Origin of the sequence: Synechocystis sp. PCC 7509 (assembly GCF_000332075.2) — a bacterium.
Taxonomy (GTDB): Bacteria; Cyanobacteriota; Cyanobacteriia; order Cyanobacteriales; family Chroococcidiopsidaceae; genus Aliterella.
On record NZ_ALVU02000001.1, the window covers coordinates 3,328,879 to 3,385,041 of the forward strand.

A 56,163-nucleotide genomic window follows, 5' to 3' on the forward strand; every position below is an offset into this window, starting at 1 on the left:
GTTATTGAGCAATACAATTTGTATGGCAAAATTCGCTGGCTAGGGGTACGCCTTTCTAAGTCTCAGTCAGGAGAAATTTATCGAGTAATTGCCGATCGTCAGGGAATATTTGTTCAACCAGCGTTATTTGAAGCCTTTGGGTTGACAATTTTAGAAGCAATGATTTCAGGATTGCCAACTTTTGCGACTCAATTTGGCGGGCCGTTGGAGATTATTCAAAACAAAGTAAATGGCTTCTATATTAATCCGACAAATTTAGAAGAAACTGCCGAAAAAATTTTTGATTTTGTAACTAAATGTAACCAAAACCCTAACTACTGGTATGAAATTTCGACGAGAGCTATTGACCGCGTTTATAGTACCTACACTTGGAAAATTCACACTACAAAATTGCTAACTTTGGCGCGGATTTATGGCTTTTGGAATTTTACTTCTAAAGAAAACCGCGAAGACTTATTGCGCTACATTGAGGCGTTGTTTTATTTAATTTACAAGCCAAGAGCGCAAGCACTTTTAGCTCAACATAGTCATCGATAAATTACCCTAACCTTAACCTGCCTAAAGGTTAGGGCTTTCTTTTTTAGAATAAATTAATTGTTTAGAGCTAATTATCATTTTGACGGATTTTTTGAATGCGCTGACGAAATAAACGTACTGCGGCTCTTTGACCAATCGTTTTAGCTTGCTCGATAAAACTAGGGACTTCAGCAATGGGCAAAAAGGGGAATACAATACTTGTTGTAGATAACTCGTATTTCTCACCAATGAGATTATACACTTCTAAAGTTTGCTGACGATAGCGCCAAAGTTCAGGAACGCCAAAAGCAGCGTAAATATCAAATTTATTAAGCGAAGAACTGGTATAGTCTGACTCTATAACTAAATTTGGTAGAGGATCGGCGGATAACTCAATATTTTTACTCCTCACTACTAATTCATTTTGAATATAACCCTCTTTTGTCAGACTCCGAAAACTTTAATCATTTCTGAATTACCAAACTTTTGCCTAGAGAGCGTTATATCAATTTTTTAATAATAAAATTAAAAGCTCTAGCTCAAAAGCTGAAACTACCTCTCTGTAAGGGTTTATTTGGAAACTGACAGAAGAGGGATAAAAATAACTACAGACCCAGAAACCATGTCAGAGAATTCTACTTCCTTTGTAATGACAAATCTTCAAGGTAATTTCAAGAAAACTTCAGGTGACTTATATGGATTAAGAACCTAAGTAAAATATGGTTTTAGACAGTGTAAATAAGAACTAGGGTGGACAGATTACCGTTTTACTAACTTCCAACATATTGAAAGATGGAGGGAGATTATTTTTTGTGTGTACACGATGATTAGTTTCAATTCTCCAGTTTTCTTCGCCTTAAATCAATCTCGTCAAATTGAGCTGGAAGCCCAAGAAAATAGTTATACTAATTTTTTTAATCATTTACAATGGAACAATGTATAGGGATGGAAGAATACTTTAAATAATCTGCGTCTTATTATCCAACCATTTTTACTATTTTGGTTGACTTATCCCTATTTAAGTATTTTTCGTAATTCACATTTATTGCTGGGATTCAATCATTTCATTGGTGCAATGAATCAATTTAAACCCTATTATGCTTCTGGATAATTTAGCTTATTTACTACTTGCCTATTCTGGAAACTGACAGAAGAGGGGTAAGTTGCGAGCCAACAAATGATAATGCTCTGCACTTGTATTAAAAACTAGGTTTCAAGCAAGTTGGCGTACATATTATTCAAAACTGGATTATGAAAAAAGTTTTAAGCTGACAAAATAGTAAGTATTGCTGGAGGCGATCGCACTATGGTACAAGCACCCACAAAAATTACCCTAAAGGAGTTTCTCAAACTACCCGAAACTAAACCCTGTAGCGAGTATATCAACGGTCAAGTTATCCAAAAACCAATGCCCCAAGGGAAACATAGTAAGTTACAAGGGAAGCTAGTTACTGCTATCAACAACCTAACCGAAGCAAAACAAACTGCTCTAGCATTTCCAGAATTGCGCTGTACCTTTGGTGGACGTTCAATTGTGCCAGATGTGACGGTTTTTGCGTGGGAGAGGATACCTGTTGATGAAGATGGAGATATTGCTAATGTATTTAGAATTGTTCCTGACTGGACAATTGAAATTTTGTCTCCAGATCAAAGTCAAACCAAAGTAACAGGTAATATCTTGCATTGTCTCGATTGTGGCAGCAAACTAGGTTGGCTAATCGATCCAAAAGAAAAATCTGTGCTAGTTTATCCAGCAAAACAGCAAACGAGAATACTAACGCAAAATGATGTTTTACCTGTTCCCGATTTAATCTCAGACTTGCGGCTAACGGTAGCAGATTTATTTAATTGGTTAAAGTTGTCTAGGGATTAGGACGAGATTTGAGATTTTGAGCTTTGTAGAAAGTTTCTAAGCTATCGCGATTGCCTACATAACGCCAATGCCAAGGCTCGTAACTTACCCCTTGACGATTATTCTTAGCAAAAGACAATTCAAAGCTATAACGCGCTGCATTGGCTGACAACCACTTATAGGCTCTAGTTGTTTCAAATTTGGTACTCAAATTTGTAGCCGGCGTACCATCACCAATATCTACCGCGTAGCCCGTATGATGTTCGCTATATCCGGGTGGGGCGCTGACTTCGGCGCGTTTGGTGGCAGTTTGTCCTCGCTGCGCCTTCACGTCGAAAAATAAGTGCTGTTGGTCTTTAACGGTGCGAAAACCGGAAATTGGCACGATCGTCACCCCAGAGGCTCTAGCTGAGGCACTCATAGCTCTAAATTGCTGGGCTGCTGCTTTACGAAGCTTGATCTGGCGATCGCGTGAAATTGGTTGTAAATCTTTTGGCGATGCTTCAGGATAAGCAAAGTGTCCTAATAGTACGTTTTCGTTACTAGGGCGATCGCTTGTTGTCGGTGAGGCTGTAGGAGTTGTAACAGAGGATTGACTAACTTTGCCTGGTGGTGAGTTGGTCAAAAACCATAATAAAGCGAAAGCGCCTATTACCCCTAATCCTATAAAACCACCAACGATCGTCACCGATTTAGAGCGGCGACGCTGTGTAACTTTCCGATTGTCCCTTAAAGCCTCTGGAATATCATCTAAAGAGCGGGCGGGAACTTTTTTTGGTTTTTTAGAAAACCTTGCCTTATCCACAAACCAACTCCTGCAATTGTTGACTCGCCACTAGCCAATTTTAGTCTAAGGAGTAATTAACTGCCGAGATGCCTTACAGTCTTCACAACTATGCTTAAAGTATCTTTACGTTTCGGTGGTTGATGAAGCTTTTACAACTTTATTTGCCGCTAATTGCCTTAGTTTTATCTGGGTTTATCATTAGTGGCAAACTTCCGGCAACCATTTCCCTCTACTTAGGACAATTTTTGTTTTGGGTAGGAGTTCCCCTCAGTATTATGGCGTTTTTGCGTCAAGCTGATTTGTCGGGAGCGATTTGGGTTGCACCAATAGTTGCTTGGATAGCAGTTTTTTTAGGGGCGGGTTTGGCGTGGGTGTGGATAAATTGGCAAAGCCGCCGAACTGCGTGGAGTAAACCTACTCAAGGTAGTTTTATTTTAGCGACAATGGCAGGAAATACGGGATATTTGGGCTATCCAGTGACGTTAGCTTTTGTGGGTACTCAGTATTTTGGCTATGCGTTGTTTTACGACTTGCTAGGTACAACTCTAGCTGTGTGGGGATTGGGAGTTGTCATAGCGGCGGCGTATGGTGGGGGGGTGCAAAGTCAATGGCAGTTAGTAAAAGTAATCGCCATTAATCCTAGTTTATGGGGTTTTGGCGTAGGGTTGCTCTTTCGTCAAGTTCCTTTACCTACTGTTGTCGAGACAACTTTAAATACTTTAGGTTGGGCGATCGTTGCTTTATCGTTGGTATTGATTGGTATGCGCTTACGTCAGTTAGATTCTTGGCACAGTTTACCAAAAGCATCTATTAGTTTAAGTATCAAAATGCTAGTAGTACCGTTACTTTTGGGAAGTAGCTTATCGTTGTTTGGGGTAACGGGGGCGGCAAAATTAGCGATCGTTTTACAGATGGCAATGCCCCCTGCTTTTGCTACTTTGGTAATTGCTGAAGTTTACAATCTTGACCGCGATTTAAGCGTTACGGCTTTAGCTGTGGGTTCTGGGGGATTGCTCGTAACTTTGCCAATTTGGTTATGGTTATTTAGTTGATATTTTTCGGGTAGACGCGCCTACTTTTAAGCTTAATTCCTCTAGATCAATTTGTTCGTATTGCTCAAAAGGCTGATGAATCCAAGGATTATCGGGTAAATAATCTACATAATAATCTGGTACAACTTCCGAACAAGCTTTGTACCAAAGTACGGCGGTGCGAATCTCTTTAATTTGAGAGCTGTAATTCTGCTTTAACCAAGGAATAGTTTGCCTAATTGTTACGCCTGAATCAACTAAGTCATCAACTAACAAGATGTGAGAACCCAAATCTGTGCTAGTCATAGTCAAGTGTTGGGCAACAGTCAAACTTCCCCTTGTTTGCTTACCTTCTCCGGTATAAGACGAAGTTGCCAAAATTCCCAAAGGTAGATTGTAAATTCGAGACAGAATATCGCCAACTCTCAACCCTCCTTTAGCAAGACAAATAATTTGGTCAAACTGCCAGTTAGATTGATAAATCTTTACTGCTAATTGCTCGATTTTTTGATGGTATTCTGACCAAGAAACGTAAAGGTCTGGCATAAAAGTGGCAATTGTGAGCTAATACTTAGTGCAAAGCTAATATTTTAATCTTTCTATCCGTGCCATGAGCAATCCTTCCTCAGATGCAGATTTTCTAATTCCCAAAACCAACAAACTTAGCCTCTCCACAAAACTAGCTTATGGTGCGGGAGACTTGGGCCCAGCGATTACTGCCAACATTAGCGTATTTTTTCTATTAATTTTCTTTACAAACGTTGCTGGTATTCCTATAGGACTTGCAGGAAGCATTTTACTAATTGGTAAAGTTTGGGATGCAGTAAACGATCCAATTGTGGGACTACTAACCGATAAAACCCAATCTCGCCGTTGGGGTCGTCGCCTTCCTTGGCTATTGTATGGCGCAATTCCCTTTGGAGTTTTCTTTTTTTTACAGTGGATCGTACCGCCTTTTGCGAACGATCGCACTGCTCAAGTATCGGGCTTATTTTGGTATTATGTAGCGATCGCCCTTCTATCTCAAGTATTCTACACGGTGGTCAATTTGCCTTATACAGCAATGACTCCCGAACTTACCCAAGATTACGACGAACGGACTAGCCTTAATAGTTTTCGGTTTGGGTTTTCTATTGGGGGAAGCGTTTTATCGTTAATTTTGGCACAGATTATTTTTGCTAGTGTAAGCGATCGCGCTATGCAATATGTAGTCCTAGCGGCGGTATGTACAGTTATATCCGTACTCTCTTTATATTGGTGTGTTTTTGGGACACGCAAACGAGTTTTAGCTTTTGAAGCAAAGCGCATTGAATTACCTCAAACCCCATCTATCCCTATCGGCGAACAGCTAAGAATTGTTTTTACTAACGTTCCTTTTTTATTTGTAATTGGGATTTATCTTTGTTCTTGGTTAGCGGTGCAACTAACCGCCAGCATTATTCCCTACTTTGTAGTTAATTGGATGGGTTTAGCAGAATCGAACGTTCCGACGGTACTTATTGGGGTTCAAGGTACGGCTTTGGCAATGCTATTTGTGTGGACGAATTTAAGCAAGCGGTTCGGGAAAAAAGCTGTTTACTTTATGGGAATGGGTTTATGGATTATTGCTCAAATCGGCTTGTATTTCATTCAACCTAATCAAATAGGTTTGCTGTACGTTTTAGCAATTATGGCAGGGGTAGGAGTTTCTACAGCTTATTTGATTCCTTGGTCAATGATTCCCGATGTAATTGAATTAGACGAACTGCAAACGGGACAACGCCGGGAAGGAATTTTTTATGCGTTTATGGTGTTTCTGCAAAAACTAGGTTTAGCTTTGGGTTTATTTTTGGTTGGTCAAACCTTACAAGCTTCGGGATTTAAAGAGGCTGTCCAAGGTCAAGGTTTACCGATTCAACCCGATTCAGCCATCCAAGCTATCCGTTTTGGAGTGGGCCCTTTACCGATGGTGTTTTTAATTTGTGGTTTAATTTTGGCGTATTTTTACCCACTTACCCGCGAAGTACACGCCGGAATTTTACTAAAACTCAAAGAGAAGCAAAGCGCTAATGAAAGCTAGGTTAAAAGACTGTTTATAGCTTTAACTTGCAAATAAGGAGCGATTTTCTTACCAAGATGCGATCGCTTACTATCTCTTTAATCTAACAACTTGCGATCGCTGGAGTCTCTTTATTTATACCCCATGTTGCTCTTCAATAGCTTTAAGAACAGCACGTCCATCAATAATTGTTTCGTTAGGCAACATTTCTTTCAGTATTTGCTCAACTTGCGGGGCTATTTCGCCTTGTTGAAAAATAAATTATTTTTAATAAAGTTATTATGAGCAATTTCCGCCAGCATTATTTCTTTACACTTAGTATCCAACCCTTTGTAAGATTGTTGACGGGTAATTTCTTTAGAAGCATCCCATTCTGATAAAAGCGTCTTTAAAGCATCATCGTAAACAGTAGCTCGTTTGTTCGGAAATTCACCGCGTTTTCTAAATAAAATACAGATTAAAGTCAATAAAAGAGGAGTTTTTGTTAGTTCCTTAGTAGCAGCATAATCTCGACTATTCAATTTTTCCCAACACTGTTGACCCCACTCTATTTGAGAATGAGACTCAAACCATTTGTGAATAAAAGCTTGTATTTGCTCATCATTAAAATCGGCAATGGCTACATTAGTAAATCTTTGAAAATTATGAAAATCATGATAAGCAGCAATGCGACAGGAAACAATAAAACGGTTGTGGGAATAAGTATCAACTAAATTCCTAATAGCAGTAGTTATATCACTCATCTTTTCGGTTGGTACTTCATCCAAACCATCCAATATAATCAGTAACTTTCCCTGTTCTAAAAACTTATTAGTACATTCTTGATATTCAGGTAAACCGCAGTGTTTAAACTCCTCAGCAATTTTTTCTTTGAGAAATTCCAAATTAATTGTCTCTGACCGCAGCTTTCTTAGTTCTATCAAAACAGGAATGTAACTATGTTGATAATCTCCTACTCCTACTCCTGCGCCTTTTAAAGCTTCTAAACCCACTTTTCTTAAAAACGTGCTTTTACCTGTCCCCGGATTACCTAAAACCAGTAAATATTGGTTTTCATTAGCAACTTGCATTCCTGGTATTGGTTGCTCATTATCCTTAAATTGTCTGTTACGAAAAGCGTCTTCCTGAGCTTCAATAGATTCATAAAGGCGGATAGTTTCAGATTGACAGTTAACTTGTGTATAAACAGAATCTAAACTAACTGGTTTATCCATCCCCAAAACCTTAAGGATACCGTGACGCTCAGTGTAACTTTCAATATACTTACGAGAAATGCTAAACAGTAAATTTTGGGCGGCTTCAGTCAGCTTTCCTGCTTTACCTAGTATCGTTCCTCCGGCTTTACCCAGAATATTGATCCCAGATTCTGCGATAGGTTTGGCAAAACCCATTGCCAAACTTTTAACAGCAGCTTCAGCAATAACAGGATCGATAGTGAAGTGTAAAAAGTTCATTTCTAGCACGATTTAGATGACGAATTAAAAGTCTTTTTGCTGGTAGCCAATAATTGAGATATTACGAGCTAATTTCATTTGAAAAGGGGAGTTTTATATGTTTAACCCTTTTTAAGAGAGTTTAGGGTGGATGTCTTAGCAAGTATTAAAATTATCACTTAATTATTGATGAGGGTCGAAAACTCAATCGCATTTGTGCTGTAACCTTTGGCGCACCTGTGCGGGAGTGAGTTCCCGGTTATCCATTACAATACAATTACAATCTGTTGAAGTTTGAAGACAATAAGCTTACAGTAAATACCCGCCGCAGTGAAGAACTTATACCCTATAAAATTTCGCTCACATCCCATGATTAATTAACTTTGGGAAAAATAACTTTATGACATCTTCGCAATATTGGGAAAATCGCTATCAAGAAGGCAAAACAGGTTGGGATTTGGGACAAGCAGCACCGCCTTTTATTAGCTTGCTGGATTCATCAACAGCGCCAATTCCCAGAAAAATCGCAGTTTTAGGTTCTGGAAGCGGCTACGATGCTTTGTTATTTGCCCAAAGGGGTTTTGAAGTAATGGGGTTTGATTTTGCCCCCAGCGCGATTACGCAAAGCGTAGCGCTAAGAGCGATAGCGCCAGCGCGCTCGCAGAGCTTCGCATCCTCTACTGCTTTAGCCCAAAATAAAGGTATCTCTGCCCAATTTTTGCAACGCAATATCTTTGATTTACCCGCCGAATTTCCGCATCATTTTGACTATGTACTAGAACATACTTGTTTTTGCGCCATTGAAATGTGCGATCGCCCAGCCTATGTAAAATTAGTAAAATCTCTCTTAAAACCGTCTGGAGAGCTTATAGCTTTATTTTGGGCGCATAATCAACCCGGTGGCCCGCCTTTTGGGGTGACAACGGCAGAAATTTGCCAGTATTTTGAACCAGATTTTAAAATTAACAGCCTAACTCTTGCCAAGAATTCTGTACCTCAACGTCGAGGACAAGAGTATTTAGGTAGATTTCAAGTTAAAAATTAAATAGCGTTGCCCAAAGTGTGATATTTTTTTTTGTAACTCTGCTGTCTCAACTGTTTTTATCCTCTATTACTAAAAAAGGTGGGTAATTTATTACCCACCTTTGACAATCAATAACCAAGTATTAGCCTAATAAAGATTTTGCTTTAGCGACTACATTTTCGACAGTAAAGCCAAACTTTTCCATGCAAACTGGGCCAGGAGCGGAAGCACCAAAGGTATCAATACCGATAGCAATTCCTTCATCGCCAACGTAACGACACCAGCCAAACGTAACGCCAGCTTCTACAGATATGCGTTTTTTCACAGCTTTAGGTAGTACAGATTCGCGGTAAGCTGTGTCTTGGTCTTGGAAGATTTCCCAACAAACCATCGAAACTACTCGAACTTTTTTCCCTTCACCGCGCAACTGTTCCGCCGCTTTGACGCAAAGCTGAGTTTCGCTACCTGTACCCATCAATATTACATCGGGCGTACCATCGCTATCCGATAAAATATACGCGCCTTTCTCTACACCTTCAATCGAGGTATTGGCTAAATTAGGTTGCGCCAAACGAGATAAAGCAATAACTGTAGGACGGGTTTTGTTGCCAAATTTCTTGCCTCTAGCTGCTTTAATTGCTACTTTGTAAGCGCCACTGGTTTCGTTACCATCCGCCGGACGCATTACTAATAAGTCGGGAATCATTCTTAGCGAATTTACGTGTTCAATCGGTTGGTGGGTTGGGCCATCTTCCCCTAACTGGATTGAGTCATGAGTCATGACATAAATTACACCAGATTCTGACAAAGCCGAAAGCCGAATTGCTGCCCGCATATAGTCAGTAAAGACCAGGAACGTTGCACAATAAGGAATTAAACCCGAACCATCTAACGCTAAACCGTTACAAATAGCGCCCATACCATGCTCCCGTACCCCAAAGCGGAGGTTGCGGTTTTGGTATTGTCCTTTTTGGTAGTCTCCCGCGCCTTTAATCAACGTATTGTTAGAAGAAGCCAAATCTGCTGAACCACCAATTAGTTCAGGGAATACCGCAGATAAAGCATTTAAAGTTCTCCCTGATTGGACGCGAGTAGCTTCGCCTTTGTCTTCAGGAGTGTATTTTGGTAAAACCGATTCCCAACCTTCGGGAAGTTCTGCTTTGTGCATCCGCTCTAAAGTAGCTGCTTCTTGGGGATACTGCTCTTGATAACGAGCGTATAGTTGATTCCAATCTTCTTCATACTTTGCGCCGCGTTCAATTGCCTTGCGCCAGTGATTCATCGCATCAGTGGGGATTTCAAATGGCTCGTATTCCCAACCTAAGCTTTCCCGTGTTGCTTGTACTTCTGCCGCACCTAAAGCTGCACCGTGAGCTTCGTAGCTATCGGCTTTATTGGGTGAACCATAACCGATAGTTGTACGAACTTTAATCATTGTCGGCTTGTCAGTGACAGCTTTGGCGGCTTCAATTGCTTTATGAATGGCATCAATATTAGTATTGCCATCTTCTACAACCAAAACGTGCCAACCATAAGCCTCATAACGCTTACCTACGTCTTCAGTAAAAGCTAGGTCAGTAGAGCCTTCAATGGAGATGTGGTTATCATCGTAAAGGGCGATTAATTTACCTAATCCCAAGTGGCCAGCTAAAGAACAAGCTTCACTAGCAACTCCTTCCATATTACAACCATCGCCCATAATTACATAGGTGTAATGGTCAATGATGGGAAAATCAGGTTTGTTAAAAGTAGCTGCCAAGTGAGCTTCTGCCATTGCAATCCCAACACCGTTAGCAATTCCTTGTCCTAGGGGTCCAGTAGTGATTTCTACCCCAGGATTCATAAAGTTTTCTGGGTGTCCGGGGGTTTTTGATTCCCACTGACGGAACTGTTTAATATCGTCGAGGGTCAGGTCTTCGTAGCCTGTGAGATAAAGTAGGGCGTACTGTAACATACTGCCATGACCTGCGGATAACAAAAAGCGATCGCGATTGAGCCAAGCAGGATTTTTGGGATTGAAGCGCATAAAGCGATCCCACAATACAAACGACATAGGAGCCGCGCCCATTGGCAATCCTGGATGTCCAGATTTTGCCTTCTCGACCGCATCAATAGCTAGAAAGCGGATCGAATTAATACAAAGTTCTTCGAGGGATTGGGTTGCAACAGCCATAGTTTCTTAATTATCGATAACGGGTTAGCAAGCAGGTATTGGAAATGACACTTAAGTGCTATAGATTGCCCTATGCACGTATTACCGATCATCCCATCAGGTGGGTTGACGGACAAGCCTTGTTTTTTTAGAAGTGAATTATCAACAATATTCCCCAACAATGTTTTAGTCGTTAAACCTAGTAAATAAAGTCTAAACGTACTTTTTGAAGGCTAAAGTGACGTTGTGACCGCCAAAACCAAAGGAATTGGACAAAGCAACATCAACTTTTAGGTCGCGGCTATGATTGGGAACGTAATCTAAATCGCATTCTGGGTCGGGGTTTTCTAAGTTTATTGTCGGTGGAATTTTATCATTAGCGATCGCCATTACTGTTGCCACCGCTTCAATTCCCCCAGAACCACCCAATAAATGCCCGGTCATCGACTTAGTAGAGCTAATCGCTACTTTGTAAGCCGCATCTCCTAGAGCTTTTTTAATTGCCGCCGTTTCCGTCGGATCGTTAGCCCCCGTACTTGTGCCGTGAGCGTTGATATAATTTACTTGCTCTGGGTTGAGTCCCGCATCTTTTAAAGCCAACTGAATAGCTCTAGCTGCGCCTTCACCCCCAGGGACGGGGGAAGTCATGTGGTAGGCATCGCACGTCAAACCATAGCCGATAATTTCGGCATAAATCCGCGCCCCCCGACTTAAGGCGTGTCCGAGTTCTTCTAATAGGAGAATCCCCGCCCCTTCACCCATGACAAAGCCATCGCGATCGCGGTCGAAGGGACGGCTGGCGCGAGTTGGTTCGTCGTTACGGGTAGACAGCGCTCTAGCGGCGGCAAATCCGGCAAAAGGCAAAGCTGAGACGGCGGCTTCAGTACCCCCGCAAATCATTGCCTGAGCGTAGCCTTGTTGAATTAGGCGAAAAGCATCGCCTACGGCGTTAGAACCCGCCGCACAAGCCGTTACTGGGCAAGAGTTGGGACCTTTCGCTCCCGTATGAATTGCCGTTAATCCGGCAGCCATATTGGCGATCATCATCGGCACCATAAACGGGCTACAGCGATCGGGACCTCGATTCAAATAAACCGTTTGCTGATCTTCTAATACTTTGATGCCACCAATGCCTGTACCAATGATTGTGCCTACTTGATTAGCATTTAGTTGGTTGATTTCAAATCGCGCGTCTTGAATCGCCTGCAAGCTTGCGGCTACGGCAAATTGAGCAAACCTGTCCATCCGTTTAGCTTCTTTGCTGTCTATGTAGTCCTGGGGATTGAAGCCCTTAACTTCGCCAGCAATGCGGCATTTGTGCTTAGAAGCATCAAACAATGTAATCGGTACAATTCCACTGCGCCCGTCTAACAATCCTTGCCAGTAATCTCGAGAATTGTTACCTAACGGTGTAATTGCACCGATACCTGTTACCGCCACTCGTTTCAAATCAAAATCTGCCATAGGTCTGTTAAAGTCAGCGATTACTCACCCATAACTCGGAAAAATTGTCTTAATATTTCGGGTTTGGAGTTTTGGGCATTGACGGTTTAGTTAAGTAGTAAAAGTCTTTTCTCTTACTAAACTACATCGCTCAGATTCGCCTGTGCTAAATCTACCGCTTCACCCGAAAGCTTTTAGTTTTTACGCTGAGGTAGCAACTTTATTGCTAATGTAGTCTACCGCTTGTTGAACTGTGGTAATTTGTTCTGCTGCTTCGTCGGGAATTTCTACATCAAATTCTTCTTCTAAAGCCATGACCAATTCAACGGTATCTAGGGAGTCAGCGTTTAAGTCGTCGGCAAAATTGGCGCTCGGTGTAACGCTATCGGGTTCGACACTCAACTGCTCGGTGACGATGCTTTTAACTTTAGCAAAAATTTCTGATTGGTTCATACTTCAACGTCCTTAGCGATTAACTAATCAATGGCTTGATAGCTCTAACATTTTGAGCATACTTATCTTATCGTAAAGGCGCGATCGCATAGCTCTTGTAAAGTGTTCAATTTTTTTGGGTGTCCCATTATACTGCCAAGTCTAAAGCTTATCAAAGCGGAACATACTTATAATTACAGGCAAAACAATATTTTTGAGCTATTTTTTGGTAAAGCCAAGTAACATTAATGCTTGCTGCCAATGCGATCGTTTCCTCTAATCTACTTACTATGCTTAATCAAAAAATTTTAAAATATGCTTACTTTCCTGGCTGCGTTGCTCAAGGAGCGTGCAGAGAGCTTTATCAATCTACTCAAGCTCTGACTCAAGCTTTAGGAATTGAACTGGTGGAACTTAAAAAAGCTGCTTGCTGCGGTTCGGGTACTTTTAAAGAAGATTCTCAATTACTAGAAGATACCGTTAACGCCCGCAACATTGCTTTAGCTGAAGAACTAAACTTGCCTCTCCTTACTCATTGCAGCACTTGTCAAGGTGTAATCGGTCATGTTGATGAGCGATTAAAACAAGCGGCGCAAAAAGATCCCAATTATATTGAAAAAGTCAATAGCTTACTTGTTACTGAAGGCTGTTCGCCTTATCGGGGCAGCACTGAAGTTAAGCACCTTTTGTATGCTTTAGTTACAGATTATGGTTTGGAGGAAATTCAGCGCCGAGTAACAAAAACGTTGCAAGGGTTGAAATGTGCAGCATTTTATGGTTGCTATTTACTCCGCGCTCAGTCTTCTATGGCGAACGATGACCCAATTAGACCAGAGGCAATGGAAAATGTGTTTAGAACTATTGGCGCAACACCAATTTATTATCGCGGTCGGACGCAATGCTGCGGCTGGCCATTGGCTAGTTATGCAACTACTGAATCGTTTAAAATGGCGGGGATGCACATTCAAGAAGCTTTAGCCGCCGGGGCAGATTGTATGGTCACGCCTTGCCCATTGTGTCATCTTAATCTTGACTCTCGCCAGCCAGAAGTAGAAAAAGTTATCGGCAAAAAGTTAGGCTTGCCAGTATTGCATTTACCACAATTAATTGCTTTAGCGTTAGGAATTGAGCCAAAACAGCTAGGGCTAGATCGCCATGTGGTATCAACAAAATTACTTTTAAAAAAGCTAGGACTGTAACAAGTCTTAAGTTAATTAATAGTTGGTTGCTTTTAAGGTGCGCGGCGGTACAAAATTTTGCAAAAACTTGTTAGACTTAACTTTTTGAAAAGGTTAATTCAGACAATACGCAAAAAAATTGAACAGCTAATACTTAACAACTAACTATTAATATATTTTATGCAAGGTATAATACTTCGCGGGCGTTACAGAATTACCAAGCTGCTAGGGCGGGGAGGGTTTGGAGATACGTATTTAGCCGCCGATGGCGATCGCCCTGGAAAGCCAATTTGTGTAGTTAAAAAATTACAAGTTAATTCTAATTCTCCCAGTATCTTACAAGCGGCACAAAGATTATTTAATAACGAAGCAGAGATATTATATAAGCTAGGTAGTCACGAACAAATACCGCAACTTCTGGCTCACTTTGAAGAAGACAATCAATTTTATCTAGTTCAAGAATTTATTGACGGTCACGATTTAAGCGAAGAAATCAATCCAAATAGGCAATGGAGTGAAAAACAAATAGAAGAATTTTTACGTGAAGTCTTGACAATTTTAAAATTTGTTCACGAGCAAAACGTTATCCACCGAGATATTAAACCATCTAATTTAATTAGGCGCAAGCGAGACGGTAAGATTTTCTTAATTGACTTTGGAGTAGTTAAAGAGATTCAGTTACCAACTACTACTCAAATTAATAGTTATGCAACAATTTCTGTAGGTACTCCTGGCTACGTACCAAACGAGCAACTAGGCGGAAAACCTCGTTTTAGCAGCGATATTTATGCTTTGGGGATCACAGCAATTCAAGCGTTAACAGGGCTATATCCAGAACAAATCGCCGAACATCCTCAAACTGGAGAGCTTCTGTGGCAACAGAGTGTAGAAATTAGCGATCGCCTAGCGGCTATTTTAACTAAAATGGTTAAGTCGCATTTTCGCGATCGCTATCAATTTATTGATGAAGTATTAGCAGACTTACAAAACTTTTATAGCCATTCTAGAAAATTTACTTCTGTATCAGATACTCCCAAAAATTCGGTATCTACACCTAGTCTTTTTGTACCTGAACAACTAAAGGAAAGTACCCGTAAATCGGAGACTTCCTCGCCCCAACTAATAAGTTTCCCTATACTTATTGGTTTAATTGCCGCTACTATCGGAGCAACTTTTTATCTGTCTCGCTGGTTATTGCCGCCACAAATAGCTCAAACAATTGTGACTAAGGAAACTCCAAAAGTAAATTTTACACCAACTCCAACGTCCGAAGTTGCCAGAGTGCGATCGCCTGCTGCTACATCAACACCACCACTCATTTCACCCAGCCCTAAAGTTGCCTTGTCTCCAGTAGCGCCAAAACTTCCAGAAACTGCCACGCTTCCAGAAATTTTATCGCCTACAATTACGACAAAAATCAGCCCGGAGGCGAACCTCGCCACACCAACAGCACTTCCTGTACCTTTAGAACAAGTTACCCAGCCTATTCCGCTCACAGAAGTTAAATGCTTGACTACAAGCGCTGACTCTAACAATCAATCCTTTGTTGAATCGTTGGCAAACTTGACTATTGGTAAAGAAACCGTTACAGCTATAGCTGAACTTGCTAGTCAAAATTCTCGTAATCCAATCGATAGTCAAATCAAAGCTGATACACCTGCGGGGGTAGATTGTTTACTCAATCCTCGCGACACTAACAATCAATTTAATACTTTAAAGTTGGCTTTTGGTATCAATGACACCAATAAGTATTTAAGCAATACAAGTGCTGGAACTAAAGTAAGGTTGACTGTCTATCTCGATCAAAAAAGTATTGGCTCTAAAGAGGTAACTAAAGGCGAAATTAAAACTTGGGGAGTCAATATTGCGGATGTTGAAAATGTTGCTTTGGAAGCAGAGTGTATTAAAAGTAGTAATATTTCAAACACTTGTCCTGCGCTTGTATTTACTCAAGTAGACTTAAATTAATTATGATGGTAGCGACTGTTTAATATAAATAAAAAAATAGACTGGTGTTTACTTAAAGTACGATAAGAGATACATCGAGCCGCGATAAAGATTCTTAAAACTATAGCAATCCTAAATCAATTGTGAACGTTGTAGGGGCGCAATGAATTGCGCCCCTACGAGATCATATTTATGAATCAAATAGAATTGCTATATTAGAATTGATGTCTCTTGCCTTTAACTTATTTGCACTGTTGTTTAGGTGAGGTAAACTCTACCAACTAAGTAGTATTTTACCGATATTTGTAATTACGTTTCACGTCGTTTTAGCAATTATTTAAGAGTTTCTGTTGAAGGAAGGTTGAGCTTTTGGCAATCAATTTCGATAATGTTTTGTCCAAACCGTCTAGTTTTGGGTACTTAAGCTCAATACCAAAAATACCTACCCATCTTACGGCAAAAACAGGTACGGTAATCCCTACCTTAAAGGTAGTAGTTTACAAAACTTTATCATTACTTTTGGGTGATGTATTTCAGCAATTGCCTAAGAATTTGAGCCAATACCAATTAAATAGGTATGGTAATTCCTCCCTTAAAAGTAGTAGTTTGCAAATACTTACAATTATTTTTCACCCAGTCGCTTTTGTAATTTTTTAATGGCTTGATACATTTCTGGCAAGCGACTATAAACCACAGCAGCTTTAATATGGAGTTTATGGGAAATTGCTGGAGTTCCAGAAACGATCGCCCCAGGTTCAACATCACTGAGAATTCCGGCTCTAGCTGCGGCGATCGCACCGTTACCAACTTTAGCTTGATTAGCAACGCCTACTTGACCTGCAAAAATAACGCGATTTCCTACGGTTACCCCCCCAGCAAAACCTACTTGTGCGGCGATCGCGCAGTTTTCCCCAACTTGGCAACCATGACCGATTTGGACTAAGTTATCAATTTTTGTTTGCTTGCCAATGCGGGTTTCGCCTACAGAGGGGCGATCAATGGTGCTATTACAGCCAACTTCTACCCCATCTTCTAAAACGGTAATGCCCGACTGCTCCATTTTGTACCAGCCCGTAGAAATGGGAACAAACCCAAAGCCTTCAGCGCCAATAACTGCACCGCTATGAATTACACAATCGCAGCCGATAAGAGCGCGTTCGCTAATTGTACAATTGGCGTGTAAGGTGGTGCGACTGCCAATCTGGACTTGAGGATAAACGACAACGTTGGGGTGAATGCAAACGCGATCGCCAATTTGGACATCAGCTTCAATGACCACATGAGCGCCAATATAAACATCTTTCCCTATTTGTGCCGTAGGATGAATCACCGCCGTAGGATGAATCCCAGGCATGGGGCGGTAAGGTTGGTAAAATAAAGCGATTACCTTGGCAAATAATAATCGTGGCTCTGAGGTAGAAATCCAAGCTATATCGCGTTCTTGAGCTTGTGCTTGCAAAGCTTCGTTTTGGGGCAAAATCAAGGCACTAGCGCTAGTTTTAGCGACCTGGGAGGCAAATTTCCCCCCTTCTATGTAACTAAGAGTATTGGCAGTAGCTTCATCTATAGCAGCAACCCTAGTAAGTTCGACATCGTTCTCTGGCAGGCTGTTATTAGTGGCACTGTCGCCTAGTTTTTGAACTATTTCGCTAAATTTCATGTTTTGCTCTTTTAAACGCTTGCAATATTATTGAACGCCCTAGGGTCAGCGATGCGTAAATAGGTACGGCAATCCCTACCTTAAAAGTAGTAGTTTACAAATCTTTATCATTACTTTTGAGCGATTAACGAAGATGATCGTTAGATTTGATACATTTTTAGCAATGTTATTAGGTGCAAATATCACCGATCGCTTGTCCAGCGATCCACGCAGTTGTCCAAGCACTTTGAAAATTGAAGCCCCCAGTAACGCCATCAATATCTAAAATCTCTCCAGCAAAATGCAAGCCTGGTGTAAGGCGACTTGCCATTGTTTTGAAGTTGACTTGTTTGAGATTGACACCGCCGCAGGTAACAAATTCTTCTTTAAAAGCTCCTTTACCTTGGATTTGATAAGCGCCTTGGGTGAGTTCTTGAAGGAGTTGGTTTAAGCTTTTGTTAGATAGTTCTGCCCACCGTTCTTCGCTGCGGATACCCGCACGAGCGACTATATACTGCCAAAGACGATGAGGTAAATCTATTCCACGCTGCAAAGCGATCGCTTTTTTTGGATTCTCTGTTTTAACTAACAGCAGTTGCGACTTTAGTTGGTCGCTATCGTACTGAGGTTGCCAATTAATTAATAAAGTTGCTTGATATTGAAAGTCGTGTAACACTCTTGCACCCCAAGCTGATAGTTTGAGAACCGCAGGGCCACTTAATCCCCAATGGGTAATTAGTAAAGGTGCTGTTTGTTCTAAACAAGTTTTTTTATCGACTAATAAGCGCAATTTTACAGGATTGGCGCTGATTCCAGCTAATTGTTTTAATTGCTTGTCAAGAATATTAAAGGTAAATAGAGAAGGTACGGGGGGTTCGATAGTGTGACCTAAACTCTGAGCAATTTGATAGCCGAGGGGATTGCTACCAGTAGCTAGTAAAATGCGATCGCACGTCAACTTTTCCCCGGTTTTTAGTTCGATTTCAAACCCTGCTGATTGCTTGACAACGGATACAACAGTTGTCCCCGTTCGTAGTTCTACTCCAGCAATATGAGCGGCTTTTGTTAGGCATTCAATAATTGTTTCGGAACTATCGGTAGTTGGAAACATTCTGCCATCAGCTTCAGTTTTTAGCTCTACTCCTTGACTTGCAAACCATTTAACGGTGTCAGTAGCTTGAAAGCGACTAAAAGCACCCCGCAAAGCCTTTTCACCTCTAGGATAATTTTGCACCAGTCCCATAGCGTCGAAACAAGCATGAGTGACATTACAACGTCCTCCACCAGAGACGCGAACTTTTGCCAAAGGTTGGCGACTAGCTTCTAATAAAGTAACTTGGGTATGGGGATGAGCTTTAGCACAAGCAACTGCACCAAAATAGCCTGCTGCACCACCTCCAATTGCTACGACTCGTAAAAGCTGCATTAATGTCCTTGATTTTTTACAGTTCCAGCCTAACTAATTTAGGCGATCGCACCACTCCAAAATATTAGGAAGATTAATTGCCGAGTATTCAATGAGGAGATAAATTGACAAGTTGAGTAATCCTAGGTTTCCCTGAAATCTTACCAATCTAGATACTTGCTTAGACACCTCGATCAACTCTGGATCGTATTCTGTACCAAGCAAATTATTGTTACAGTTTCCGCAAATAGAGAGTAAGATAAGTCTGCTTTGAGAGATTGTTGACTTTTTATTTGGTTCACAGAGGTACTGTGATAAGTGGCTTAATTCGACAGGTGTTGGTTTAATGCAACCTTGTAGACGAATAGGATTTCGTGTGAGTTGAGAATGTTGCCCACAAATATTGCAGAATCCTTCTTTGTTACCCTTAAATTTTAATTGCATAATTTTTCTTAATTCTAGATTTGGACAGTTAACTCTACACATTTCCTACATCTACCCCCGGAATTTTTCTATATATTTAGTTTATTTAGGTGTTAATAAAGAATTTTTCTAGTTAATGTCCTTCATAACTATTTGCGGCAATACGATCACTTCAACGTCTATAGCTCTAGCCAAGTGCGATCGCACTTGAAGCTATAGGTGTTTGTAACTGATAATAGGTTAAATACTATTTCGGGATTGCAATCGTGACAGAACAAGGTCGTTACAAAGATACTGTTAATCTGCCTCAAACAAAATTTGATATGCGGGCGAACGCTACCAAGCGCGAACCGGAGATTCAAAAGTTTTGGGCAGACAATCAAATTTACGATCGCCTGTCGCAAAACAATCCTGGCGAAATATTTGTGCTTCACGATGGCCCACCCTACGCCAATGGGGCGCTGCATATCGGTCACGCCTTAAATAAAATCCTCAAAGATATCATCAGTCGCTACCAGTTACTTAAGGGGCGCAAAGCTCGTTATGTACCGGGTTGGGATTGTCACGGGTTGCCGATTGAACTTAAAGTTTTGCAAAATATGAAGCAAAGCGAAAGGTTAAACCTAACTCCCCTAGAACTGCGTCACAAAGCTAGAGATTTTGCTTTAAAAGCTGTCGGCGAACAAAGCCAAGGTTTCCAACGTTTCGGCGTTTGGGGCGATTGGGAGCATCCTTATTTAACCATGACTCCTGACTACGAAGCGGCGCAGATTGGGGTTTTTGGACAGATGGTACTAAAAGGTTATATTTATCGCGGTTTTAAACCTGTCCATTGGAGTCCTAGCTCTAAAACTGCCTTAGCGGAAGCTGAACTAGAATATCCTGAAGGTCATACTTCTTCAAGTATCTATGCAGCTTTTGCGATGACTAGCTTATCAGAGTCGGCGAAGTCTGCGTTAGAACCTTATTTACCTCAGCTATCTGTTGCTATTTGGACAACTACCCCTTGGACTATCCCGGCGAATTTGGCAGTTAGCGTCAATCCTAGGCTTGATTATGTAGTAGTTGAAATTGGTTCGTCATCCAAATATCTAATTGTCGCTGCTGATCTGGTTGGTACTTTGTCCGCCAAGTTAGAAACGCAGCTAACAGTAAAAGCAACGGTTAAAGGTAAGGATTTAGAACATTCTACTTATCGACATCCTTTATTTGACCGCGAAAGCCCGATTTTAATTGGTGGCGAATACGTGACTACAGAATCGGGTACAGGATTAGTGCATACTGCACCAGGTCACGGACAAGAAGATTATATCGTTGGTCAGCGTTACGGGTTGCCTATCCTTGCGCCAGTAGATGAAAACGGCAACTTTACAGAAGAAGCGGGAAAATTTGTTGGGTTGAATGTATTGGGTGAAGGAAATACCGCCGTTATTGAAGCTTTAACGGAAGCGGGATCTTTGTTGAAGATGGAAGCTTACGCCCACAAATATCCTTATGATTGGCGGACTAAAAAGCCGACGATTTTTAGAGCAACCGAACAGTGGTTTGCATCGGTAGCAGGGTTTAGAGAAGAAGCTTTAAAAGTACTCGCATCGGTGCAATGGATTCCACCCCAAGGAGAAAATCGCATTACGCCAATGGTAAGCGATCGCGCAGATTGGTGTATTTCTCGTCAACGTAGCTGGGGCGTACCTATCCCGGTATTTTACGATGAGGAAACAAACGAGCCATTGATGAACGAAGAAACGATCGCCTACGTGCAGAAAATATTTGCAGAAAAAGGTTCTGATGCTTGGTGGGAAATGCCGTTAGATGAATTATTGCCCGAAAAATACCGCGATAATGGCAAAACTTACCGCAAAGGTACAGATACGATGGATGTTTGGTTTGATTCTGGATCATCTTGGGCGGCGGTAGCTAAACAAAGACCCGAACTAAAATATCCCGCAGATATCTATTTGGAAGGATCGGATCAACATCGTGGTTGGTTTCAGTCTAGTTTATTAACTAGCGTCGCTAATAACGGCATTGCACCTTTTAAAACCGTGTTAACTCACGGCTTTACCTTGGATGAAAAAGGCAGCAAGATGAGCAAATCTTTGGGTAATGTGATCGATCCCAATGTTGTGATTTCCGGCGGCAAAAATCAAAAAGAAGAGCCACCTTACGGAGCGGATGTACTGCGTTTGTGGGTGTCGTCGGTAGATTATTCAACGGATGTATCTATTAGTAAAAACATCCTTAAACAAATGGGCGATGTCAGGAGTAAAATTCGCAATACGGCGCGGTTTTTACTTGGCAATTTGCATGATTTTGACCCTAGCAAAGACGTTGTCCCTTACGAGCAATTGCCGGAACTCGATCGCTATATGCTGCACCGGATTACGGAAGTATTTACCGATGTAACTCAAGCTTTCGATCGCTTTCAATTTTTCCGCTTTTTCCAAGCTGTACAAAATTTCTGCACAATTGATTTATCTAACTTCTATTTAGATATTGGTAAAGATCGGTTGTATATAAGTGCTGAAAATACTTTGCGTCGTCGCAGTTGTCAAACGGTGCTGCACGTAGCTTTAGAAAATTTGACCCGCGCGATCGCACCTGTACTATGTCACACCGCCGAAGATATCTGGCAATTTCTCCCCTACTCTACGCCCTATAAATCAGTGTTTGAAGCGGGTTGGGTGCAATTAGACGAAAAATGGCAAAAGCCAGAATTACTAGCGTTTTGGCAGCAATTAAGAACAATTCGCACCGAAGTTAACAAGGTTTTGGAGCAGGCAAGGGTACAAAAAGCGATCGGTTCGGCTTTGGAAGCTAAGGTATTGCTTTATATTGCCGATCCCCAGTTGCGACAACAGTTGCAAGCGCTTGATTCTACTTCCCTCACAAATAGAGTTGATGAACTGCGTTATATGTTTATCGTTTCTGGAGTGGAACTGTTAAAAACTCCTGAAGCTTTAGAGCAAGCTAAGTACAGCTACAAGTCTGATAGTTTGGGTATTGGCGTAGCGGCGGCTGATGGGCATAAATGCGATCGCTGTTGGAATTATTCAACCTATGTCGGTATGTCTGCGGAACATCCTTTGCTTTGCGATCGCTGTGTTGCTGCTTTAGTGGGAGAGTTTTAAGCCTTCCCAAATTTTACTATAAGAAAAACCAAGACTTGGGGGGTCTGCCCCCCAAACCCCCCATTGGGGGACGGTTGCGTCCCCCAAACCCCCTCCAAACTAGAGTCCTATCTTTGAGCCAATAAGCTTTGTCTGGGGCAAGCGGAGTTTCGTCAGTTTTAAAGGTCAAAAGCTACATATAAACGACATACTTATGTCATATTTACCAAGCACAATAGAAAATACAGAATATTTATAGGAGTGAAGTTAGTGCAACTGAAGCGATCGCCCACAAAGCGGAAAGTTTTGGGTGTGGCTTTGCCTCACCAAAACCTTTTCAAGACGAAGTTGCTGGTTGCAGGTGTAAGTGTTTTAAGTCTTGCTGTTGCTGGATGTAGCCAAGCAATAGATGCCCAGCCTCTCAAACAAACTCAAAGTCCCGTTACAACCAAGTCTGATAATGCCGATGTCAAAGCTTTAGTAAACTTCGGTGCTAGAGTTGCCGGAACGCCCGCTACAAAAAAAGCTAGTAACTATTTGCTCCAAGAGTATCGTAAGGCTGGCTATGTGGCGGAAATTCAAACTTTTAGCTATCCCAAATTTGTAGATTTAGGCTCAAATCTAACTATTGATAGCAAGGTAATTGCCGGAAAAGCCTTAAATGGTTCTCAATCAGGAAAACTTACTGCACCCCTTGTTGTTGTACCTAATTTTGGACGCACAGCAGATTATGCAAACATTAATGTTAAAGGCAAAGTTGCTATTGTCAAGCGCGGTGAAATCCGTTTTCTAGAAAAGGCTCAAAATGCAGCTAATGCAGGGGCGGTTGGCTTAGTTGTCGTTAATACTAAGCCTGGTAATTTATTCGGTACGCTAGGGGGTGATGTCAAAATCCCCGTACTGGCGCTAACCAATGAAGCGGGTCAATCTTTACTAAATGCAAATCAATCCCCCCGTCAAGTAAATCTAGCTGTCAACACCCGTCAAGGCAATATCACTGGACGCAATGTTATTGCTCGTTTACCTGGCGTAACTCAACCAAAAGTAATTTTAGGCGGTCATTATGACTCGGTAATAGATTCTCCCGGTGCAAATGATAATGCTTCGGGTACTGCTGTTGTCTTGGCGATCGCCCGTAAGGCTGCAAAAACTCCCCTAGCCCGTCAAGCTTGGTTTATGGCTTTTGACGGCGAAGAAGATGGTTTGCATGGCTCTAAAGCCTTTGTAAGCAGCGCTAAACCGGAATTTTTGCAAGGGCTTAAAGGTATGCTCAACTTTGACATGGTCGGCGTAAATGATCGCCTACTTGTCGGCGGAACTCAATCTTTAACCAAATTAGCCAAGTCTACCAACCCCACTATTACTACTTTTGGCAATCCAGGAGGTAGCGATCATGCTTCTTTTTCTAGCGCTAATGTCCCGGTACTCTTTTTCTATCGAGGTGAAGACCCTAATTATCATAGTCCTGGCGATCGACAAATAGATCCCAAACTACTTGATGAAACAACACAACTCGGCTTTGATTTAGCTAACAAAATTCAAAAGTAATTGTTTTACTTCCCAACCCAAACTCATCTTTAAACATACAACAACCATGCTAAAACTTTTACCTCTAGGTGCGGTATTAGCTACTATTATCAGCACCCAACTGCCCGGTTTTACTTCCACCCAGCGTTTACAATTAGCTCAATTACCATCATTTGCCGAACCCTACAATTCCACTTCACCAGAAAATAACGATCCAAGTGGAAAATTAATAACTACGGCGCTAGTGGTTAGTGCTATTGCGACGGGAGGCTATTTAGCAACTAAAAAATCAAAATCTAATCCTGATAGTAAAATAGACCAAGCGAGTCCCAAGTTGCGAAAAAAACTCCTAATTCTCTTGTACAATGACAGCGAAACTGCTAACCGTTTATTAGCTCATACTCAACAAACCAATCCCCAAAAATCAGTTAATTGGGCGATGGAAAAAGTAATCTATGACTTAGAACGCGATCGCGCCTAACAAGCATAATAACCTTCTTTAAAGGATGAATTAAAAGCTTTTTAATTAGTATCTAATAGTTGCCCTCTTGCTTAAAAAGTGAACCATGAGATATTTTCTCCCTTTTTTAAGGGGGGATCTCCACATATTCCATTTTTAAACAAACCGCCACCAGTGCAATGACTTACGATTGCACTTGCGCCACTACCTTTACCTTTTCTAAAAACTCTTGCGTCAACTGAGTAAAAGCTTTTGCTCCCGCCGTACTAGGATTAGTCAAAACTACAGGCATAAAACTATCTACAGCTTTCGCCACATTAACGTCAATAGGTATATTAGTGCTAAACAGCTTACTTGCCCCAAAATCTTGATTAACCCGCGCAATCACTTGACGGTAATATCTCCCTGTTAGCAAATTACCCGACATTGTAAAAACTATCCCCAACATCGAAACCTTGAGAATTTGGTCTTTTTGATGGCTTTCTTTTAAACTGGCAATTCGTCGCTCTAATAACTGAATCCCAATCACTGATAAAGGTTCTGGTTTTGCAGGCAATATATAAAAGTCACTCGCTACCAAAGCACTGCGAGTCAAAAGCGTATACCCCGGAGCGCAATCTAAAATAATAAAGTCGTATTCCCCAACTAGCGGTTGTAATATTTTTTTGATTAAAAACCTTTCAAAGCGATTCCATACAAATTCAAATTCGCACTTACCCAAATCGAGCGCCTCCTGATGAAGCATTTGCGATACTAAAAATTCGTCGTAAAGGTCAATATCTCCTGGTAATAAATCCAAACCTGGCAAGTTGCAAACGTCGTGTTGCACAACATCATGGCTAGAAAACTTTGGGTTATCAACTGGACTAATAATTTGCTCAACTAAGTATCTCAAAGTCTGCTTGCGCTTTCTAAACTTGGCAAACTCCGATGGTGGCATCAAACTTAAAGTAGCGCTGATTTGCGTATCTAAATCTACTACCAATACTCGCTTACCATGCTCTTTAACTAAAGCTGTCGCCAAATTAACCGATAACGTTGTTTTACCAACTCCTCCCTTCATATTTGCCGTTGCAATAACATACCCCATTCATCTATCCCACTACGCCAACCAACCAATTAGACTTTACCCGTCAATGCCTTTTTAGGCAATTTCCTGTCTTTAGATATAGATATCTCCCAAAGTAAGTAATGTAGCCTTAAGTTAGTTTGATGTTAAATTATTAGCCCAAGGATAACTAAGTCATGGCTCATATCTTGCATATAGACTCTAGCCCACGCGGTGAAAGGTCGCATTCTCGCAGTTTGACTCACCGATTTGTCACCGACTGGAAAAATGCCCATCCTCAAGATACCGTCACCTATAGAGATTTGGGACATCACCCTGCACCCCATGTAGATGAGCCTTGGATAGCCGCCGCTTACTCCGAACCCAAAACCCATTCTCCCGAATTACAGAAGGCTATTAGCACCTCTGATACTTTGGTAGACGAGTTATTAGCCGCCGATCGCTATGTCTTTGGCGTACCAATGTACAATTTTAATGTACCGTCTACTTTCAAAGCTTACATTGACCAAATTGTCCGCGTAAACCGCACCTTTGCAGTCAACGAGCAAGGTTATCAAGGTTTAGTACATGGTAAAAAACTGCTAGTTATTACTTCTAGTGGCGGTAGTTATAAATCTGGTACTCCTACGGCGGGTTATGATTTTCAAGTGCCTTTTTTAAAAGCAATATTTGGTTTAATCGGCATTACAGATATTACCTTCATTCACGCCGATAATATGGATAGAGGAGATGAAGGGCGCAAAGAGTCTTTGACGGACGCTAGTAATGCTATTAGTCAAGCGGTAGCTAACTGGTAGAAAGATCGCTTTTAACCCAAATCAATACTTGTAGCCAGCAAACTCTGTAACCGTTGCAGCGAAGCACCAAAAAGCAAATCTCCTTTACCCAATAAATAAGCGGCGGCGGTTTGCTTTCCTCCTAAAATAATCGCTGAATCCGCCTCACTAGCGGTTTTTAATGCTATTCTCCCCGGCAAATTTGAGCGGATAATTGGCGTAACAACTTTAGCTTCTGGGCGCTGGGTAGCAATAATTAAATGAATCCCCGCCGCCCTTGCCATTGCCCCCAAGCGCTTGATATTTTGTTCTAAGGCTGTGCGGCTGTCTTTTTCGGTCATAAAGTCGGCGTACTCGTCAAATATGCAAACAATGCGCGGTAATGCTGAGGATGACTTTTGATTGTAAGTGCTTATGTCTGCACAACCTGCGGTTTCAAAACGTTGATAGCGCTTATTCATTTCTGCTACCAATTGTTCCATTAATGCGATCGCGCGATCGCAATCCTTAACAATGGGAGAATACAACCAGGGCATTTTCTCAAATTCAGGAAATGTTACCCTTTTAGGATCTACTAAAACAATTTTTAAGTTATCGGGCGTATGGCGTACCAATAAGCTAAGTAAGAGACTTCGCAAAAACTCGCTTTTTCCGCTTCCGGTTGTACCGCCAACTAAGAAATGACAGGTATTGGGATCAGCTAAATCTGCTTCTACTAACTTACCTTCTAAATCTACACCAATGGCAATTTTTATCGGCGCGGTAGGGGGTAAAGTTGCAGGAATAACAAAGTTCTCAAAACTAGCAACTTGGCGGCTTGTACGTGGCAAATCAACGCTAATATAGCCTGCTTGTGTGGCAATTAAAGGTGTATTAGCGATGCCTAAATGTACCTTCAAGTCTTGAGATGTATTGACGATTGAGGTAAATTTTACGCCTAAATGGGGCTTAAGCTTGACGCGAATAAATGCCGAACCGACTACAGAACCCAGGTAATCTACACCTAGCTTAAAGGATTTTAGGGTTTCTACTAATTGGTGGGCGATCGCATCGGCTTCAATAGAGATGCTATCGGAACTATCTATAGTCCCCCTAACCCCCCAATTCTGGGGGGAACTTGAATTTAAGTCCCCCAAAGTTGGGGGATTTAGGGGGCTTTCCGCAACTGGTGCATCAACTTTTTGACTGGTAGGTTGGGGAGTTTTTATAACAGGTTTTGCTTCGCTACTAGCTTCAAAAAAGCTTTGACATTTGACTTTTTGCGGACAAATATTACATAACAAATCTGGCTGCGTTGTTGGTGGTGGGGGATTGGGTTGAGGAGAATCCCAAGCTAGCCATTGACGCATTTGTTGCAGCTTTTGCGGAATTAGCTGGTGTACAGTTTTTTCTAATTCATCCCACGTAAAAGTTAATTCTTCCCAATTAGGCAAAACGCTATAAACGGCGGAATCTATAGCTACTCCTAGCTTTTCTTTCAGCATATAGCTGTAAAGCGCAACTTGAGCTAATTGGGCGGATTTATCAACGGCTGGATAAGTTTTGTATTCTATTACACAAAGGCGATGATGTTCAAAATCATAAACTACACTGTCAAAACGCCCTTGAACTAATTGCTGTGTACCATCTGTTAGTTGAAAAGAATGTTTTACCGTCGGCTTAATTGCGATTAACGTTTTACTAATTACTTCTGCACCGTTGCAATAACGCCGATTTTGAACTAATAATTTTGCCCAGTGGTGAATAAGTCCTTTTAAGGCTTCCCAAAGCTGATACAGGGCGGCGGACTTACTTGGATTTGTTTGTACTATTGCTTTAAGATAGGGAAAAAATGATAACTCGTAAAATAGCTGTTGCATTTGCTGCGCGATCGCATTTATATTTAATTGTTCTACTTCTGGTTGCAATAACAAACTAAATCTAGGTTCTTGTTTGGCGATAAAAGCAAAGTTATCCGCTAATTGATGAAATTGAGTGCCAATTTTTGATGAATTTCCCCCTGGCAAAAACATCATATTTCCGCCCCAGCGATGTCCCAAATAAAACAAGCGCGGACACTCAAAAGCTACTCTAACTTTGGTAACGCTAAAAGAGCGCGAACGAGAAGAATTAGCAACTTTATTCACTGGCTTTATTTGATTTGGGTTACTTATTTCTAGTAAACGGCGATGGATTTGAGCTAAATAAACACTGTCCAGATTTGCATATTCTAGCTGCGAGTTTGTAAGTGGGCGCTGTCTCCAGTTACTTGACTGTTCTGTTTTATCTACATTAGAAAAACCACAAAGTTCTTCTGCTAAGGTTTTGAGCTTTAAGTTAGGTAATTGAGCAACTTCTTTGAAACTATGTCTTAATTTTCTTGCTAGTTGTAGCGTACAAGTAACATTTTTTGCTTGGTCTTTTCCTAAAAATTTCAAATCATAGTTGGCATTATGAAAAACTTTTTCAATTTTAGAATTAGCCATAACTTTATTAATAAAATAAGTTACCAGTTCTGGCTTATCTAACACATCTAAAACATAAGCTTTAGTTCCCGTTGTATCTGTAAGATCGTCAGAAGCTTGAATTAGAGATATTTTTGGTTTTGAAGTTTGCCAGTCTGCTGTTTCAGTGTCTAGCCAAAGTATTTTGGCAAGAGCAAGTTTGTCAATTACTTTAGTAATTTCGTCAGGTTTTGTTAAATAAAACATTAAATAAGAATGCCTAAAATTTTTAACTCAATAATTTTATTTTTATTTAGATGCTACTACTAAACAAATTAATTGACTTTTTGGTTTTGCATGAGGATCAACAATTTGAACTCTACCTTCTTGACATAATTCTTCTATTAGCTGATTTATTTGTGTTTCTTCTACATTGGGAAAATAATCAGTCGCATTTTTAATCAATGTTTGTCTTCCTAAAAATGATTGTGTTGCTACAGTATTTAAAAGTAATTCTTTAACAGGTGTTAGAGGTGGTGAAGTTTTTATATTTCTACCTTGCAGTTGTTCTAATAAATAACATTCTTCTAATACTTTTGACTCAAGGGTAATTTCTTTAAGTTTTTTGAGATTAATAGCTTCATTCCCAATAATTAAATCTCCCTCTCGCGCATCTTTGACTAATTCATAGTAAGCCACTAAGCTATGTACTGATGCAATTTTTGGCTGAATTTGCCGATGATGAAAACCGTTAAATATTTGTGTATAAACTTTATACCCTTTATTATTTGAATTACCTAATTTTGAATCGCGAATCAAATATAAAATTTGGCATGATTTACGATCAATAGCTTTTTTGCAAGCTTCCATGACATGAAAAAAGGTAGTCATGTTTTGGTCTTCTGTCCATACAATACCTAAAGTTTCATATTTTCCAGGTAATTTGTAACTAAGAGAATAATTAGCAAATTTTGTTGCTTTTAAAAATGGTGATTTTATATCTTCCATTTCTAAAACACTTAAGGCTTCTTGCAACATTTGGATCAGTTCTGGCGATGATTGCTGATTTAGTTTAGTTACTTGCTTTTGAGCTTTAGTTAATTCATCAATCCATTTCAACTTAAAACTCGCTACCAATTTTGAGCGATCGCCTTTATCTTGTACTACAGGCTTAAATGTACCTATACCGCCAGCAACTAGCCATTCTTTGTATGCTTGTATTACCTCTCGTCCAAAAATTAAAACTTCTCTGGGGTTAGTCTTTCCGCGCGGAAATTGTTCTAACAAATATTGCTGATTTATAGGATAAATATTAGAAGCTGGTAGCGGGTTTGCTTGAGAATGTAAAAAGTGTAAGCGAGTTAATAAAATAGATTTTGCGTCAGTTAACGTAATCGGTTTTAAACGAGTTTTGATATCAATGCGATCTTTGTGCGACTGATCTACATAAGTTTCATTTTGTCGCCAAGTATCTGTAGTAATGCTGATAATTACTAAAAAGTTTTGATAGTCATCATGAATTTTTGTCGCAGCACTAAATAAAGTTTGTAAATCGGGAAACCCATTAGCTAAACGAGCAATACTTTCTAGTTGATCGAAACATAAGACAATTGGCTGGGTTTCAGTAGCAATTCTGCCAAAATTGGCTAAAGTCTCACAAGCTGCTTCTTCGGTATTGATAGAACTTTTTACCCCTAATTCCTTTAAAGATTCTTCGCTCAAATCGTCGCCGCGCAGCCATTCGCAAGCTAAATCATACTTTTTAGGATTGATTAAATCATGGAGTACCCCAAAAAAACTATCTGGATTATAAATAGCTGCATTGTGATAATTTTTTTTCAGATATTTAATAAACTTTTGGCGATCGCTTGTCAACCCTTCCCAAAAGTTATCTTGCATCAATCGCTCTTTTAAAGTGCGTTTGGTAAACACAGATAAGCTTTTTAGCCATAGCATCAATTGCGAATCTTTTTGTCCTGCGGGGATTTGGACTAAACTATCTACGGTATAGCGTAAAATATGCCACCAAATGCGATTACTTTGCGGAAACGGGCTAATATAAGCAAAAAAAGCTTTGTCGTTAAGAGTTTTCTTTAATCGTCCTAGTAAATAAGTTTTACCTGAACCTGGATCGCCTTCTAGCAACAATGTCCTAGTAGTGCGATCGCCAGCAACTTGAGCAAGAGTATCTGTTACTGTAGAAATCGTTTCTGTATGAATAGACTCTACTACAGGTTCAGCTTGTTGTTGACTGCGCCAAAAATTAACCGAACGATAATTATCGAAGGGATTAGTGCTTTGTAAAATCAGGTTATCAATGGATGTCACAATTGAGGTATTTTGATTAGTCATTGACCTTAATAAAAAATAACGGACTACCCGATCGCTGTTTGATTCCGGCGTTGACTTGCGCTGGCGAGTAACGGCTTGATTCTACCAACGCACTTAGTTCTATTTTGTCGCTTCCTTCCAAGCGATAAAGCGCTTGTTCTAAGTCTTCCCTAGATAAAGACGGTTGTAACTTTTCCCGCAAATAAAATATTGGTAAATAATTATCTGTACCAAATTCTTTGTCTAAGTCTTGGATAATCTGCAAAATTTCCCCATCGTTGGGTTTGTGTTTAGAATCTACTGCTATTAATGGCGGTTGACGCAAAAACTTTAAGTAGGTAGCCAGCATATTTTTGGTTAGGGTAATATTACCTTTCCCGCTAGGATCGTATTGTTGTTGTAAATATTCCTTTCCTCGCTCTGTTAGCCAAACCTCCTTAATTTTTTTATCGGTTTTGTTAACTTGAATCAATCCCTTTTCTAGCAAAGCTTGAACTAGCTTTTGGGCTTCTGGGGCAGCAATACCCGTTTTGCTAGGTGAAATCGCTGCTTTTTGGCAAGAATTGAGAATTTTTAATTCCTGAGCCGTTACAGGTAATTGTACTGATTCTATTTTAAGTAAAGCCATACCTGCACTAGCAATTTTAAACTTGCTAACTTCGTAAGTAACCCCCACTAATTCGCGCTCTAGAAGTTGACGACAAGTTTTATCGCGATCGCTTGCTTTAAGGGAACTAAGCTTAATTTTTGCCAAAGCTTCGCGGTAATTGGGAGCGTCAAGGAGTTTTAAGACAAATTTTAGTTCGATGTTTTCCATAAATAGCCCTCAAATAAGATTTGAGCGATCGCCTTATCTGTTTTAACAAGCGCGATCACTTTTTGTTTTAACTAAATTTCATCCAAATATTGCGCTTAATTTATACCAAATAGTCAAAATTGCTCATAAACTTAGAACGGCACAGAGTCATAAAAGTAATATTTTTTACTAATATGCTGCAAAAGTGTAGTTAATGTTACAAAGCAAATTTAACTCCGATGGCGAAAAGAACGCGCAAGCAAACACTCCCAGAACTAGAAAGTCTCCCTCCATCAATTATCTATCGCCCGGTAGCCAACAAAAAACCATCAAAAACTAACCGTTGGGGAAATTCGTTACTAGCTCTGGCTTTAATATTAACGGCTGCTAGTGCAGTAGCTGGAGGAGCATGGTGGAGTTTGCAGCTATTTGTCAATCCTGACGCAGTTAACGATGTCAACAAAATTTTGCCTGAAGGTGCAAAGTTCTCCGCTAGTAACCCCGAACAACAACCGCAAACTCTCAAACAAATTGAGGATTCCTTACGCACGCAAGGCAAAACAGCCGGGGAACTTTTGACGCTAGAAACTGATGCCAAAACTTCAGCTATCAAGTCTTTAGTTCTACCAGTATTAAAAAAACAGTCCAACTGCCAAACTGATTGTCAAGAAATTGTTGAATTACGAATTTATCAGCTAGTAATCAATAAGTTTAAGTTACCCTTTCAAAGCGAGCAAACTACTTATCAGCTAATTAGTCAGCTACCTGTATCTGGCCCCGATGAATCTTTTGCGATTTCTCCAGTAGTAGACTCAGAAACGGCTAACTATGGTTCAACTCAACTATTACCCCTAACTCAACTGCAACGCTTTTCAGGCACTACACCAAAATCCGGTACTTGGTTATATTTAATAGGTCAACGCCAGCATTCCGATAATGGGATTGCTTACGGGCAGATTCTTCACTACGACAGAAGTCGCTCGGCGCTAAGTTTAGTATTAACTTGGACTAGCCCCACAGGACAAGCTCCCAAATGGCAAGAAGTTACCGGCGGCGGTTTTCCCGAACTCCTAGTCGATCGCACTAGCGAATTAGAGCCACAGTTGCAAGTGTACCAAGTTAAACCCGCCCAAGCCTCTTTTAATCAATTTCAGCTAGTCCCGATTTCTATTGAAGAACCAGCAATCAAAACTACCGCCTATCGTAATGCTTTATTTTTAGCTCGTAGCGGTCTTTGGACTCCAGCATGGCAATGGTTAAAAGCACTCCCACAGGGCAAAAAACGCCCCTCCGCCGCCGCTCAAGCCCAAATTGATCTAATTGGGTTATACGCCAAATATACGAGCAAGAAAGCCGATACTGCTTGGGCAAGTCCCAGTCAACAAGCGATCGCAGCTTTGAGCGATGGACGTTGGGAAAAAGGTCTGCAAATATATCAAGCCTCACCGGAAAATACCCAAGAAATTGCTACTTTTTTAGTCAATGATTCCGGTAGGTTGTGGAATCGGGTAGAAGCCGCCCTAAAAATTAACCCCCGTCGCCCGGAAGTCCAAGCTTGGGGGGCGCTAATTCTCGGCGCTCAAGAAGGACAAGCAAATGCTTTAATTTGGCTCAAAGCGCAACCTCATAGCCCAAAAACCTTAACATACGTCGAAAAACTGCTCAAAAGGCTAGATGGAGATTATGGGGTTTCTTTGCCTGTAGCTAATCGCCCCAGTCGAATTATTGGATATCTAGAACCAGTAAGCAATATTAACTTAGCCGATTGGCTGCCTATAGAGCCAAAATCTCTAACTAAAAACCAAAAATGGCAGCAAATTAGAGTAATTACTTATAACAATGGTCAAACTTGGTTGCGATCGCCTTTTGATAAATTAAAGCTTCCCAACACCGAAAGAGCAAAGTTTTTGTGGCAGCAGTTAGGTTTAAATATAGACCCCAATCTTGATTTGGTGCTGCGCCTACCCAACGAACAATCGCCCACAACTACTACTGTCAACGTTCAAGCCGTACAGTGGGAAAATGGCGTACTGCGTCTACTTGTACCCGCACAAACTGAACTCCAGCCCCAACAAATACCTTTAGCTGTAAGTGCTAAGGCTTTGGAATGGGTAGAACCAACAAAAATGACTTTAACAGAATTTCTCAAACAAGAATCTGTAGATGCTACCGAGTTTTTGCCTGCGGTTTGGCGCGAGTTGTCAGCTAATAAGTCTTTACTCAAGTTTGAGCAATTGCAGCAAGAATTAGCAACTTTGACTGTTGGGTTAGTCGATCTTACGGGTGACGACAATCAAGACCTTATACTGACTATTTCGGAGCGGGAAATTGCCACCTTGACAAAAAACAAGTCTTACAAGGGTGGAGAACGCACAATCGCATTTTCCGATACCGGAGAGCTAATATATAGCGAATTTAGCAGCCCCGTAGGCAAGTTTAAAGCGATCGCTGACTTGAAAGATGCTGCACCGCCCGTTTTATTAATTGAAAATGCCAAAAAGTATAATATTCAACGCTGGTCAGCGATCAACCAGCGTTTTGAGTGATTACCTACTACTAGCAATTAATTTTTGTTCTCTGTACTGGTAGTAGCTAGACGTTGTTTGTTGAGACTTTGCAACTGATATAACAATGATTCAATTTCTGCCTCTAAGTGCAGGTATTTTACCTGAACGGCAACTTGATAAGGAATCGGCATATTTTTTAAATCGGAATTTATTGAGCGATCAGAGGAAATCGGGGCTAAACAAATAGTCATTATTAATAAGGTAGTAATTTATGCTTACTCACACCAAATTGTAATTGTAACTTAAAAATTTTTCTGTGTTGTTTGTGGCGATTTTTAAATTGGCTCCTCCAGATAACTTAAAAAGTGTTTGCAAATAAAAATGAAGCAGTATTGAAACCGAGAAGGAGATGAGAGATAGAGAAAGAATCCCCTTACCCGCTTGGGAGTGTTGATGAGTGAAGCGTTTTACGATAGTGACTTGACGGATCAAGAATGGCAGATTATTGTTCCGCTATTACCTGCTGAAAAGTCTGTAGGTAGAGGACAAAAGGTAAATTTACGCTCGGTGTTCAATGCCATCGTTTATCGAGCCGACAACGGCGTAAAATGGCGCAAGTTGCCCAAAGATTTTCCAGCATAGCAAACAGTGTATAGCTACTTCAACTCTTGGAGTCGGTTCGGTGTTTTAGAGCAAATCAATGGCACTATGGTTCGGGAAGTCCGAGTTAGTGAGGGGCGAGCAGCAGAGCCAAGTTTAGTGATTATTGATAGCCAGTCGGTAAAACTAGGTCAAAAAAGGGGGAGGAACAAGGCAATGATTGCAACAAGAAGATAAAAGGAAGAAAACGTCATATTGTGGTGGACGTGCTGGGAATGGTATTAGGCTGTTACGTCACTTCTGCTAATACTGCCGATGTCAAAGCGGCTCCGGCGGTGTTGGTTTGGGTGCTGGATTATGTTTAAACGAATTGTTAAAGTGCTAGCCGACCGAGGCTATTAAGGCACTTTAGGGGGGTTAATTAAAACTTTCTTTGCTCCCCAATAGCAGCAGGTTGTCGCCCTTGATTAGTCAGCGTCCAACTGATGCTAAAGGGTTTCAGGTAGAACGAAAACGATGGATTGTCGAACGGACTTGGACTTGGCTGGACAATGCTCGAATTTTGACTCGTGACTATGAATGGTTGCCGGAAAATCATCAGGATATGATTTATATCGTCATGATCCGATTAATGCTCCGCAGGCTCACAAAAAATCGACGAACTTGGGAATCTAAAATTAGTTAACTAACATTTACAAACACTTTCTAACTTAAACGCAAATTAATCTTGAAGCTTATTTTTGCAAGAGGTCTATTTAATAACTTTGAACTTTGTTTGCGTTCAAATCAGAACTTAACTTGACTTTTGCAACAGGTCTACTGAAAGTAGATAGATTTTGATCAACGCTAAACTTGTAAAGGCGGGAAAAATCAGTTGTTAATGAATAGCACAACCCACTCGCAAGGTAGATTGTGCCAAAAAACCTTAAATAATTCTTTTCTATTATTGCTTATAATGCGATCGCCCTTTCTTAATCAATTCTTAAATATTTACAAAATATTTAATCACCTTTCACTTATAAAGACATTTTCTCTATTGATTTGCAATGTATCTAAACCCTTGCCCACAAAAGAATCTAGCATTAATTGAGATAACAAAAGTAACTCATCGATTAGCATAAATAACTTCGCCCATTAGCAATTGTGAATGTACAATAAAGTAAACAAATATTAATATTTCTCACAATAGGACAAAAGTATATCATGCGTGTAATCCTGATGACAGGTAAAGGCGGAGTTGGCAAAACCTCTGTAGCGGCGGCTACAGGGCTACGTTGTGCAGAGCTTGGCTACCGTACACTGGTATTAAGTACCGACCCCGCGCACTCTTTAGCAGATAGTTTTGACTTAGAATTAGGACACGAAGCGCAACAAATCCGCCCTAATCTCTGGGGAGCAGAATTAGACGCTTTAATGGAGCTAGAAGGCAACTGGGGAGCGGTAAAGCGCTACATTACCCAAGTATTGCAAGCTCGTGGTTTAGACGGCATTCAAGCGGAAGAATTGGCAATTTTGCCAGGGATGGATGAAATTTTTGGTTTAGTCCGGATGAAACGCCACTACGACGAAGGCGAATTTGATGTACTAATTATTGATTCTGCGCCCACCGGAACAGCTTTGCGGTTGTTAAGCTTACCGGAAGTTGGCGGCTGGTATATGCGCCGCTTTTACAAACCATTTCAAAATATATCTGTAGCCTTAAGACCACTTGTAGAACCATTTTTTAGACCCATAGCCGGGTTTTCTTTGCCCAATAAAGAAGTAATGGATGCTCCTTACGAATTTTACGAACAAATCGAGGCTTTAGAAAAAGTATTAACCGACAATACGCAAACTTCTGTAAGGTTAGTTACCAACCCGGAAAAAATGGTAATTAAAGAATCTTTACGCGCCCATGCTTACTTAAGTTTGTACAATGTAGCAACAGATTTAGTAGTAGCAAATAGAATTATTCCCGCCGAAGTTCAAGATCCATTCTTTAAACGTTGGAAAGAAAATCAAGAACAATATCGCCAAGAAATTCACGAAAATTTCCACCCTTTACCCGTAAAAGAAGTTCCTTTATATTCCGAGGAAATGTGCGGTTTGGCAGCATTAGAAAGGTTGAAAGATACTTTATACGACAACGAAGATCCAACGCAGGTTTATTATAAAGAAACCACCTTAAGAGTTGTTAGAGAAGAAAATCAATACAGCTTAGAACTTTACTTACCGGGTATTCCTAAAGACCAAGTTCAGTTAAATAAAACAGGTGACGAGCTAAACATTACTATTGGCAATCATCGGCGGAATTTAGTTTTGCCTCAAGCTTTAGCAGCGTTGCAACCTGCGGGAGCAAAAATGGAAGAAGATTACTTAAAAATTCGTTTTGCTTAAAGGTTTGATTTTTTAACTTTGGCGATCGCACTTCTTCAATCCAAGCATCCCTTGCTAGAAAATGCGAAATCTTTTATTTTGAGGAGAGCGCATTATTATACCGATGCGTTGAGCTATGGCGATCAATTAAAATAGTTTCAATCAGCCTGAAAGAGGAGCTATGGCAAAAACATTTACGATTACTCTACCAGATGATTTGGAGCAAGCATTGACCGCCCAAGCAGAACGCTTGAACCAGTCTCCAGAGGAAATTGTTTTACAAGTAATATCACAGCAGTTAACAACCTTACTGCCATCTAACTCAGTACCACAAGTAGAAACAGACCCACTTTTAAGACTAATTGGTTCTCTCACTATAGACGTTCCTGATTTAGCAGAAAATCACGATTACTATATTGGACAAGCTCTGTGTCAGGAGCTAAAAGGGAATGAGTAATTTGTTTGTTGATACGTCAGGTTGGGCAAGTCTTTTTGTTAATACTCAACCTTACTATCCACAAGCAGAGCGGTATTTTCGTTTAGCTGTTCAACAACAGGAAATCATTTATACAACAAATTATATAATTACTGAATTGGTAGCATTACTAAACAGCCCACTGCGAGTTGATCGCTTACGGATCTTTGAAATTGTTGATGCGATTAAAACAGTGGCTTATGTTGAGGTGATTCATATTGATGATGAGACTGATGCTCTGGCTTGGAAACTATGCAAAAGTAGAGTAGACAAAGCTTGGTCGTTAGTTGACTGTACATCCTTCGTTGTGATGAAACAGAAAAGTTGTCAAGAAGCGTTGACCACTGACCGACATTTTGAGCAAGCGGGTTTTGTCCGTTTACTCAAGTAACTCTCACCAAGGGCGATCGCTAAACAATTGGCTAGAGAATGCGATCGCACTTCCTCAAAATAATCATCCACTGCTAGGCAAATTGATAGAGAGTGCGATCGCATTTATTCGGAGAATTTGTCAATGGTTTAACAAAGATTATTTCTGTCCGTTAAGTTTTTCACATCTTTGGCAATCAAGTTTCAGGCAGGCGTTTGATTCTATAGGGATATAATTTTATTAATATCTAGCCATAGTGCGTAGCCTTATGAGCCAAATTTTGACTCTAGAGTTAAATGATAAAGTTTTCGCTGCTATTCAAAAGCAGGCACAGAATATTGGTATTCCTCCAGAAAGCCTAGCAGCAAATCTTCTAGAACAGAAGTTGTCCCAGATTGATAATTTTTTGCTGACAGAAACAGAAAAACAGAGCAGACGAGCAAAATTCGAGCGTCATTTTGGAACACTCGATTTTGGTTGTATCGTAGATTTAGATAATTAAAGCATTGATGCGGATTTAGCAAAAGAGTATTCCAGCACCCATGAAGAAGGGTAATGTTGCTCGATACTTCTGGTTTGCTTTGTTTGCATTACAAAACTGAGCCGCTTCACACTCAAGCTCTTAGTGAATATAAAAAAGCCCTATTTTTATTGACGCATAATTATATTATTGCTGAGTACGTTGCATTAGCAAATGCTCGGCGTTTTCCTCGCTCGTCTGTCCTTACCTTTGTAGTTGATTTGCTAGATAACCCAGCTATAGAAACAATCTGGATCGATGAGCCGTTACACCGAGAAGCAGTGGAGCTATTGACAGTAAGGCAAGATAAAACTTATTCTTTGTGTGATTCAGTTAGCTTTGTTTTGATGCGTCAGCGAGGAATGACTAAAGCTTTGACTACTGACCGACACTTTGAACAAAAAGGTTTTACTCGTTTGCTGCAACCAGAAACCTAGCCACTGTTTTATCGAGTAAGATTAAAAGTTTTTTACTTGCGATCGCATTCCTCAAGGCAATCTGTAAATTGATAGGAAGTGCGATCGCTTTTAATTGTCTAGATATCCACCAAAGCCTATGTTATGTTATCGATAGGTATAAATAAAAAGCTATGACTGCCTTAGTAAAAGAACTTTTAAATACCTTTGACCAATTGACAGACTCCGAACAGTTAGATTTGGTAGTAGAGATTCTAAAGCGAACCAGTGACTTAAATTTTCCGCCTTTGTCTGACGAAGATTTAGTTATAAATGCTGAAGGGCTTTTTCTAGAGTTGGACGAGCAAGAAGCTTTGTATGAGTAATCCCGATCGCGGTGAAGTTTGGCTCGTCGATTTGGGTTATGTAGCGAAAGTCAGACCATGCTTAGTAATTAGTATTGCTGCTCTCTATCAAGATCGTGCATTAGCTACTCTAATTCCACATACAACCAGCCCACGCAGTTCAAGGTTTGAAGTGCAAGTCAAAGCTAAATTCCTTAGAGCAGGAGTTTTTGATGTCCAAAATATTATCACAATTCCTCACGTCAAGCTTTTACGCAAATTGGGAACCCTGACATCTGAGCAAATGGTAGAAATTGAGGAAATACTACTATTTTGGCTAGGGTTTGAAGCAAACAATACTGAAGAAGATGAAGATTAATTGGTGTGGCGTTACGATCGCTTCATAACACAAAGCTCCTATAGATTGTCGGCGAAAGTTTAAAATGATTATGTCCCGAAACCAAGAGAAGCATCGCCGTATGGAAGTTCGGCGAGATATAGGAAATCGTCAAGTTGGGTCAACTTCTCAATTTTCCACAGGTTATTTCTATCCGTATTTAATCGCTCATGCCTGTTTCAGTTGTCAAAAAAGTTTTAAGTTAAGTTGCGAGAAAGAGCATATTTGTCCAGAATGCGGCGGGACAGTTTATTTAATGGGACGTGCGTTTAAAGCTCCAAAACGCCGTGATGACGAGCAGTGGAGGAAAGTACAAAAGTTATATGCTTTGGGATTTCGATTTTATAGCTATGGTGGAGAATATGAGCCGCTTCCAAAACGTCTGCGAGAGGTAGATAATTTTGTTTTGAGTTATCCAGGTCATGAACTTCGAGTTGCAGAGTTAGATTTATTGCTACTTCAAGCTTGAAGTAATGCGTTAAGTCTGACAGATGTTAATTTATCGAGTAAAGCTGCCTTTTTATCATTTTGAATAACTTATGTCTTCGGCTGCCATAAATACAATTGTTGAGATACTCGAATTTTTACCTGATGATTTGCAAAAGCAAGTTGCGGAGCATATTTGTGAATACATTGCCGATTTAGAAGACGAAGCACGGTGGAATTTTTTATTTAAAAAGTCACAAAATAGTTTAGTTGCTGCCGCCAGACAAGCAAAACAAGAAATCGCCGAAGGTCGATCAATGCCGATGGATTACGACCAGCTAAAGTAAGGTGGCTATGTTTGTTTCAAAATTCTCTACTGAAGATTGGCAAGGAAATCAAAATAAAGGTTACGTGCAGCTAGTTAAAGAATGGCAAGAAATTGAAAAGGCGATCGCGCAATTAGATGGGCATTACAAAACTTTAGTTACTTTGGAAACAGACGGTGAAACCCACATGGCTATCGGTGGGGGGAAAAATAAATATGTGGTGTATTTAACCTTTGATAACGAGCAGTTTTATTACATTGTTGAGCCGTCAAAGTCAGAGGCTGAGGAAAATTTAACTGTTGGCGGACAAGAAGGCGCTTATCCTGCCAAACTATGTATTGATATAAATACTGCACTTAAAGCGGCTAAAACCTTTGCAGAAATTGGGGTTATGGAAAAGTCAGTTATCTGGGAGTCTGATGGAGTTGTAGCAACAGTCTAATAATGAAAGTGGTGCGGGTGGTTGACACAAATAACCGTTTTTCTAGTTTTGGCTTCAAAATTTGTAGCGCCCATCGGGGTTACTCAAGCCTGATAAAATAAGCTTTGCCTATATTAATAACTTGAGACAATGAACCCAGACGCAACCACCACTGGCGCAGATGCAATTGATGAAGCGATCGCATCCGGCAACGATTTTGATGGTTCTCCCATTCCCCAAGCCAAACTAGGCTTGTATCATCAAGTAATGGGGTTGGAAGCCGAAAGACAACGCAGTGGCGTATCTAATACGATGCGATCGCGCATTGTCCGCATTGGTGCAAAGCACATTCCCCAAGCTGAACTTAACCAAATGCTAATAGATGCCGACTTTGCACCCCTAAAAGATAAAGAAATTGCTTTTTACTATAGCGGTAAATAGCTAGTTTTGTTTTATTTTTGCTAGACTACCCTCTACATTACTCACAGGAGCTACATTTATGACAATGGATCGATTACTACAACGCGCTTTTGATTGTGCTTCCGTACTCAAAGTTATTAGCGGCTTAAATAACTTTAATAGCGATCGCGTCGCTGCAACCATTAGAGCCGCCGAGCTTGGTGGGGCTACTTTTGTGGATATTGCTGCCGATCCTAATTTAGTTGCTTTAGCTAAACAGTTGACAAATTTACCAGTTTGTGTATCTGCCGTAGAGCCAGAATTGTTTGTACAAGCAGTAGCGGCGGGTGCAGACTTAATTGAAATTGGTAACTTTGATAGTTTTTACGCTCAAGGGCGACGTTTTGAAGCGGTGGAAGTATTGGCTTTAACTTATCAAACCCGTAGCCTTTTACCCGATATTACTTTATCTGTAACTGTTCCCCACATTTTAGCGTTGGACTTACAAGTTCAACTAGCCGAAGACTTGGTTAAAGCCGGAGCCGATATTATTCAAACTGAAGGTGGAACTAGCACTAACCCCTTGCATGGTGGGACTTTAGGACTGATTGAAAAAGCTGCTCCTACCTTAGCCGCCGCCTATGAAATTTCTCGCGCTGTAACTGTTCCCGTACTGTGCGCTAGTGGCATATCTAGCGTTACTGCACCACTTGCGATCGCATCGGGAGCAGCCGGAGTCGGCGTTGGTTCGGCAATTAACCAACTAAATAGCGAAGTTGCCATGATTGCCGCCGTTCGTAGTTTGGTAGAATCCTTAGTTGGTAATCGTCGCCGGATTTTTGCCTAAAAATTATTAGAGGCGTTCCGGCGGAGCGCCTCTACATCAAACAATCTTTGAGACTGTAAACTACCTGTTGTTGCTGCTCTACAGACAGTTCGGGAAACATGGGTAAAGATAAGACTTGCTCTGATGCTGCTTCAGCTACGGGGAATTGTCCTAACTGATAGCCTAAATGCTCGTATACGGGCTGCAAGTGTAAAGGGCGCGGATAGTAAACCATTGAAGCAACCCCCCGCCCAGCCAACAAGTCTCGCACTTTGTCTCGCCCTTCTAGCACCCGAATTGTGTATTGATTCCAAACGGCACTAGATCCCGCTAATTCTTGCGGTGCAACGATTCCCGGAACATGACTTAGTAAATCTTGGTAGTTAGATGCGATCGCCCTTCTTTTTTCGTTCCAAGTGTCTAAATAGCGCAACTTTATTTGTAATATCGCCGCTTGTAAGGAGTCTAGGCGGCTATTTATCCCGTTTTCGGCGTGAATGTAGCGTTCTTTTTGCCCGTGTTCACGCAAGCTTCTAATAGTAGATGCGATCGCCGGATCGTTGGTTGTCACCGCTCCCCCATCTCCACAAGCACCAAGGTTTTTAGTAGGAAAAAAGCTAAAACAACCCACTCTCCCAATACTACCGACTTTAAACGCTTCCCAATCAGCCCCCGTTGACTGGGCGCAGTCTTCTATTACCGCGATTTGGTGAGTAGAGGCAATTTCCATTAACTCCGTCATATTCACAGGTTGCCCAAATAAATGAACGGGGATAATTGCTTTAGTTTTAGGTGTAATTGCTGCCGCCAGAAGGTCTAAATTGAGGTTAAAAGTAGCTGCGTCAATATCGACAAATACAGGAGTTGCACCCACCGCCGCGATCGCTTCAGACGTAGCGATAAAAGTAAAAGGAGTAGTAATTACTTCGTCACCTACGCCAATATTTAAAGCTCTCAGGGCTAAGTACAGCGCATCTGTACCCGAATTGCAACCTATACAATGTGATACGCCGACATAATGTGCAAACTGTTGTTCAAATTCTTCAACGAGAGTTCCACCAATGTAGCGCCCAGATGCTAAGACTTTTGATACAGTTTCGTTGACTTCCACCTCAATACTTTTGTACTGCTGTGTCAGATCGAGAGGGGGGATAAAATTCACGCTTTGACTCATAAGTTTTAATTTTAATATCAAACCAAATTTTGTTTGGTAAGAAAATGTTTAATAGTACCTTTTTAGCTTTGAGAATAAGTAAAGCTATAAATTGTTTCCTTTAGGGAGTTTAGGTAGTGGAAGGTTTAATTAAGCTAGACTTGCTAGATTTGGGTTTGGCGCTGGGCATGATGGTAGTGGCGATTGGTTTATCGGCTTGGCAACAATTGGGCATGGAATGGACATTAGCGATCGCCACAGGGCGGACACTCCTACAATTGCTGGTGGTTGGGTATATATTAGCGTTCATCTTTGCTTTAGATAATCCTTGGGCGGTTTTAGCGATTTTGCTGGTTATGGTTTCAATTGCGGCGATTGTCGCCCGTAACCGAATTAGTAAAAAAATTCCTCGCGTTTTACCTTTGGTATGGGGAGCAATTTTTATTAGTACAGCTTTAACTTTAGGCTATACAACGCTACTAATAATTCAACCGTCAAGTTGGTACGAACCTCAGTATCTTATTCCCATCGGCGGGATTATTTTGGGTAATTCTATGAATGGCGCGGCGATTTCTGGAGAAAGATTAGTTAGCACCATTAATGCCAGTCACTTAGAAATAGAAACTCATCTAAGTTTAGGTGCAACTCCTCAGCAAGCTGTAAATAAATATCGCACCGAAGCAATTATTGCTGGGTTGATTCCGACTATCAACGCCATGATGGTTGTAGGCATAGTTACTTTACCGGGTATTATTACCGGGCAATTGTTAAGCGGTATTGAACCATTAGATGCCGCATCTTACCAAATCTTAGTAATGTTTATGCTGACTTTTGCTAATTTAATTACTGCTTTATTAGTAACTCAGGGGCTATGCCGTCAGTTTTTTAATGGTGCAGCACAATTAGTTAAGTAGATAAAGCTAGAAAAACTTAGTAATAGGCTGTAGGGTAGGGAAGTTGAGACTAAAAGCTGAAGATGGATTTATTAGAGTACCAAGCTAAAGAATGGTTCCGGGAAATGGGCATCCCAGTATTGCCATCTCAACGAATTGACCGGATTGGCGATCTTAAGGGGTTGAAAATTCCTTATCCAGTAGTGATCAAATCTCAAGTCCGCACGGGCGGACGAGGACGCGCTGGGGGAGTGCGAATTGTTACAAATACTATCGATGCGATCGCCGCAGCCCAAACTATATTTCATCTGCCAATTTTAGGTGAAGTTCCAGAGGTGCTACTAGCGGAAGCAAAATACAATGCTACTTGCGAATTTTATTTGGCGGTAGTCTTAGATAGCGCTACTCGCAGACCTGTATTATTAGGTTCTCCTCAAGGTGGTATCGATGTGGAATCATCCCAAGAATTGCTCCAACAAGTTGTAGTAGATCGAGAATTTTCTCCTTTTTATGCCCGCAAATTGATTGTCAAAATGGGCTTGAAAGGAGCTTTGATTAAATCAGTGAGCGATATTGTCGAGAAGATGTATCGGTTATTTTTGCAAAAAGACTTAGATTTAGTAGAGATAAATCCTTTAGGTGTAAGTGCAACAGGCGAATTAATGGCACTAGATGGCAAAGTAACCGTCAATATCCGCGCGATCGCCCGTCATGCAGATATTAGCTTGATGGCGCAAAAAATGGCAAATCGTGCCAATAGTCAAAATTACTTTGATATTTTAGGTAACGCCGATTTAATCGATCGCGACGGTAATATTGGCATTTTAGGCAATGGTGCGGGACTTGTAATGGCAACTTTGGATTTAGTTGCCGATGCGGGCGGAAAAGTAAAAACTTGCTTAAATATCGGACATGGCAGCAATTTAGACCCTTCTAAACCTAGTTTTGGCGATCGCCTAGAACAGGGATTAGAATTTTTGGCGCAAGACAAAAGCCTTCAAGTTATACTCGTCAACATTCTTGGCAGCGTTCTTAAAGGTGTAAAAGTAGCAGAATCTATTAGTAAGTTTGTGGAACATCATAGTATGCCAAAAACCCGTAATGGATTTTATCCCCGTCTAATTATTCGTTTTGCTGGCTCTGAACTTAATTTAGCCCAAGCCCAATTTGTTACTTTAGCAATTCCATTAGTCGAAAACTTGGATGAGGCTGTTTTGCTAACTGTTCGTCAAGCTAAATCTTCTCCGGCTAGAAAGTCATGAATTTACAGCCAGATAGTAAAATTTTGTTTCAAGGTATCACCGCCGAACTTTGCTCCACTCATGGCGCTTTGATGAAAATTCACGGCACAAATTTAGTTGCTGGCGTGAATCCCGGTTTGGGCGGACAAACCTTTGATGATATTCCTGTATTTGACCTCGTAGAACAAGCCGTAGCCAAAGTTGGGGCAATTGATACTACTTTAATTTTTGTCCCGGCTTACCAGGCTTTAGATGCGGCATTAGAAGCAATGTCTGCGGGTATTAAACAAATTATTATTGTTTCATCGGGAATGCCGCCCTTGGATATGGTGCATCTGCTGCGTAAAGCTGAAGCCACCGAAACTATTATTGTCGGACCCAATAGCCCCGGAATTATTGTCCCCGGAAAACTACTTTTAGGTACTCACAGAAGCGAGTTTTATATGCCTGGAGAGGTGGGAATTGTCAGCCGTAGTAGCACTTTAACCTATGAAATTGCTTTAGAACTAACAAAGGCAGGTTTGGGACAGTCTATGGCTGTAAGCATTGGCGGAGATGCGATCGCCGGATCTTCATTTTTGCAATGGCTGCAAATTTTTGACGAAGATGAAGCAACAAGCGCGATCGTCTTGGTGGGAGAAATTGGGGGGAATAGCGAGGAAGCCGCCGCTCAGTATATTGCTGAAACTATAGACAAACCTGTAATTGCTTATATTGCCGGTCGAAAAGCCCCCGCCGGAAGACACTGGGGACACACAGGAACTTTGGCCGCCGTTGTGGGTAGAGGGGGGGATGTTGGTACAGCCCAAAGTAAATTAGCCGCCTTTAAAGCGGCTAAAGTGCCGATCGCCGAAAAACCCTCTCAAATTCCTGAATTAGTTAAAAAAGTCTTGAAAATTAAATAATCAAGCTGCATAGGCTCAAAATTGTAACGGTGGCACAATGGTTGCTTTGTGTTATTTGAGCGTTTTTGCCGCAATTATCAATGCTATTTTTTTGCCGAGCGCTTTTCAACTTCTGTTTTCAAAGCTACTAAAGTATTTTCTAAACTATTTTTGTAGATACTAAAAAATAAACCGCGCGTAGAAATAGCCCCAGGATCGGCGTTGACTTGGTGAGTTATCAAAACTTGATTTGGCAGTGCGCCAGGATAAGGTGAAACTGGTTCTATCTGCCAAGTGCCTTGCAAAGATTTTAAATCCCCTGCCACTAAGTTAAAAGCAATCCGCTTTGGGTAAGTTTCTTTAATAGCAATTCGCACGCGGGCTTTTTTAGTTAACATAAAAGCTCGAATAACTTGGACTTGCTCAAAAACTTTGCCAGCACCATTATTTTGAATTACCTTACTGCTGACAACATTGGGGAAAAAATGGTAGAAATTATTGTAGTCTGTTAGTACCTGCCAAGCTGTAGCTACCGTTGCTTTTACTAATACTTTACCTGTATATTTACCTTTGCTTCCCGTTACCAAACTTTGCCCTTGACGTAAGGCTACCCGCTCTTGGGTAGGAAGGCGATCGAGAGTGCTATTAAATAGCTCTGCTTTTGCCTCTATTGAAGTCATTGATATATTTAACGCGATCGCACTTATACTTACCGCAAATAAGCGACAGTATTTTTGAACCTTTCTATTCATCACAATTATTGAACTCATTTTATTAACGTTTACTTCAATCAATAGCGCTGTCGCCCACAAAACAAGTAGGCAACACTCCTAAGCAATCTGGATAATCTAGAGCAAAACTCAACGGGCTTACCACCACTCCCTGTCACTATAGTTCCCCAAAACTGCATAAAAATTGCCGAGCAACTTCGCTAGGAATGATAACTACACGAATATTAATAATTGCCCTGTGTACTTACAGTGCCTTGGTGTATGAATTGGTGTGTTTGGTGTAGGATAGAAAAGCGTGAAATACTTGCATTTCTTCGCGGGATGTGGCGCAGCTTGGTAGCGCACTTCGTTCGGGACGAAGGGTCCGCTGTTCTCAAACCCGCTCTAATCAGCCTTTTACAATCACAAATCTTTCGGTCGTACCAATAACGTACCAATGACCTAATATTAGCCATCAGTAAGTTAATGATCAATAGTACATTTATACTGCTTCGATCTGAATGTTATGGATGGAGACGATATTGCTAATGACGACATCAGCTTGTAGCGATCGCTTACGGCTAAACTCCCCATCAGTAGATAAACTAACTTTTATTTTTAAGTAGGCGGTAGTTGGGACACTATCGGCTAATTATTGGGACACTTTGGGGCATTATCAAAGACGGCTGAAACCGTTACTACATATAGTTGGGACACTATGACAGCAAAAAACGCATCAAACTTTAGCCGCCACAGAAATCACCCACAGCATTGAAGGGTATATGTTAAATATATCTAAAAAGTTTTAGTCAATTTAAAGTGGGGAAGTGTCCCACAGTTACACAGTAAGGCTTTGAGCCATTTGGTATAGTGTCCCAAAAGTGCCTCAAAGTGTCCCATAGTTATACAGTAAGGCTTTGACTAAATAAGTCAAAAATTGAACTGAGCAATCGATATCGATACCCTCCCCATCCAATGCTGTGGGTAATAGTCGATTTCAATAAGCGGTGGTGTACTCCGTGTGTAGGCTAACTGAGTTAATTAGTCCCTATCGAGGTAATCTCTAACCGCGTCTCTAACAATTTCAGAAACAGATTTCTCTAGCTCTGTTGATTTGGCTTGTAAGCGACTCATTAACCCATCGGGGAATCTTATATTGTAAGACTTCATCGTCTTCTCAGACTTTTTCACAGCGCTTTTTCTCTGCAATAAAATTGATTAAATCTTCAGCCGCTTCTGTATAGTCTATTCCGTTTGTTTCTATCACTTCATATATCTCGGACTCGCACCAAGGCTCAACCACAAAGAAATAATCGCTAAATCCCCCGGCATAGAGTACGGAAACTTTGATAATCCCTTCAATTATTTCACCCGTTTTATAAGTGCTAATTATTCTGAACTCGTCAGCGTAGACAGCCATATCAAAATTAGGGTCGTAAACTTGCCGAACTAATTGCGCTAGACCGTCGTAATCTTCCTCGTAAGCCATTGCAGCCATATTTAAAGCTAGATAGGTCTCTCGGTCTGATTTTGGAGGTAACAGAGCGTTTTGTTCACTTCCGTTTTTATAGTTGGTCATATTGCTTAACCCTTAGTGCTTTTGTACCTACAATGTAGCTTTGTTGTACTTACAACAATAACCGTAACAATACTGAACTTTCTTAATGAGTTATTCCGTGCTGTTGGTAATATCGACTACATTGTTGTCTCTGTAGAAGGCGCATTAAGACACTTCAAAGCACTAACTGAAGCCATACATCTAAAGGGATAGTGAAGCCCCTTTAACACGCTTCTACGTGCCGCTTAGTTAGTTGGTTGATTGCTATCGATCAGTGGCGGCTAAGTCTCAAAATTTAAGGCAGTCTTATATAGTCAGGACTTACGCAAGGGTCATGTGAACAGATGGACGCTTGAGTTGCTCAATCAAGTAGTTTGATAGCATCCCATATTTAATCTGATAAATTGTTTGACCTGTACGATAAGCGATGGTTTTCAGACGACTCCACACCAATAATGCGCAAGCAATATGGTTACGTTGAATTCTTGCTTTACGACATTGGCAGGCTTCAACTCCGGTCAACTGCTTTAATTGGCGGTGAAACTCCTCAATCTTCCAACGGCTGCCACACACATCTTGCACGGCATCAGTGGAAGCTTGAGCATTGTCGTTAGTGACGACGAAATCCGTTCTGTTGGTAGAAACAGTAACCCGGAAAAGTTTCATTTTTTTGTTGGCAGGAAAGCCGCGAATCTTAATAAGTTTTCCTTGCTGCAAATCCTCAGCACTCCAGACGAGTTGATCAATGCGCTGGTATGGCTGAGTGCCTCTACTATCATCCACTCGCCGATTCGTTTTGAGCGGGCAATAGTACACCTTTTGTAATTGATCGATCTGTGCCATCAATTTTTGAGTCGCATACCAGCTATCCATCAATACGGTCGTAAATGGTAACTGCGAGCTTTCCACCACGCCATTTAGCATTACCGCCGCATGATCTAGCTTGCTCTGTCCATCCCCATCAGGGTCATAGAGGCGATAATCTACCACCCAAAACTGTCCTGTTTCTCCATTAACGTACACACAGCTAATTAACCCGATGCCACGAATGACTCGATGTTCGTTGCCACTGTACTGCCGTCGAGTTAGCTCGATTGATGCCGAATAACGTTTGTCCAACACTGTGTCGTCAAACAAGATATAGGCATTTTCAGACTCTTGTAGGAGTGGTTTTATGTTGTCCCACAACAGGTGAGGTGTCAATTTCTCGCCCCGTAAATAGCGATTGATGCGGTCGTGACTGATGCCATCAAGATGGTCAGCCAAGTTCGTCACGGTGTAGTTAATGGGGCTGCTCAACAGGTACTGGCAGTAGTCGAGTTTGGTAAAGTTCATCCCTTTAGTTTAATGGCTACCTCTTTGCTTCCTTGCCTGTCCCTGCGTAAGTCCTGATAGTAATAATAAGAGAGTGCCTTAAGTTTCTCTGTATCGCGGTCACGGTAGACGTTTCAGCCGATAAATTACCTCTGTTTTTTAGTGTACCGCCCCTTGTGACAGTTGGGGATTACACGCAAATACTTAAGGTCTTTTTAATAAAAATCTCATGCCTAAAGATCGTGAAGGAATTAGGCATGGCTCACGGCTACTAAGCGATCGCAATTGAACTCTGAAAATGCTGCTTAACAATGTGGTATGGGGTGAACTTAAACTTTTCAATATAAGTTTTAGTTTTATTTCTAGCTAGGTAATTTCGTATAACTTATAGGTCACTCAGCCTTACATACTCGTTTGACCCTACATATCTGCTTAAATCTCCGAAACCTATGCCGCGATCTAGTTATAACGTTTTTCTGTCTTATGGCTTTGCTCATAGCCGTCTGCAAAACCACACGTAACCTAACTATAGAGACGTTAGTTAGGATTTGAGGTTTTATATGACGACTGAGCGAAAGAATAAGCGATTGCATATTGTGACGACTGCTTACGAACGTCAGCAGATTGAACAAATGAGCGATCAGCTAGGGATGACTGTTAGCCAATTAGTACGATTAGCCGCTCAACAGTTTATTACTAACCATGCAGCAGCTAAGTAACACCCACAAATCAAAAAGAGTTGGGGGGCAACCCAACTCCAACAAATAATCTATTTCACTAATTAAAGGATACACAGCAATGACTTACTCAATCCACAGTGCCATCAATAAGACAATTCAATATATATCTAGTTTAGGGCTTTCAGCACTGCCCGTAGTACCTCAGCAACCCCAAATAAAGAACGCTGACGGTAAGCTAATTTTTACGGGTAAAAACCCATCTTATTTTGATGCGATGGGTAAGCCCTGCACTATTAATCATAGCGAGTATGCAGACCGACAGCCGACTGATAATGAGTTGCGGCTATGGTTCTCTAGCCCTCAGACAACCGGAGTAGGAGCATTAGGCAGCGACTCAATTGTTTTTATCGATATTGACCTTAAAAACTTCGCTTCTGACTCTGAGTGTAATCGCATTGTCATGAACGAATGGTTAGCCAAGCGCTTACCGCTTCAAAGCTGTTGGAGAGAGAAAACACGCGGTGGCGGCTATCGATTGGCTGTTCGACTAAGCACCCCGGCAACATTCACCAATTTTAAATTCACCCATTTTGACAGACATTGTGGAGAAGTAATCGGTAAAGGTAGATTTGCTGTATTAGCTCCTACTCCGGGTTATAAACAGCAGACAAGCTATGGCATTGTCAGCATAGACTCTCTAGATAGCGTGGGTATAATCTCTACTAAGACTGTTAAAGAGCCGCTTAAACCGTTATCAGAAGCGCCTACACCTCTAAATACACAGACAGCCATACAACCGCCTAATTCCGGGGGTGGAGCATCTGTTAGTATCTACAGTGTTTGCTCTCAATCTGTAAAAGATTTACTCAATTCTACTTTACCGCCAACAGATAGAAGCCTAGCCATTACTAAAGTCATCAAAGAGCTTTACGGATGGCAAAACTATCTATCTAAAGAAGGTAAGCACCTTAACGAATCTATCGACGACATCATTAAAAATTACGCGGAATGTTGTGGGCTAGAACCCTACAAACTTGCTCGGATTAAATCTAGCATCGACCTAGATAGGTGTCAACCGTCTAAATCGATTTACGCTGACGGTAAGTTTCAGCCGCTTCATATGACGGCAGAAAAGAATGTTATTTCTTATCTGTCAGCTATGGAGCGATCGCCCCGCTACAATACCCTAACCCTTTCTGTGGAATATGAAGGGCAGTCAACTACAGCCGCATCGCTGATTGAGCTTAAAGAGCGGATGTATTTAGATGTTGGAGTCGTTAACCTTCGTAAGGTGTCGTTAGCTAATAAAGAGTGGGCTGATGCTGTCGTTGATTGGGCGATCGCTAACAACTCCTACAGCCCGATTGCTGAATACTTGAACAGCCTACAACCCACCGCCTCCGATGTTTTAGATGAATTAGCGGAACGAATGGGGATAGTAGCGGCTGAAAAGGTTTGGCTGACTAAGTGGCTGCTGCAATGTGTAGAGCGTCCACTAAATAGCGGATGCGATGCCCCTTATATGTTGGTGTTTCACGGTTCTCAAGGCTGCGGCAAGACGTTCACACTCAACACCATAGCTAAACAGTGGTTTATTATTCTCAACCCTAAAAACGCCGTTGGCAAAGACGGGCTGATGCTATTCCATAGAGGTTGGGTTATCTGTAACGATGAATTATCGACCTTATCTAAATATGATATCGAGTCGCTAAAGTCTGAGATTACGACGACTGTTGATGCCATTCGGCTTCCTTATAGGGCTGATGTACAGCAGATGAGGCGCTCATCTGTTCTTTGTGGCACAACTAACAACGCTGAATTTCTCAAAGACGGTACGGGCAATCGTAGATTTTTAGTGGTTCACTTTCGCAATACCTTTACAGCCGATGACCGGGAATGGCTAAACGCTAATGTTGATAGGCTATGGAGTCACGTAGTACACCTAAAACAGTCCGGCGTTGATTATCACTTAACTGATGTAGAGGCATCCGCGCTGATTGAGACTCAAAAGAGCTATCGGGTGCTGACAGAAACAGACGAATTGGTTATCAGGGCGATCAAATGGTGGCTATCTAACACGCCTACAAAGACATTGCCGATCGCTGTTACAGACTTAACAACTCTAACCAAACAGTGCGGGGGTAAGCTAACCACCCAAAGAGTTAGTAAGACGCTCAAAGGTTTAGGGTTTGAAACTGATCGTATTGGTCGCGGCACAGATAAGCGAACAATCGTGCTGAATCCCCACATCGTAAATGAATTTGTGGACGTACCAATCAGTAGTAACTTTAGTGCTTTCGGCATCACGCTTAACAAAGATTCTGTTGGCACTGAGTCAACTAACGGCGATCTAGCTTTTTAACTAAAAACTTAAGTCAATCTTCTGATGGTCAATGCGATCGCACATCAGAAGATTGATACCCAAAAAGGCGATCGCTTACTCTATATACAGGAGTTACTCATATGGCACTAAAATACAATAAAGAAGAAGGCAAATGGGGCAAAGAGGCAGAGCGTTATGTACTTCAGCTATTGCGTGAGCAGGGATTAGATGCGTCTATGCCTGAGCTTTCCTTTGCTAACTCTGCCGACTACGCGAGGTATGAACATGACCTCGTAGTAGCCGATAAAGAAGACCCAAATAAAACAATAATTGCAGAGGTCAAACGACGGCGTAAACGATTTAATACTCACCTAAACTATCCACACCCCACAGTAATTGTAGATGCTTGCAGTACCTATGATTCTAAGGTGAGAAAACCTTTCATGTATTTTATAGTAGATGAAAATTTGACAAGTGTTTTTGCTGTACCGGGACAATCTCGTAAGCATTGGAGCAGGGTACAGTTGTTCAATGATCAGAAAAAAGAAAAGGAAGTCTATTATACTTGTCCTGTCGAGCAATGCCTCAGTTTTGACAACGCTTTTTTTCTTGTTAAAGCCTTTTTATCATCTAAGAAGCCTGATGTATCTACATAAAACAAAATCGCTCTTACACAAAAACTGTAGCGGCGACCACTTAAGGTATCTCCATATGATGATTGCTGTTACAAAGCACTAACTGTTAAGTAATGGGTTGTTACCTTACCGTCACGCTCTGAGACGTATTTAAGGTAATCGGCATCTTTTGGCTCTACTGTGGTCGCAATGTGTAGAAATTCATCACACCCGCCCTGCTCAATTATTTCTCGATATTCAGCCATGACATCTTGCTCAGTCTTTTTATTTGTAGCTTTCATTTACTGCCTCCCAATAGGAATTAAGATAGTCGAACTCCTACAGAAAAATTCTAGCACACCATTAATTTAGGATATTTGACGCTTCAAGACGGTTGGATTATATGTATGTGGTGCGTCAACGCTCTCAATCCTTTTACAAGTGGAGTCTTAATTTGCCGCTTTATACTTCACGAACTATGTTTTGATGGGCTATCTGTACGAAATTGTCACAATGCCCCATACTCCTCAGTACATCCACGAAGCGTTGAAACAATCCGCTAACGAGTTAAATACAACTCATCACGACTTAATTAATGCCATACTTGCCGAATGGCTATAGAATAGAAAATAACGGACAAAACAATGAAAAAAGTTTTAATCGCTTCTTTAACTATCGCTGTTGGAGTTTTTGCCGGAAACGAGCTAATTTCTTTTAAAAACTCCCCAAATACTTATTTTCTTAGTGACGCTCAAAGAGCTAAACGAGCGGCAATAGAAAACTGTAAAGCCGAAATGACTAAAACGGTACAGGTAATCAACCAAAGCGCAGAACTTCATAATCAACGAATAGTATCGCTAGGAGGGGAATTTAACGATGGTTTCCCTGAAATGGGGGACAAGGAACTTGAGGAGCGATGCAAAAACGTTCGTTACTAAATGATCACAACAACTAACCCACCCCTAACAACGGTGGGTTTTGCTTAACCTAGGATTACTTATACTTTATATTACTTATGGCACTACCGACGGAAGCGGCGATCGCATCTGTATACTCTAGCCCAAAACGTCGGGCAAAGATGGGCGGTTAATCATATGCCCGTAAGTCTTCATTACCATTGTCATATCGCTATGCCCTAGTAAATAAGCGACCCCCGTTGGTGGCACTCCCTTCTCTATAGCAACTGATGCTAAAGTGTGACGAATAGCATACGGCTGTCTGTAACTGATACCCAAGCCTTCTAAAACTACCCGCCATTGTCTCCTAATAAATGCACGGTCGTCTATAGGGTTGCCAAGGGGTGAAGTGAAAACTAAGTCATCAGCAGATAGACCGTCTATCCGTTCATCTAACAACTTCCTAAGCCGTGTGGTCATTGTAAGATAACGAATACTTCCGGTTTTAGTCTCTTTCCTCACTCTAGCCGCGCCGTTAGTTTGACCGCGATCGCCACGCCCTAACACTGAACAGATTACAATCTCATTACGCTCTAAGTTGATATGGCGACGCTGTAAACCTATCGCCTCCGATGGTCGGCATCCGGTGAGAAATAAAAACTCGACATAATCAGCATAGTGGCTATGGAGATAAGCTGAAGACTTAGGACAGAATTTATTAGCCCGAAATGCCGTAACGATCGCGGCTGTCTCCTCAGCGTTAAACGGCTGTATCGGCTTTTTAACTACCTTTCTACGCTTAACTACTGTGTAGGGGTTGCGGCTAAGTAATCCTTTATCTACAGCCCATCGCATACAGCTATTTAGATAGCGTAAATAGTCGTTGAAGATACGGGGGGCATACTCTAAGCGCTCAAACCAAGTAACATCGTCTAGCTGTGGGTTAGCCTTTTCTATATGACGCAAAATAGCTTTGTAGTGTCCGTTGCGGGTACGTTCAGATAGCTTTAGTGACATAACCCATTCATTCCACAGTGGCAGTAAATAGAGGTCTTTAGCCTCTCCTAGAGCGAGTTTCGCTGTCTTAGTCGGTACGGAATTGGTACGATACTTATCTAGCGACGGGTCAAAGTAACCCCCTAGCATATCTAATTCAATCTCAGAAACGATTTTCTGAGCGGCTTTTAGATTGATTTTGTTGTAGGGCAAACCCAAAGCCAAACAGTACCGTTCTCCTCTAAATGACCATCTAAGCCGCAAGCGATCGCAGTTATTCTTTATGGCTACATTGCCTTTTGCCGTTTTCATCGTCGTACCAATTCCGTACCAATTCGGGGCTAAAAGTGTATGAATTGATGGCTTTGGTGTAGGATAGAAAAGCGTGAAATACTTGCATTTCTTCGCGGGATGTGGCGCAGCTTGGTAGCGCACTTCGTTCGGGACGAAGGGGCCGCTGGTTCGAATCCAGTCATCCCGACTTAAATTGTAGAGGTCTTATCTTTACTCATTGTGAAGTTTAAGATGTTGAGGAGATAGACATAGCTTGAAAAGTTGCATCAAATCATTCTCCTTACTCCTTTAAATAAATCCCCCAACATCTTTAAAGACATTGGGGGATTTATTTAACCTAAGTTCTGACTTAAAATCTCTGTCAAAAAGCTTGCACCCACTCTTTAACTTCGTAATCAGTCCAAATACTATTTTGCCAGTAGGGATCGGCTTCTATTAACTTGCGTACCGTCGC

At 41.1% G+C, this 56,163-nt stretch carries 58 protein-coding genes, 1 tRNA gene and 2 pseudogenes (2 of these 61 cut by a window edge); 38 read left to right on the forward strand and 23 right to left on the reverse strand.

Translation table 11 applies throughout. From position 1 onward, the window contains the following. Positions 1 to 537 carry the final stretch of a sucrose synthase gene (locus tag SYN7509_RS0216670; protein ID WP_009632252.1) on the forward strand. The gene continues 1,884 nt to the left of window position 1, outside the view, so only the last 537 of its 2,421 coding nucleotides appear in the window; its start codon lies off the left edge, out of view; it ends in the stop codon at positions 535 to 537. Positions 538 to 604: 67 nt separating this feature from the next. Here SYN7509_RS0216670 and SYN7509_RS0216675 read toward each other — a convergent pair whose 3' ends face one another. Continuing rightward, positions 605 to 928 carry a Uma2 family endonuclease gene (locus SYN7509_RS0216675; protein WP_009632251.1) on the reverse strand — a complete coding sequence of 108 codons (324 nt, stop codon included), beginning with the start codon at positions 926 to 928 and terminating at the stop codon, positions 605 to 607. Between the two features lie 186 nt (positions 929 to 1,114). Here SYN7509_RS0216675 and SYN7509_RS26195 point away from each other — a divergent pair. Continuing rightward, positions 1,115 to 1,627 (forward strand): annotated as a pseudogene (locus SYN7509_RS26195) (IS701 family transposase); the annotation flags it as partial. A 195-nt stretch (positions 1,628 to 1,822) separates the two neighbouring features. Next, the gene (locus SYN7509_RS0216685) at positions 1,823 to 2,389 is read left to right on the forward strand and encodes a Uma2 family endonuclease (RefSeq protein WP_009631545.1); all 567 of its coding nucleotides are present in this window, start codon (positions 1,823 to 1,825) and stop codon (positions 2,387 to 2,389) included. Here SYN7509_RS0216685 and SYN7509_RS0216690 read toward each other — a convergent pair. Further along, positions 2,379 to 3,173 (reverse strand): M15 family metallopeptidase, encoded by a 795-nt coding sequence (locus tag SYN7509_RS0216690; protein ID WP_009631544.1) that lies wholly within the window; start codon positions 3,171 to 3,173, stop codon positions 2,379 to 2,381. The two genes, SYN7509_RS0216685 and SYN7509_RS0216690, sit on opposite strands and share 11 nt — an antisense overlap. A gap of 122 nt (positions 3,174 to 3,295) precedes the next feature. On the opposite strand from SYN7509_RS0216690, the gene SYN7509_RS0216695 reads away from it, so the two are divergent. Continuing rightward, complete coding sequence (locus tag SYN7509_RS0216695) at positions 3,296 to 4,207, forward strand: AEC family transporter (RefSeq protein WP_009631543.1); 912 nt, start codon at positions 3,296 to 3,298, stop codon at positions 4,205 to 4,207. On the opposite strand, the gene SYN7509_RS0216700 is transcribed toward SYN7509_RS0216695, so the two are convergent. After that, entirely contained in the window at positions 4,196 to 4,732 is a 537-nt protein-coding gene (locus SYN7509_RS0216700; RefSeq protein ID WP_009631542.1) for a phosphoribosyltransferase, read from the reverse strand. The genes SYN7509_RS0216695 and SYN7509_RS0216700 overlap by 12 nt on opposite strands. Before the next feature lie 64 nt (positions 4,733 to 4,796). On the opposite strand from SYN7509_RS0216700, the gene SYN7509_RS0216705 reads away from it, so the two are divergent. After that, positions 4,797 to 6,245 carry an MFS transporter gene (locus SYN7509_RS0216705; protein WP_009631541.1) on the forward strand — a complete coding sequence of 483 codons (1,449 nt, stop codon included), beginning with the start codon at positions 4,797 to 4,799 and terminating at the stop codon, positions 6,243 to 6,245. A gap of 215 nt (positions 6,246 to 6,460) precedes the next feature. Here SYN7509_RS0216705 and SYN7509_RS26200 read toward each other — a convergent pair whose 3' ends face one another. Further along, positions 6,461 to 7,678, reverse strand: a complete 1,218-nt coding sequence (locus SYN7509_RS26200; protein ID WP_009631540.1) for an NACHT domain-containing protein — start codon at positions 7,676 to 7,678, stop codon at positions 6,461 to 6,463. A gap of 379 nt (positions 7,679 to 8,057) precedes the next feature. Between SYN7509_RS26200 and SYN7509_RS0216715 the strand changes: the two genes are divergently transcribed. Then, on the forward strand, positions 8,058 to 8,702 hold the full coding sequence (locus SYN7509_RS0216715) for a methyltransferase domain-containing protein (protein WP_009631539.1): 645 nt from the start codon (positions 8,058 to 8,060) through the stop codon (positions 8,700 to 8,702). 121 nt (positions 8,703 to 8,823) lie between these two features. Here SYN7509_RS0216715 and tkt read toward each other — a convergent pair whose 3' ends face one another. The 3 genes from tkt to acpP all read right to left on the reverse strand — a co-directional run bounded on the left by tkt (position 8,824) and on the right by acpP (position 12,729). After that, positions 8,824 to 10,854 (reverse strand): transketolase, encoded by a 2,031-nt coding sequence (gene tkt, locus SYN7509_RS0216720; protein WP_009631538.1) that lies wholly within the window; start codon positions 10,852 to 10,854, stop codon positions 8,824 to 8,826. A gap of 192 nt (positions 10,855 to 11,046) precedes the next feature. Further along, positions 11,047 to 12,297 (reverse strand): beta-ketoacyl-ACP synthase II, encoded by a 1,251-nt coding sequence (fabF, locus tag SYN7509_RS0216725; RefSeq protein ID WP_009631537.1) that lies wholly within the window; start codon positions 12,295 to 12,297, stop codon positions 11,047 to 11,049. A gap of 180 nt (positions 12,298 to 12,477) precedes the next feature. After that, positions 12,478 to 12,729 carry an acyl carrier protein gene (acpP, locus tag SYN7509_RS0216730; protein ID WP_009631536.1) on the reverse strand — a complete coding sequence of 84 codons (252 nt, stop codon included), beginning with the start codon at positions 12,727 to 12,729 and terminating at the stop codon, positions 12,478 to 12,480. A 227-nt stretch (positions 12,730 to 12,956) separates the two neighbouring features. On the opposite strand from acpP, the gene SYN7509_RS0216735 reads away from it, so the two are divergent. Both SYN7509_RS0216735 and SYN7509_RS27745 read left to right on the forward strand, forming a co-directional pair. Continuing rightward, entirely contained in the window at positions 12,957 to 13,907 is a 951-nt protein-coding gene (locus tag SYN7509_RS0216735) for a CoB--CoM heterodisulfide reductase iron-sulfur subunit B family protein (RefSeq protein ID WP_009631535.1), read from the forward strand. 159 nt (positions 13,908 to 14,066) lie between these two features. Next, positions 14,067 to 15,854: a serine/threonine protein kinase gene (locus SYN7509_RS27745; RefSeq protein ID WP_009631534.1), complete on the forward strand. Its 1,788-nt coding sequence runs from the start codon at positions 14,067 to 14,069 to the stop codon at positions 15,852 to 15,854. Between the two features lie 601 nt (positions 15,855 to 16,455). Here SYN7509_RS27745 and lpxD read toward each other — a convergent pair. The 3 genes from lpxD to SYN7509_RS30200 all read right to left on the reverse strand — a co-directional run bounded on the left by lpxD (position 16,456) and on the right by SYN7509_RS30200 (position 19,102). Continuing rightward, the gene (gene lpxD, locus SYN7509_RS0216750) at positions 16,456 to 17,493 is read right to left on the reverse strand and encodes a UDP-3-O-(3-hydroxymyristoyl)glucosamine N-acyltransferase (protein WP_009631533.1); all 1,038 of its coding nucleotides are present in this window, start codon (positions 17,491 to 17,493) and stop codon (positions 16,456 to 16,458) included. A gap of 169 nt (positions 17,494 to 17,662) precedes the next feature. After that, positions 17,663 to 18,898 carry a BaiN/RdsA family NAD(P)/FAD-dependent oxidoreductase gene (locus SYN7509_RS0216755; protein WP_009631532.1) on the reverse strand — a complete coding sequence of 412 codons (1,236 nt, stop codon included), beginning with the start codon at positions 18,896 to 18,898 and terminating at the stop codon, positions 17,663 to 17,665. Between the two features lie 33 nt (positions 18,899 to 18,931). After that, positions 18,932 to 19,102 (reverse strand): hypothetical protein, encoded by a 171-nt coding sequence (locus SYN7509_RS30200; protein ID WP_158506162.1) that lies wholly within the window; start codon positions 19,100 to 19,102, stop codon positions 18,932 to 18,934. A gap of 521 nt (positions 19,103 to 19,623) precedes the next feature. Here SYN7509_RS30200 and ileS point away from each other — a divergent pair. The 3 genes from ileS to SYN7509_RS29275 all read left to right on the forward strand — a co-directional run bounded on the left by ileS (position 19,624) and on the right by SYN7509_RS29275 (position 24,418). Beyond that, on the forward strand, positions 19,624 to 22,431 hold the full coding sequence (ileS, locus tag SYN7509_RS0216765) for an isoleucine--tRNA ligase (RefSeq protein WP_227501563.1): 2,808 nt from the start codon (positions 19,624 to 19,626) through the stop codon (positions 22,429 to 22,431). A 240-nt stretch (positions 22,432 to 22,671) separates the two neighbouring features. Continuing rightward, positions 22,672 to 23,958: a M28 family metallopeptidase gene (locus SYN7509_RS0216775; RefSeq protein ID WP_202807242.1), complete on the forward strand. Its 1,287-nt coding sequence runs from the start codon at positions 22,672 to 22,674 to the stop codon at positions 23,956 to 23,958. A gap of 46 nt (positions 23,959 to 24,004) precedes the next feature. Next, complete coding sequence (locus SYN7509_RS29275) at positions 24,005 to 24,418, forward strand: hypothetical protein (protein WP_009631528.1); 414 nt, start codon at positions 24,005 to 24,007, stop codon at positions 24,416 to 24,418. Between the two features lie 163 nt (positions 24,419 to 24,581). On the opposite strand, the gene SYN7509_RS0216785 is transcribed toward SYN7509_RS29275, so the two are convergent. Then, complete coding sequence (locus SYN7509_RS0216785; RefSeq protein WP_009631527.1) at positions 24,582 to 25,487, reverse strand: ParA family protein; 906 nt, start codon at positions 25,485 to 25,487, stop codon at positions 24,582 to 24,584. A gap of 155 nt (positions 25,488 to 25,642) precedes the next feature. Between SYN7509_RS0216785 and SYN7509_RS0216790 the strand changes: the two genes are divergently transcribed. After that, the gene (locus SYN7509_RS0216790) at positions 25,643 to 26,263 is read left to right on the forward strand and encodes an FMN-dependent NADH-azoreductase (RefSeq protein WP_009631526.1); all 621 of its coding nucleotides are present in this window, start codon (positions 25,643 to 25,645) and stop codon (positions 26,261 to 26,263) included. Between the two features lie 11 nt (positions 26,264 to 26,274). On the opposite strand, the gene SYN7509_RS0216795 is transcribed toward SYN7509_RS0216790, so the two are convergent. From SYN7509_RS0216795 to SYN7509_RS0216805, 3 genes are read right to left on the reverse strand one after another with little or no spacing between them, the layout of a single operon-like run. Beyond that, positions 26,275 to 28,932: a DNA translocase FtsK gene (locus SYN7509_RS0216795; protein WP_009631525.1), complete on the reverse strand. Its 2,658-nt coding sequence runs from the start codon at positions 28,930 to 28,932 to the stop codon at positions 26,275 to 26,277. Positions 28,933 to 28,974: 42 nt separating this feature from the next. Continuing rightward, entirely contained in the window at positions 28,975 to 31,017 is a 2,043-nt protein-coding gene (locus tag SYN7509_RS0216800; RefSeq protein ID WP_009631524.1) for an ATP-binding protein, read from the reverse strand. Continuing rightward, positions 31,010 to 31,813, reverse strand: coding sequence for a hypothetical protein (locus tag SYN7509_RS0216805; protein ID WP_009631523.1), 804 nt, complete (start codon positions 31,811 to 31,813; stop codon positions 31,010 to 31,012). Before SYN7509_RS0216805 ends, SYN7509_RS0216800 begins: the two co-directional genes overlap by 8 nt. 218 nt (positions 31,814 to 32,031) lie before the next feature. Between SYN7509_RS0216805 and SYN7509_RS0216810 the strand changes: the two genes are divergently transcribed. After that, positions 32,032 to 34,338 (forward strand): hypothetical protein, encoded by a 2,307-nt coding sequence (locus tag SYN7509_RS0216810; protein WP_028954391.1) that lies wholly within the window; start codon positions 32,032 to 32,034, stop codon positions 34,336 to 34,338. 17 nt (positions 34,339 to 34,355) lie between these two features. Here SYN7509_RS0216810 and SYN7509_RS0216815 read toward each other — a convergent pair whose 3' ends face one another. Then, positions 34,356 to 34,550 carry a hypothetical protein gene (locus SYN7509_RS0216815; protein ID WP_009631521.1) on the reverse strand — a complete coding sequence of 65 codons (195 nt, stop codon included), beginning with the start codon at positions 34,548 to 34,550 and terminating at the stop codon, positions 34,356 to 34,358. Positions 34,551 to 34,752: 202 nt separating this feature from the next. Between SYN7509_RS0216815 and SYN7509_RS29280 the strand changes: the two genes are divergently transcribed. The 16 genes and pseudogenes from SYN7509_RS29280 (at position 34,753) to SYN7509_RS0216890 (ending at position 42,174) form a co-directional block, all read left to right on the forward strand. After that, positions 34,753 to 34,941: an IS5 family transposase gene (locus SYN7509_RS29280; RefSeq protein ID WP_009631520.1), complete on the forward strand. Its 189-nt coding sequence runs from the start codon at positions 34,753 to 34,755 to the stop codon at positions 34,939 to 34,941. 158 nt (positions 34,942 to 35,099) lie between these two features. After that, positions 35,100 to 35,264 (forward strand): annotated as a pseudogene (locus SYN7509_RS28685) (transposase); the annotation flags it as partial. A gap of 98 nt (positions 35,265 to 35,362) precedes the next feature. After that, entirely contained in the window at positions 35,363 to 35,584 is a 222-nt protein-coding gene (locus SYN7509_RS28690) for a transposase (RefSeq protein ID WP_158506163.1), read from the forward strand. Positions 35,585 to 36,102: 518 nt separating this feature from the next. Beyond that, positions 36,103 to 37,275, forward strand: coding sequence for a TRC40/GET3/ArsA family transport-energizing ATPase (locus SYN7509_RS0216835; RefSeq protein WP_009631518.1), 1,173 nt, complete (start codon positions 36,103 to 36,105; stop codon positions 37,273 to 37,275). 160 nt (positions 37,276 to 37,435) lie between these two features. Beyond that, complete coding sequence (locus SYN7509_RS0216840; protein WP_009631517.1) at positions 37,436 to 37,711, forward strand: hypothetical protein; 276 nt, start codon at positions 37,436 to 37,438, stop codon at positions 37,709 to 37,711. After that, positions 37,704 to 38,120, forward strand: a complete 417-nt coding sequence (locus tag SYN7509_RS0216845) for a type II toxin-antitoxin system VapC family toxin (RefSeq protein WP_009631516.1) — start codon at positions 37,704 to 37,706, stop codon at positions 38,118 to 38,120. The genes SYN7509_RS0216840 and SYN7509_RS0216845 overlap by 8 nt, the downstream gene beginning before the upstream one ends. After that, entirely contained in the window at positions 38,101 to 38,334 is a 234-nt protein-coding gene (locus SYN7509_RS29825) for a hypothetical protein (protein WP_148298020.1), read from the forward strand. Before SYN7509_RS0216845 ends, SYN7509_RS29825 begins: the two co-directional genes overlap by 20 nt. Before the next feature lie 33 nt (positions 38,335 to 38,367). Then, positions 38,368 to 38,601 (forward strand): hypothetical protein, encoded by a 234-nt coding sequence (locus SYN7509_RS26225; protein WP_009631515.1) that lies wholly within the window; start codon positions 38,368 to 38,370, stop codon positions 38,599 to 38,601. Between the two features lie 53 nt (positions 38,602 to 38,654). Continuing rightward, positions 38,655 to 39,056, forward strand: a complete 402-nt coding sequence (locus SYN7509_RS0216855) for a type II toxin-antitoxin system VapC family toxin (protein ID WP_009631514.1) — start codon at positions 38,655 to 38,657, stop codon at positions 39,054 to 39,056. Between the two features lie 152 nt (positions 39,057 to 39,208). Continuing rightward, a complete protein-coding gene (locus SYN7509_RS0216860) occupies positions 39,209 to 39,400 on the forward strand; it encodes a hypothetical protein (RefSeq protein ID WP_009631513.1) in 192 nt (63 codons plus the stop codon). Further along, positions 39,393 to 39,737 carry a type II toxin-antitoxin system PemK/MazF family toxin gene (locus SYN7509_RS0216865; RefSeq protein ID WP_009631512.1) on the forward strand — a complete coding sequence of 115 codons (345 nt, stop codon included), beginning with the start codon at positions 39,393 to 39,395 and terminating at the stop codon, positions 39,735 to 39,737. Before SYN7509_RS0216860 ends, SYN7509_RS0216865 begins: the two co-directional genes overlap by 8 nt. A 70-nt stretch (positions 39,738 to 39,807) precedes the next feature. Further along, complete coding sequence (locus tag SYN7509_RS26230; RefSeq protein WP_148298022.1) at positions 39,808 to 40,224, forward strand: hypothetical protein; 417 nt, start codon at positions 39,808 to 39,810, stop codon at positions 40,222 to 40,224. Between the two features lie 70 nt (positions 40,225 to 40,294). Next, complete coding sequence (locus SYN7509_RS0216875; protein WP_009631510.1) at positions 40,295 to 40,528, forward strand: hypothetical protein; 234 nt, start codon at positions 40,295 to 40,297, stop codon at positions 40,526 to 40,528. A gap of 7 nt (positions 40,529 to 40,535) precedes the next feature. After that, positions 40,536 to 40,949, forward strand: coding sequence for an Imm1 family immunity protein (locus SYN7509_RS0216880; protein WP_009631509.1), 414 nt, complete (start codon positions 40,536 to 40,538; stop codon positions 40,947 to 40,949). Positions 40,950 to 41,078: 129 nt separating this feature from the next. Beyond that, positions 41,079 to 41,369 (forward strand): small RNA NsiR4-regulated ssr1528 family protein, encoded by a 291-nt coding sequence (locus SYN7509_RS0216885; protein WP_009631508.1) that lies wholly within the window; start codon positions 41,079 to 41,081, stop codon positions 41,367 to 41,369. Between the two features lie 58 nt (positions 41,370 to 41,427). Then, entirely contained in the window at positions 41,428 to 42,174 is a 747-nt protein-coding gene (locus SYN7509_RS0216890) for a DUF561 domain-containing protein (RefSeq protein ID WP_009631507.1), read from the forward strand. Positions 42,175 to 42,205: 31 nt separating this feature from the next. On the opposite strand, the gene SYN7509_RS0216895 is transcribed toward SYN7509_RS0216890, so the two are convergent. Next, the gene (locus tag SYN7509_RS0216895) at positions 42,206 to 43,327 is read right to left on the reverse strand and encodes a DegT/DnrJ/EryC1/StrS family aminotransferase (protein WP_009631506.1); all 1,122 of its coding nucleotides are present in this window, start codon (positions 43,325 to 43,327) and stop codon (positions 42,206 to 42,208) included. A 116-nt stretch (positions 43,328 to 43,443) separates the two neighbouring features. Between SYN7509_RS0216895 and SYN7509_RS0216900 the strand changes: the two genes are divergently transcribed. The 3 genes from SYN7509_RS0216900 (at position 43,444) to SYN7509_RS0216910 (ending at position 46,345) form a co-directional block, all read left to right on the forward strand. Next, positions 43,444 to 44,220 (forward strand): ABC transporter permease, encoded by a 777-nt coding sequence (locus SYN7509_RS0216900; RefSeq protein ID WP_009631505.1) that lies wholly within the window; start codon positions 43,444 to 43,446, stop codon positions 44,218 to 44,220. 62 nt (positions 44,221 to 44,282) lie between these two features. Continuing rightward, on the forward strand, positions 44,283 to 45,461 hold the full coding sequence (locus SYN7509_RS0216905) for an ATP-grasp domain-containing protein (protein WP_009631503.1): 1,179 nt from the start codon (positions 44,283 to 44,285) through the stop codon (positions 45,459 to 45,461). After that, positions 45,458 to 46,345, forward strand: a complete 888-nt coding sequence (locus tag SYN7509_RS0216910; protein WP_009631502.1) for a succinate--CoA ligase subunit alpha — start codon at positions 45,458 to 45,460, stop codon at positions 46,343 to 46,345. Before SYN7509_RS0216905 ends, SYN7509_RS0216910 begins: the two co-directional genes overlap by 4 nt. A gap of 83 nt (positions 46,346 to 46,428) precedes the next feature. On the opposite strand, the gene SYN7509_RS0216915 is transcribed toward SYN7509_RS0216910, so the two are convergent. The 4 genes from SYN7509_RS0216915 to SYN7509_RS0216925 form a co-directional block, all read right to left on the reverse strand. Further along, positions 46,429 to 47,094: an SRPBCC family protein gene (locus tag SYN7509_RS0216915; protein WP_038021845.1), complete on the reverse strand. Its 666-nt coding sequence runs from the start codon at positions 47,092 to 47,094 to the stop codon at positions 46,429 to 46,431. Positions 47,095 to 48,075: 981 nt separating this feature from the next. After that, positions 48,076 to 48,204, reverse strand: a complete 129-nt coding sequence (locus SYN7509_RS31795; RefSeq protein WP_009629875.1) for a ribbon-helix-helix protein, CopG family — start codon at positions 48,202 to 48,204, stop codon at positions 48,076 to 48,078. Between the two features lie 7 nt (positions 48,205 to 48,211). Continuing rightward, positions 48,212 to 48,613 (reverse strand): hypothetical protein, encoded by a 402-nt coding sequence (locus SYN7509_RS0216920; protein ID WP_009629874.1) that lies wholly within the window; start codon positions 48,611 to 48,613, stop codon positions 48,212 to 48,214. A gap of 300 nt (positions 48,614 to 48,913) precedes the next feature. Further along, entirely contained in the window at positions 48,914 to 49,927 is a 1,014-nt protein-coding gene (locus SYN7509_RS0216925; RefSeq protein WP_028954392.1) for an IS701 family transposase, read from the reverse strand. Between the two features lie 539 nt (positions 49,928 to 50,466). Between SYN7509_RS0216925 and SYN7509_RS30205 the strand changes: the two genes are divergently transcribed. The 3 genes from SYN7509_RS30205 (at position 50,467) to SYN7509_RS0216940 (ending at position 53,565) form a co-directional block, all read left to right on the forward strand. Further along, the gene (locus SYN7509_RS30205) at positions 50,467 to 50,625 is read left to right on the forward strand and encodes a plasmid mobilization protein (protein WP_009630068.1); all 159 of its coding nucleotides are present in this window, start codon (positions 50,467 to 50,469) and stop codon (positions 50,623 to 50,625) included. Between the two features lie 79 nt (positions 50,626 to 50,704). Further along, entirely contained in the window at positions 50,705 to 52,948 is a 2,244-nt protein-coding gene (locus tag SYN7509_RS0216935; protein WP_009630067.1) for a VapE domain-containing protein, read from the forward strand. Between the two features lie 101 nt (positions 52,949 to 53,049). Next, entirely contained in the window at positions 53,050 to 53,565 is a 516-nt protein-coding gene (locus tag SYN7509_RS0216940) for a hypothetical protein (RefSeq protein WP_009630066.1), read from the forward strand. Positions 53,566 to 53,633: 68 nt separating this feature from the next. Here the strand turns inward: SYN7509_RS0216940 and SYN7509_RS0216945 are convergent, their stop codons facing one another. Next, positions 53,634 to 53,825, reverse strand: coding sequence for a hypothetical protein (locus SYN7509_RS0216945; protein ID WP_009630065.1), 192 nt, complete (start codon positions 53,823 to 53,825; stop codon positions 53,634 to 53,636). Between the two features lie 184 nt (positions 53,826 to 54,009). Between SYN7509_RS0216945 and SYN7509_RS31390 the strand changes: the two genes are divergently transcribed. Both SYN7509_RS31390 and SYN7509_RS0216950 read left to right on the forward strand, forming a co-directional pair. Continuing rightward, positions 54,010 to 54,144: a hypothetical protein gene (locus tag SYN7509_RS31390; protein WP_009630064.1), complete on the forward strand. Its 135-nt coding sequence runs from the start codon at positions 54,010 to 54,012 to the stop codon at positions 54,142 to 54,144. A 23-nt stretch (positions 54,145 to 54,167) separates the two neighbouring features. Then, positions 54,168 to 54,461: a hypothetical protein gene (locus SYN7509_RS0216950; protein ID WP_009630063.1), complete on the forward strand. Its 294-nt coding sequence runs from the start codon at positions 54,168 to 54,170 to the stop codon at positions 54,459 to 54,461. A gap of 117 nt (positions 54,462 to 54,578) precedes the next feature. Here the strand turns inward: SYN7509_RS0216950 and SYN7509_RS28700 are convergent, their stop codons facing one another. Continuing rightward, positions 54,579 to 55,727, reverse strand: a complete 1,149-nt coding sequence (locus SYN7509_RS28700; protein WP_028954393.1) for a site-specific integrase — start codon at positions 55,725 to 55,727, stop codon at positions 54,579 to 54,581. 95 nt (positions 55,728 to 55,822) lie between these two features. Here SYN7509_RS28700 and SYN7509_RS0216960 point away from each other — a divergent pair. Beyond that, positions 55,823 to 55,896, forward strand: a tRNA-Pro gene (locus SYN7509_RS0216960). A 174-nt stretch (positions 55,897 to 56,070) separates the two neighbouring features. On the opposite strand, the gene SYN7509_RS0216965 is transcribed toward SYN7509_RS0216960, so the two are convergent. Continuing rightward, a protein-coding gene (locus SYN7509_RS0216965) for a YciI family protein (RefSeq protein WP_028954394.1) crosses the window boundary here: on the reverse strand, positions 56,071 to 56,163 show its final stretch. 177 nt of this gene lie beyond the right edge of the window; the window shows 93 of its 270 coding nt (coding positions 178-270); its start codon lies beyond the right edge, outside the window; it ends in the stop codon at positions 56,071 to 56,073.

What these genes read in the sequence shown, in the direction of transcription:
- SYN7509_RS31795 (WP_009629875.1), bottom strand. Translation starts at nt 48,204, where the DNA reads ATGAAGTCTTACAATATAAGATTCCCCGATGGGTTAATGAGTCGCTTA.
- SYN7509_RS0216940 (WP_009630066.1), top strand. Translation starts at nt 53,050, where the DNA reads ATGGCACTAAAATACAATAAAGAAGAAGGCAAATGGGGCAAAGAGGCA.
- SYN7509_RS0216890 (WP_009631507.1), top strand. Translation starts at nt 41,428, where the DNA reads ATGACAATGGATCGATTACTACAACGCGCTTTTGATTGTGCTTCCGTA.
- SYN7509_RS0216885 (WP_009631508.1), top strand. Translation starts at nt 41,079, where the DNA reads ATGAACCCAGACGCAACCACCACTGGCGCAGATGCAATTGATGAAGCG.
- SYN7509_RS26200 (WP_009631540.1), bottom strand. Translation starts at nt 7,678, where the DNA reads ATGAACTTTTTACACTTCACTATCGATCCTGTTATTGCTGAAGCTGCT.
- SYN7509_RS0216875 (WP_009631510.1), top strand. Translation starts at nt 40,295, where the DNA reads ATGTCTTCGGCTGCCATAAATACAATTGTTGAGATACTCGAATTTTTA.
- SYN7509_RS0216785 (WP_009631527.1), bottom strand. Translation starts at nt 25,487, where the DNA reads ATGGGGTATGTTATTGCAACGGCAAATATGAAGGGAGGAGTTGGTAAA.
- SYN7509_RS0216895 (WP_009631506.1), bottom strand. Translation starts at nt 43,327, where the DNA reads ATGAGTCAAAGCGTGAATTTTATCCCCCCTCTCGATCTGACACAGCAG.
- SYN7509_RS0216880 (WP_009631509.1), top strand. Translation starts at nt 40,536, where the DNA reads ATGTTTGTTTCAAAATTCTCTACTGAAGATTGGCAAGGAAATCAAAAT.
- SYN7509_RS0216795 (WP_009631525.1), bottom strand. Translation starts at nt 28,932, where the DNA reads ATGTTTTATTTAACAAAACCTGACGAAATTACTAAAGTAATTGACAAA.
- SYN7509_RS0216920 (WP_009629874.1), bottom strand. Translation starts at nt 48,613, where the DNA reads ATGACCAACTATAAAAACGGAAGTGAACAAAACGCTCTGTTACCTCCA.
- SYN7509_RS0216910 (WP_009631502.1), top strand. Translation starts at nt 45,458, where the DNA reads ATGAATTTACAGCCAGATAGTAAAATTTTGTTTCAAGGTATCACCGCC.
- SYN7509_RS0216835 (WP_009631518.1), top strand. Translation starts at nt 36,103, where the DNA reads ATGCGTGTAATCCTGATGACAGGTAAAGGCGGAGTTGGCAAAACCTCT.
- SYN7509_RS0216865 (WP_009631512.1), top strand. Translation starts at nt 39,393, where the DNA reads ATGAGTAATCCCGATCGCGGTGAAGTTTGGCTCGTCGATTTGGGTTAT.
- SYN7509_RS0216805 (WP_009631523.1), bottom strand. Translation starts at nt 31,813, where the DNA reads ATGGAAAACATCGAACTAAAATTTGTCTTAAAACTCCTTGACGCTCCC.
- SYN7509_RS31390 (WP_009630064.1), top strand. Translation starts at nt 54,010, where the DNA reads ATGGGCTATCTGTACGAAATTGTCACAATGCCCCATACTCCTCAGTAC.
- SYN7509_RS0216790 (WP_009631526.1), top strand. Translation starts at nt 25,643, where the DNA reads ATGGCTCATATCTTGCATATAGACTCTAGCCCACGCGGTGAAAGGTCG.
- SYN7509_RS26230 (WP_148298022.1), top strand. Translation starts at nt 39,808, where the DNA reads ATGTCCCGAAACCAAGAGAAGCATCGCCGTATGGAAGTTCGGCGAGAT.
- SYN7509_RS29275 (WP_009631528.1), top strand. Translation starts at nt 24,005, where the DNA reads ATGCTAAAACTTTTACCTCTAGGTGCGGTATTAGCTACTATTATCAGC.
- SYN7509_RS0216905 (WP_009631503.1), top strand. Translation starts at nt 44,283, where the DNA reads ATGGATTTATTAGAGTACCAAGCTAAAGAATGGTTCCGGGAAATGGGC.
- SYN7509_RS0216855 (WP_009631514.1), top strand. Translation starts at nt 38,655, where the DNA reads ATGTTGCTCGATACTTCTGGTTTGCTTTGTTTGCATTACAAAACTGAG.
- fabF (WP_009631537.1), bottom strand. Translation starts at nt 12,297, where the DNA reads ATGGCAGATTTTGATTTGAAACGAGTGGCGGTAACAGGTATCGGTGCA.
- SYN7509_RS0216935 (WP_009630067.1), top strand. Translation starts at nt 50,705, where the DNA reads ATGACTTACTCAATCCACAGTGCCATCAATAAGACAATTCAATATATA.
- SYN7509_RS29280 (WP_009631520.1), top strand. Translation starts at nt 34,753, where the DNA reads ATGAGTGAAGCGTTTTACGATAGTGACTTGACGGATCAAGAATGGCAG.
- tkt (WP_009631538.1), bottom strand. Translation starts at nt 10,854, where the DNA reads ATGGCTGTTGCAACCCAATCCCTCGAAGAACTTTGTATTAATTCGATC.
- acpP (WP_009631536.1), bottom strand. Translation starts at nt 12,729, where the DNA reads ATGAACCAATCAGAAATTTTTGCTAAAGTTAAAAGCATCGTCACCGAG.
- SYN7509_RS0216735 (WP_009631535.1), top strand. Translation starts at nt 12,957, where the DNA reads ATGCTTGCTGCCAATGCGATCGTTTCCTCTAATCTACTTACTATGCTT.
- SYN7509_RS0216915 (WP_038021845.1), bottom strand. Translation starts at nt 47,094, where the DNA reads ATGAGTTCAATAATTGTGATGAATAGAAAGGTTCAAAAATACTGTCGC.
- SYN7509_RS0216950 (WP_009630063.1), top strand. Translation starts at nt 54,168, where the DNA reads ATGAAAAAAGTTTTAATCGCTTCTTTAACTATCGCTGTTGGAGTTTTT.
- SYN7509_RS28700 (WP_028954393.1), bottom strand. Translation starts at nt 55,727, where the DNA reads ATGAAAACGGCAAAAGGCAATGTAGCCATAAAGAATAACTGCGATCGC.
- SYN7509_RS26225 (WP_009631515.1), top strand. Translation starts at nt 38,368, where the DNA reads ATGAGCCAAATTTTGACTCTAGAGTTAAATGATAAAGTTTTCGCTGCT.
- ileS (WP_227501563.1), top strand. Translation starts at nt 19,624, where the DNA reads ATGCGGGCGAACGCTACCAAGCGCGAACCGGAGATTCAAAAGTTTTGG.
- SYN7509_RS0216815 (WP_009631521.1), bottom strand. Translation starts at nt 34,550, where the DNA reads ATGACTATTTGTTTAGCCCCGATTTCCTCTGATCGCTCAATAAATTCC.
- SYN7509_RS0216695 (WP_009631543.1), top strand. Translation starts at nt 3,296, where the DNA reads ATGAAGCTTTTACAACTTTATTTGCCGCTAATTGCCTTAGTTTTATCT.
- SYN7509_RS27745 (WP_009631534.1), top strand. Translation starts at nt 14,067, where the DNA reads ATGCAAGGTATAATACTTCGCGGGCGTTACAGAATTACCAAGCTGCTA.
- SYN7509_RS0216755 (WP_009631532.1), bottom strand. Translation starts at nt 18,898, where the DNA reads ATGCAGCTTTTACGAGTCGTAGCAATTGGAGGTGGTGCAGCAGGCTAT.
- SYN7509_RS0216840 (WP_009631517.1), top strand. Translation starts at nt 37,436, where the DNA reads ATGGCAAAAACATTTACGATTACTCTACCAGATGATTTGGAGCAAGCA.
- SYN7509_RS0216800 (WP_009631524.1), bottom strand. Translation starts at nt 31,017, where the DNA reads ATGACTAATCAAAATACCTCAATTGTGACATCCATTGATAACCTGATT.
- SYN7509_RS0216705 (WP_009631541.1), top strand. Translation starts at nt 4,797, where the DNA reads ATGAGCAATCCTTCCTCAGATGCAGATTTTCTAATTCCCAAAACCAAC.
- SYN7509_RS0216845 (WP_009631516.1), top strand. Translation starts at nt 37,704, where the DNA reads ATGAGTAATTTGTTTGTTGATACGTCAGGTTGGGCAAGTCTTTTTGTT.
- SYN7509_RS0216925 (WP_028954392.1), bottom strand. Translation starts at nt 49,927, where the DNA reads ATGAACTTTACCAAACTCGACTACTGCCAGTACCTGTTGAGCAGCCCC.
- SYN7509_RS0216860 (WP_009631513.1), top strand. Translation starts at nt 39,209, where the DNA reads ATGACTGCCTTAGTAAAAGAACTTTTAAATACCTTTGACCAATTGACA.
- SYN7509_RS0216715 (WP_009631539.1), top strand. Translation starts at nt 8,058, where the DNA reads ATGACATCTTCGCAATATTGGGAAAATCGCTATCAAGAAGGCAAAACA.
- SYN7509_RS30205 (WP_009630068.1), top strand. Translation starts at nt 50,467, where the DNA reads ATGACGACTGAGCGAAAGAATAAGCGATTGCATATTGTGACGACTGCT.
- SYN7509_RS0216810 (WP_028954391.1), top strand. Translation starts at nt 32,032, where the DNA reads ATGGCGAAAAGAACGCGCAAGCAAACACTCCCAGAACTAGAAAGTCTC.
- lpxD (WP_009631533.1), bottom strand. Translation starts at nt 17,493, where the DNA reads ATGAAATTTAGCGAAATAGTTCAAAAACTAGGCGACAGTGCCACTAAT.
- SYN7509_RS0216945 (WP_009630065.1), bottom strand. Translation starts at nt 53,825, where the DNA reads ATGAAAGCTACAAATAAAAAGACTGAGCAAGATGTCATGGCTGAATAT.
- SYN7509_RS0216700 (WP_009631542.1), bottom strand. Translation starts at nt 4,732, where the DNA reads ATGCCAGACCTTTACGTTTCTTGGTCAGAATACCATCAAAAAATCGAG.
- SYN7509_RS0216685 (WP_009631545.1), top strand. Translation starts at nt 1,823, where the DNA reads ATGGTACAAGCACCCACAAAAATTACCCTAAAGGAGTTTCTCAAACTA.